The 57228-nt window shown below is 62.5% G+C and carries 50 protein-coding genes, 3 tRNA genes, 1 other RNA gene and 1 pseudogene (1 of these 55 cut by a window edge); 18 read left to right on the top strand and 37 right to left on the bottom strand.

Features of this window, described 5'->3' with window-relative positions:
- Positions 1-159: 159 nt before the first annotated feature.
- The 5 genes and pseudogenes from CAG31_RS28920 to CAG31_RS04975 all read right to left on the bottom strand — a co-directional run bounded on the left by CAG31_RS28920 (position 160) and on the right by CAG31_RS04975 (position 6058).
- The gene (locus tag CAG31_RS28920) at positions 160-864 is read right to left on the bottom strand and encodes a methyl-accepting chemotaxis protein (RefSeq protein WP_371856093.1); all 705 of its coding nucleotides are present in this window, start codon (positions 862-864) and stop codon (positions 160-162) included.
- 153 nt (positions 865-1017) lie between these two features.
- Positions 1018-1221: pseudogene (locus CAG31_RS28915) on the bottom strand (HAMP domain-containing protein); the annotation flags it as partial.
- A 1201-nt stretch (positions 1222-2422) separates the two neighbouring features.
- Entirely contained in the window at positions 2423-3259 is an 837-nt protein-coding gene (gene ampE, locus CAG31_RS04985; RefSeq protein WP_085578473.1) for a regulatory signaling modulator protein AmpE, read from the bottom strand.
- Entirely contained in the window at positions 3256-3816 is a 561-nt protein-coding gene (gene ampD / locus CAG31_RS04980) for a 1,6-anhydro-N-acetylmuramyl-L-alanine amidase AmpD (RefSeq protein WP_085578471.1), read from the bottom strand. Before ampD ends, ampE begins: the two co-directional genes overlap by 4 nt.
- Before the next feature lie 64 nt (positions 3817-3880).
- On the bottom strand, positions 3881-6058 hold the full coding sequence (locus CAG31_RS04975; protein ID WP_085578469.1) for a DUF1631 domain-containing protein: 2178 nt from the start codon (positions 6056-6058) through the stop codon (positions 3881-3883).
- 313 nt (positions 6059-6371) lie between these two features.
- Here CAG31_RS04975 and nadC point away from each other — a divergent pair, with 313 nt between their 5' ends.
- On the top strand, positions 6372-7220 hold the full coding sequence (nadC, locus tag CAG31_RS04970) for a carboxylating nicotinate-nucleotide diphosphorylase (protein WP_085578467.1): 849 nt from the start codon (positions 6372-6374) through the stop codon (positions 7218-7220).
- Positions 7221-7271: 51 nt separating this feature from the next.
- On the opposite strand, the gene CAG31_RS04965 is transcribed toward nadC, so the two are convergent.
- Positions 7272-7568, bottom strand: coding sequence for a DUF6388 family protein (locus CAG31_RS04965; protein WP_085578465.1), 297 nt, complete (start codon positions 7566-7568; stop codon positions 7272-7274).
- A gap of 275 nt (positions 7569-7843) precedes the next feature.
- Here CAG31_RS04965 and CAG31_RS04960 point away from each other — a divergent pair, with 275 nt between their 5' ends.
- Positions 7844-8458 (top strand): hypothetical protein, encoded by a 615-nt coding sequence (locus CAG31_RS04960; protein ID WP_085578463.1) that lies wholly within the window; start codon positions 7844-7846, stop codon positions 8456-8458.
- A 6-nt stretch (positions 8459-8464) separates the two neighbouring features.
- Here the strand turns inward: CAG31_RS04960 and CAG31_RS04955 are convergent.
- The 16 genes from CAG31_RS04955 to rlmE all read right to left on the bottom strand — a co-directional run bounded on the left by CAG31_RS04955 (position 8465) and on the right by rlmE (position 24001).
- Positions 8465-8540 (bottom strand) — tRNA-Thr (locus CAG31_RS04955).
- Positions 8541-8671: 131 nt separating this feature from the next.
- Positions 8672-10777 (bottom strand): polyribonucleotide nucleotidyltransferase, encoded by a 2106-nt coding sequence (gene pnp / locus CAG31_RS04950; RefSeq protein WP_085578461.1) that lies wholly within the window; start codon positions 10775-10777, stop codon positions 8672-8674.
- Between the two features lie 209 nt (positions 10778-10986).
- Positions 10987-11256, bottom strand: a complete 270-nt coding sequence (rpsO, locus tag CAG31_RS04945; protein ID WP_085578459.1) for a 30S ribosomal protein S15 — start codon at positions 11254-11256, stop codon at positions 10987-10989.
- A gap of 139 nt (positions 11257-11395) precedes the next feature.
- Complete coding sequence (truB, locus tag CAG31_RS04940) at positions 11396-12313, bottom strand: tRNA pseudouridine(55) synthase TruB (RefSeq protein ID WP_085578456.1); 918 nt, start codon at positions 12311-12313, stop codon at positions 11396-11398.
- A 4-nt stretch (positions 12314-12317) separates the two neighbouring features.
- Positions 12318-12719, bottom strand: a complete 402-nt coding sequence (rbfA, locus tag CAG31_RS04935; protein ID WP_085578454.1) for a 30S ribosome-binding factor RbfA — start codon at positions 12717-12719, stop codon at positions 12318-12320.
- Positions 12720-12878: 159 nt separating this feature from the next.
- Entirely contained in the window at positions 12879-15401 is a 2523-nt protein-coding gene (gene infB, locus CAG31_RS04930) for a translation initiation factor IF-2 (RefSeq protein ID WP_085578452.1), read from the bottom strand.
- 27 nt (positions 15402-15428) lie between these two features.
- Complete coding sequence (nusA, locus tag CAG31_RS04925; RefSeq protein ID WP_085578449.1) at positions 15429-16910, bottom strand: transcription termination factor NusA; 1482 nt, start codon at positions 16908-16910, stop codon at positions 15429-15431.
- Positions 16911-16969: 59 nt separating this feature from the next.
- Positions 16970-17428, bottom strand: coding sequence for a ribosome maturation factor RimP (gene rimP, locus CAG31_RS04920; protein WP_085578886.1), 459 nt, complete (start codon positions 17426-17428; stop codon positions 16970-16972).
- Positions 17429-17555: 127 nt separating this feature from the next.
- Positions 17556-17632, bottom strand: a tRNA-Met gene (locus CAG31_RS04915).
- Positions 17633-17730: 98 nt separating this feature from the next.
- A tRNA-Leu gene (locus CAG31_RS04910) sits at positions 17731-17816 on the bottom strand.
- Positions 17817-17838: 22 nt separating this feature from the next.
- On the bottom strand, positions 17839-18222 hold the full coding sequence (gene secG, locus CAG31_RS04905) for a preprotein translocase subunit SecG (RefSeq protein ID WP_085578447.1): 384 nt from the start codon (positions 18220-18222) through the stop codon (positions 17839-17841).
- A 4-nt stretch (positions 18223-18226) separates the two neighbouring features.
- A complete protein-coding gene (gene tpiA, locus CAG31_RS04900) occupies positions 18227-18982 on the bottom strand; it encodes a triose-phosphate isomerase (protein ID WP_085578445.1) in 756 nt (251 codons plus the stop codon).
- A 65-nt stretch (positions 18983-19047) separates the two neighbouring features.
- Entirely contained in the window at positions 19048-20385 is a 1338-nt protein-coding gene (gene glmM, locus CAG31_RS04895; RefSeq protein ID WP_085578443.1) for a phosphoglucosamine mutase, read from the bottom strand.
- 15 nt (positions 20386-20400) lie between these two features.
- On the bottom strand, positions 20401-21252 hold the full coding sequence (gene folP, locus CAG31_RS04890) for a dihydropteroate synthase (RefSeq protein WP_085578441.1): 852 nt from the start codon (positions 21250-21252) through the stop codon (positions 20401-20403).
- An 8-nt stretch (positions 21253-21260) separates the two neighbouring features.
- Positions 21261-23165, bottom strand: a complete 1905-nt coding sequence (gene ftsH, locus CAG31_RS04885; protein ID WP_085578439.1) for an ATP-dependent zinc metalloprotease FtsH — start codon at positions 23163-23165, stop codon at positions 21261-21263.
- A gap of 212 nt (positions 23166-23377) precedes the next feature.
- Positions 23378-24001 carry a 23S rRNA (uridine(2552)-2'-O)-methyltransferase RlmE gene (rlmE, locus tag CAG31_RS04880; RefSeq protein ID WP_085578437.1) on the bottom strand — a complete coding sequence of 208 codons (624 nt, stop codon included), beginning with the start codon at positions 23999-24001 and terminating at the stop codon, positions 23378-23380.
- A gap of 102 nt (positions 24002-24103) precedes the next feature.
- On the opposite strand from rlmE, the gene yhbY reads away from it, so the two are divergent.
- A complete protein-coding gene (gene yhbY, locus CAG31_RS04875; protein ID WP_085578435.1) occupies positions 24104-24412 on the top strand; it encodes a ribosome assembly RNA-binding protein YhbY in 309 nt (102 codons plus the stop codon).
- Between the two features lie 12 nt (positions 24413-24424).
- Here yhbY and CAG31_RS04870 read toward each other — a convergent pair whose 3' ends face one another.
- The 4 genes from CAG31_RS04870 to carA form a co-directional block, all read right to left on the bottom strand.
- Positions 24425-24874: an MFS transporter gene (locus tag CAG31_RS04870; protein WP_085578433.1), complete on the bottom strand. Its 450-nt coding sequence runs from the start codon at positions 24872-24874 to the stop codon at positions 24425-24427.
- The gene (gene greA / locus CAG31_RS04865; protein WP_085578431.1) at positions 24852-25328 is read right to left on the bottom strand and encodes a transcription elongation factor GreA; all 477 of its coding nucleotides are present in this window, start codon (positions 25326-25328) and stop codon (positions 24852-24854) included. Before greA ends, CAG31_RS04870 begins: the two co-directional genes overlap by 23 nt.
- Positions 25325-28546, bottom strand: a complete 3222-nt coding sequence (gene carB, locus CAG31_RS04860; RefSeq protein WP_085578428.1) for a carbamoyl-phosphate synthase large subunit — start codon at positions 28544-28546, stop codon at positions 25325-25327. The genes greA and carB overlap by 4 nt, the downstream gene beginning before the upstream one ends.
- 125 nt (positions 28547-28671) lie before the next feature.
- Positions 28672-29808 (bottom strand): glutamine-hydrolyzing carbamoyl-phosphate synthase small subunit, encoded by a 1137-nt coding sequence (gene carA, locus CAG31_RS04855; protein WP_085578426.1) that lies wholly within the window; start codon positions 29806-29808, stop codon positions 28672-28674.
- A 289-nt stretch (positions 29809-30097) separates the two neighbouring features.
- On the opposite strand from carA, the gene CAG31_RS04850 reads away from it, so the two are divergent.
- A complete protein-coding gene (locus tag CAG31_RS04850; protein ID WP_085578424.1) occupies positions 30098-31513 on the top strand; it encodes a DNA cytosine methyltransferase in 1416 nt (471 codons plus the stop codon).
- A gap of 37 nt (positions 31514-31550) precedes the next feature.
- Here the strand turns inward: CAG31_RS04850 and CAG31_RS04845 are convergent, their stop codons facing one another.
- The 5 genes from CAG31_RS04845 to grpE form a co-directional block, all read right to left on the bottom strand.
- Positions 31551-32297 (bottom strand): PmeII family type II restriction endonuclease, encoded by a 747-nt coding sequence (locus CAG31_RS04845; protein ID WP_256575499.1) that lies wholly within the window; start codon positions 32295-32297, stop codon positions 31551-31553.
- Positions 32298-32367: 70 nt separating this feature from the next.
- Complete coding sequence (gene dapB / locus CAG31_RS04840) at positions 32368-33174, bottom strand: 4-hydroxy-tetrahydrodipicolinate reductase (protein WP_085578422.1); 807 nt, start codon at positions 33172-33174, stop codon at positions 32368-32370.
- Positions 33175-33183: 9 nt separating this feature from the next.
- Positions 33184-34308, bottom strand: coding sequence for a molecular chaperone DnaJ (dnaJ, locus tag CAG31_RS04835; RefSeq protein ID WP_085578420.1), 1125 nt, complete (start codon positions 34306-34308; stop codon positions 33184-33186).
- Between the two features lie 298 nt (positions 34309-34606).
- A complete protein-coding gene (dnaK, locus tag CAG31_RS04830) occupies positions 34607-36523 on the bottom strand; it encodes a molecular chaperone DnaK (RefSeq protein WP_085578418.1) in 1917 nt (638 codons plus the stop codon).
- Between the two features lie 102 nt (positions 36524-36625).
- Positions 36626-37192, bottom strand: a complete 567-nt coding sequence (gene grpE, locus CAG31_RS04825) for a nucleotide exchange factor GrpE (RefSeq protein ID WP_085578416.1) — start codon at positions 37190-37192, stop codon at positions 36626-36628.
- Positions 37193-37432: 240 nt separating this feature from the next.
- Here grpE and recN point away from each other — a divergent pair, with 240 nt between their 5' ends.
- Positions 37433-39106, top strand: coding sequence for a DNA repair protein RecN (recN, locus tag CAG31_RS04820; protein WP_085578414.1), 1674 nt, complete (start codon positions 37433-37435; stop codon positions 39104-39106).
- A gap of 75 nt (positions 39107-39181) precedes the next feature.
- Here recN and fur read toward each other — a convergent pair whose 3' ends face one another.
- Entirely contained in the window at positions 39182-39586 is a 405-nt protein-coding gene (fur, locus tag CAG31_RS04815) for a ferric iron uptake transcriptional regulator (RefSeq protein ID WP_007915216.1), read from the bottom strand.
- Between the two features lie 97 nt (positions 39587-39683).
- On the opposite strand from fur, the gene CAG31_RS04810 reads away from it, so the two are divergent.
- Positions 39684-40214: an outer membrane protein assembly factor BamE gene (locus CAG31_RS04810; protein ID WP_085578413.1), complete on the top strand. Its 531-nt coding sequence runs from the start codon at positions 39684-39686 to the stop codon at positions 40212-40214.
- A gap of 61 nt (positions 40215-40275) precedes the next feature.
- Here CAG31_RS04810 and CAG31_RS04805 read toward each other — a convergent pair whose 3' ends face one another.
- From CAG31_RS04805 to CAG31_RS04795, 3 genes are read right to left on the bottom strand one after another with little or no spacing between them, the layout of a single operon-like run.
- Positions 40276-40590, bottom strand: coding sequence for an RnfH family protein (locus tag CAG31_RS04805; RefSeq protein ID WP_085578411.1), 315 nt, complete (start codon positions 40588-40590; stop codon positions 40276-40278).
- Positions 40583-41017: a type II toxin-antitoxin system RatA family toxin gene (locus tag CAG31_RS04800; RefSeq protein WP_085578409.1), complete on the bottom strand. Its 435-nt coding sequence runs from the start codon at positions 41015-41017 to the stop codon at positions 40583-40585. Before CAG31_RS04800 ends, CAG31_RS04805 begins: the two co-directional genes overlap by 8 nt.
- 7 nt (positions 41018-41024) lie before the next feature.
- Complete coding sequence (locus tag CAG31_RS04795) at positions 41025-42428, bottom strand: sodium-dependent transporter (protein WP_085578407.1); 1404 nt, start codon at positions 42426-42428, stop codon at positions 41025-41027.
- A 118-nt stretch (positions 42429-42546) separates the two neighbouring features.
- Here CAG31_RS04795 and smpB point away from each other — a divergent pair, with 118 nt between their 5' ends.
- Entirely contained in the window at positions 42547-43029 is a 483-nt protein-coding gene (gene smpB, locus CAG31_RS04790; protein ID WP_085578405.1) for an SsrA-binding protein SmpB, read from the top strand.
- A 70-nt stretch (positions 43030-43099) separates the two neighbouring features.
- On the opposite strand, the gene CAG31_RS04785 is transcribed toward smpB, so the two are convergent.
- Entirely contained in the window at positions 43100-43867 is a 768-nt protein-coding gene (locus CAG31_RS04785) for an FCD domain-containing protein (protein ID WP_085578403.1), read from the bottom strand.
- A gap of 261 nt (positions 43868-44128) precedes the next feature.
- On the opposite strand from CAG31_RS04785, the gene CAG31_RS04780 reads away from it, so the two are divergent.
- The 8 genes from CAG31_RS04780 (at position 44129) to CAG31_RS04745 (ending at position 54082) form a co-directional block, all read left to right on the top strand.
- Entirely contained in the window at positions 44129-45823 is a 1695-nt protein-coding gene (locus CAG31_RS04780) for a lactate permease LctP family transporter (protein ID WP_085578401.1), read from the top strand.
- Positions 45824-45972: 149 nt separating this feature from the next.
- A complete protein-coding gene (locus CAG31_RS04775) occupies positions 45973-46797 on the top strand; it encodes a (Fe-S)-binding protein (protein WP_085578399.1) in 825 nt (274 codons plus the stop codon).
- Positions 46794-48248: a LutB/LldF family L-lactate oxidation iron-sulfur protein gene (locus tag CAG31_RS04770; RefSeq protein ID WP_085578397.1), complete on the top strand. Its 1455-nt coding sequence runs from the start codon at positions 46794-46796 to the stop codon at positions 48246-48248. Before CAG31_RS04775 ends, CAG31_RS04770 begins: the two co-directional genes overlap by 4 nt.
- Positions 48248-48919 carry a lactate utilization protein C gene (locus tag CAG31_RS04765; RefSeq protein WP_085578395.1) on the top strand — a complete coding sequence of 224 codons (672 nt, stop codon included), beginning with the start codon at positions 48248-48250 and terminating at the stop codon, positions 48917-48919. Before CAG31_RS04770 ends, CAG31_RS04765 begins: the two co-directional genes overlap by 1 nt.
- Positions 48916-51738 (top strand): FAD-binding and (Fe-S)-binding domain-containing protein, encoded by a 2823-nt coding sequence (locus tag CAG31_RS04760; protein WP_085578393.1) that lies wholly within the window; start codon positions 48916-48918, stop codon positions 51736-51738. The genes CAG31_RS04765 and CAG31_RS04760 overlap by 4 nt, the downstream gene beginning before the upstream one ends.
- Positions 51739-51867: 129 nt before the next feature.
- Positions 51868-52152, top strand: coding sequence for a hypothetical protein (locus CAG31_RS04755; RefSeq protein ID WP_085578391.1), 285 nt, complete (start codon positions 51868-51870; stop codon positions 52150-52152).
- Positions 52153-52248: 96 nt separating this feature from the next.
- Positions 52249-52638: a transfer-messenger RNA gene (gene ssrA / locus CAG31_RS04750) on the top strand.
- A 187-nt stretch (positions 52639-52825) separates the two neighbouring features.
- Positions 52826-54082 (top strand): integrase domain-containing protein, encoded by a 1257-nt coding sequence (locus tag CAG31_RS04745; protein WP_085578389.1) that lies wholly within the window; start codon positions 52826-52828, stop codon positions 54080-54082.
- 67 nt (positions 54083-54149) lie between these two features.
- Here CAG31_RS04745 and CAG31_RS28390 read toward each other — a convergent pair whose 3' ends face one another.
- Positions 54150-54800: a hypothetical protein gene (locus tag CAG31_RS28390; RefSeq protein ID WP_176243858.1), complete on the bottom strand. Its 651-nt coding sequence runs from the start codon at positions 54798-54800 to the stop codon at positions 54150-54152.
- 236 nt (positions 54801-55036) lie between these two features.
- Here CAG31_RS28390 and CAG31_RS04735 point away from each other — a divergent pair, with 236 nt between their 5' ends.
- From CAG31_RS04735 to hsdR, 3 genes are all read left to right on the top strand, one after another.
- Complete coding sequence (locus CAG31_RS04735; protein ID WP_085578882.1) at positions 55037-56017, top strand: integrase domain-containing protein; 981 nt, start codon at positions 55037-55039, stop codon at positions 56015-56017.
- A complete protein-coding gene (locus tag CAG31_RS28655) occupies positions 56014-56322 on the top strand; it encodes a hypothetical protein (protein ID WP_085578387.1) in 309 nt (102 codons plus the stop codon). Before CAG31_RS04735 ends, CAG31_RS28655 begins: the two co-directional genes overlap by 4 nt.
- Before the next feature lie 81 nt (positions 56323-56403).
- Positions 56404-57228, top strand: partial view of an EcoAI/FtnUII family type I restriction enzme subunit R gene (gene hsdR / locus CAG31_RS04725; protein ID WP_085578385.1) — the start only. The gene runs 1542 nt beyond the window's last position; the window shows 825 of its 2367 coding nt (coding positions 1-825); it begins with the start codon at positions 56404-56406; its stop codon lies beyond the right edge, outside the window.

Below are 57228 nucleotides of genomic sequence, written 5' to 3'. Positions count from 1 at the left end.
TCAAGTCGGGTGATCTTGATTGATTGAAGACGAAAAAACAGAGCGCGGAGAAAAACAGGATTTGGCTTACAAATGTAAGCAAAAAAGTACTACAAAAAATTCCACAACCTCAGACGTGGGAGCACGACCGCTCCCACGAAGGCCGGATCGAACCCAACGTCAGACCCGGAACGCGTTGATCAACTGCTTGAGCTCCACCACCTGCGCCGACAGGGCGCGACTGGCGTTCTCGGTCTGGTGCGCGCCTTGCGCCGTACGCTCGCCGGCACGGTTGATCTCGACGATGTTCTGGTCGATGTCGTGGGCCACGGCAGTCTGCTGCTCCACGGCGGCGGCGATCTGCTGGTTCTGGTCGACGATCATTCCGACCGCGCCGAGGATGTTTTCCAGCGCCTGCTGTACCTTTTCCGACTGCCCCACGGTGCCGTTGGCCATCTGATGGCTGACGCCCATGGCCTTCACCGCCGCGCCCACGCCGCCGTGGAGCTTGGCGATCATCTGCTCGATTTCCTCGGTCGATTGCTGGGTGCGCTTGGCCAACGTGCGCACCTCGTCCGCCACCACCGCAAAACCCCGCCCCTGCTCGCCCGCCCGCGCCGCTTCGATGGCGGCGTTGAGCGCCAGCAGGTTGGTCTGCTCGGCGATGCTCTTGATCACTTCCAGCACGCTGCTGATCGACTGGCTGTCGCTGGCCAACTGGTTGATCACCAACACTGACTGATCGATCTCGCTGGCCAGCGCCGCGATGCTGCCCTGCTGGGACTCCACCAGGCCGCGCCCGCTGACGGTCTCGTCGTTCACGCTGTGGGCGCTGCTGACCGCCGCCGCAGCGCTGCGCGCCACTTCCTGGGAGGTGGCCGACATCTGGTTCATGGCCGTCGCCACCTGCTCGATCTGGGTACGCTGGCCGGCCACCGCCTGGTTGCTCTGGGCCGACACGCTCTGCACCTGACCGGCCTGGCGCTCGACCTCGCTGACGGTCTGCCCGACCCGTTCGATCAGGTCGTGGATCTTCTTCACGGTGCCGTTGAACACCTCGCCCAGCTCGCCCAGTTCATCCCGGCTGTTGGCGCGGAAATTCACCGTCATGTCGCCGGCCGCCACTTTGTCCATCATGGCGCCCAGACGTTTCAGGGTGGTGCGGGTCGACGCGTAGAAACCGCCGTAGAGGTAGAAAATCAGCACGAACACCACCGCCAGCGCCACCGCTTGCAGCACCATGTGCGTGCGGTTCTGGGCCAGGCGTTGCTGCAATTGGCTGTCGAGGAACTTCAGGGTCGCTTCGTTGAGCTGGTAAGTGCGCTCCATCAGCCCGCTGACCTGATCGTAGAACGCCTGCCAGGGCGCATCGAGGGTGTCGGCCATCACCACTTGCTCCTCGAACAGCTCGCTGGCCTGCTTGAGCGAGGCCTTGCTGGCGTCCGCCGGGGCGCTGAGGAACTCCCGCGCCGCCTTGCTCGAACCGAGGGCATCCTGCAGTTTCAGGCCGTACTCGGCCTGGAGTTTTTCGATCTGCGCCAACAGTTCGTCGAAGCGGGTGCTGGATGAACTGTTGAGAAAACCTTGGCCCAACGAGTACGAGCCCATGGCCCGGCCTTCGCCGAGGGTCTGGGTGACGGCCGGGGTGATGGCGGTGACCAGCTCGCTGAGCTGGCGCATGTCGCTTTGGCCGTCGCGGCTCAAGCCGGCCTGGCTGGCGACGATCTGGCTGAAGATCTGCGCGCTGCCCAGCAGCTTGCCGATCAGCGCGCTTTTGCTTTGCAGGGAGTTCTCCGCTTGCTGGGCCTTGAACGCGGCGATCATCTCATCGCGCTTGGCGTCGAACACCGCGGTCTGCTCCGGATCGTCGGTCATCGCCTTCAGCCCTTGCAGGCGCGTCAGCACGTTCTGCTCAAGGGTGGTGATGTTCGCTTCGACATTGCCCGCCTTGCCCGACTGGCCGAGGGTCACGTTGATCTGCACCAGGTTGTTGAGGGTCTCCAGATCCCGCCGCAGGCTCAGGCTGCTGCCCAGCAGGTCGAGGCTTTGCAGTTCCACCCGGGTGCCCTGGAACTCGCGGTACGAATCGCGCACCAGATAGAAGTTGGTCACCAGCATCGGCACCAGGAACAGGACGCTGATCAGGCTGAACTTCATGCCGAAGCTCAGGCGGTTCATCAGCGAGACGGCGGGATAGAGCAAGCTCTTCACTGGAAGTCTCCCTCGGTTTGTTCTTGTTTTTATTGGCAGGCGCGGGGCGACAGCAGATAGCCACTATCGAGCGCCATCTCTGTATAGCTCAAATCGGAGGGAGGTTTTGTAACTTAAGGTTAACGGCCGAGGCGAGGGCGCTAGCTCCCGCCGGGAAGCGGAGCGCCCCATTCGCAGCGGGCGTGTTGCGCAGTCCGACGGGAGCAAGCGCCCTCGCCTCAGGCTATGCGGGTCAGCGGACCAGGACGGTCCACAAGGCAAACCCGGCGTACCACAGCACGGCGGCGCGCAGCAGCAGTTCCCACAGGCAATCCAGGGTATTGATGCCTTCCGGGCCGGTCACCGGCGGCGGGATCTCCCCGGCGGCCAGACCTGCCTTGTCGATCAGGCGGGCGGCGCTGATGTGCCAGTTCAGCAGTTCATGCAGCATCACCCGGCTGACCGCGACGAAGTTGCCCACCAAGGCCAGGCTCGCCGCCAGCAGGCGCACCGGCACCCAGTCGAACGCGTGCCGCAGCTGCGCCGCCCGTTCGGCCACCGCCGGGTTCGCGGCGTTCTCCTCGGCCAGCGCCAGCAAGCGGTAACTCAAGGCCGCCACCGGGCCCAGCAGGAAATACCAGAAGATCACCGCAAAGAAGCTCTGGTAGGCCTGCCACAGCAGATGCCCCTGCACCCGCGCCAGCAACTGCTCGCCACGGTCGGCGCAGATGCCCAGGTCGCGCTTGGCCACGTGGGCCGCCGCTTGCAGGTCTTCCCGGCGCCAGGCGTCGCGGAACGGCCCCAGGCCGCCGAGCAGGTCGTTGCGCCCCAGACTGTAGATCACCACCAGCAGATGCACCGGCAGGGCCAGCAGGCCGTAGGCCACCGGTTCCAGCACCACCAGCAGCAACGCCAGCAGCGCCACCGGCAGCAGCACCAGCACCGTCAGCACCAGCCAAGGGCGCTTGGCCAGGCCGCCGCTTTCGAGCTTGTGCAGTTCGCGGATCCATCCGCCGTCGCGCTGGACCCGATGGCGCAGGGCCGAGAATTTCTCGATCCAGACCGCCAACAGCAACACCAGAAAACTCATTGTCCTTCCTCTTGTGCCAGGGCCGCCCGGTAGCGTGCCCAGTCGAATGCCGGCCCCGGGTCGGTCTTACGGCCGGGGGCGATGTCGCTGTGCCCGCAGATGCGTTGTCCGGTGATGGCCGGAAACCTCGCCTGCAACTGCCGGGTCAGCGCGGTCAGCGCCTGGTACTGCGCGTCGGTGAACGGTAGATCATCGGTGCCCTCGAGCTCGATGCCCACGGAAAAATCGTTACAGGTCTCGCGTCCCTCGAAACGGGAGACGCCGGCGTGCCAGGCGCGCTCAAGACAGGAGACAAACTGAGTGACCTTGCCGTCACGCTCGATCAGAAAGTGCGCAGACACCCGCAGGTCGGCGATACCCGCAAAGTAGGGATGTTCGGTGACATCCAGACGGTTCTGGAAAAATTCCTGCACCTTGCCGGTGGCGAACTGCGCCGGCGGCAGGCTGATGTTGTGGATGACCAGCAGGGAGACTTCGCCCGTCGGGCGTTCATTGAAGTTGGGCGACGGACAGACCTGCACCCCGTGACACCACCCGCTTGCGGGATCCAACTGCATACCGATTCCTTCAACGCCATCTGTGTTGGCGCCCAGTATGCCGTGATCGGCGTGCCGGACGCGATCACTTGGCGCGATTGCGCCGCCGCAGATTGCCCAGCACCGACTCCAGCGCGCGGTCGAACAGCAAGGTGTCGTCCAGCCGCCACGCCGCGCCGCGACGCAGCTCCAGGGCGAGCCCGGTGCGGTCGCGCTCCAGCACTTTCATGCCGGTGCGGTCGACGAACACGTATTTGCCGGTGGTCTCGTTGATGGCCGCCAGCTTGCAGCGCAAGGTGTGCTCTTCGTCTTCGCGAAACACCACCCAACTGCCCAGCCGCAACTGCTCGACCTGCCGCAGGCCGGCATCGTCCTGCGGCAGGCGCAAAGGCATGCCCTCGTCCGCCGCGCGCAGGGCCACCGGCAACGCCACCTCGACTAAGACCAGCGCCTCGGTGGGGCCGGACTCATCGGCACGCTCGAACAGGCGCACGTGCAGCGCTTCCAGCTCGCTGAAAAACTCGCTGGTGGCGAACGGGTCGAACGCCGAACTGCTCAGGCCGTCGCGCAACGACTTGAGCAGCCCCGGCACCATCGCCAGCAGGCGCATGCCGGACTCCGGCCCATCGTGACGCTGCACGCTCCAGACCAATTGCTCCATGGTCTGCACGTCCGCCCGCCATTCGGCGCTCTGGTCGCCGTGCTTCAGGCAGGTCAACAGCAGCACCTTGCTCCAGGCATCCTGGACGAACGCCACCACTTTGGGCGGCAGCACCTTGCCCGGCAACGCCTGGTTGAGCGCCTGCTCCACCCGGCGGCGAGCCAGTTCGGTCCTCGCCCGCCCCTCCTCGGCATCGCGCAGGCGCTGCTCGAGCAATTCGCTGCGGCGGCGCTCGTCGCCGGTGAAGGCCAGGAAATCCGCCAGCAGCTCGGAGAAGATCGCCGGATCGTCATTGAAATCGGTCAGCAAGCGCTGCACCACCTGCTCGATGCGCAGGTACAGGCTGTCCCGCGCATGGCCGTCGCACTCGCCCCAGCCCATGGCGGCGTCCGCGATTTCGTTGAGCAGGCGCCGCGCCGGGTGACTGCTGCGGCTGAAGAAACTCTTGTCGAGCACCGCGACCTTGAGCATCGGGATCTGCAGCCGAGCGATCAGCGCCTTGAGCGAATCCGGCAGGTTGCGGTCGTCGAGGATGCACTCGAACAGCATGGCGATCAGGTTGATCACGTCCTCGTCGGCGCCGCCGACGATGCGCGACTTGCCACTGCGCACGCTCACCTGGGTCAGCAATTGCTCGAGCTGGTTGCGCAGGTCGAAATCGTCCAACGCCGCCAGCGTCGGCACGTACTGCTGCAAGTGCGAAAGCAGGCGCAGCAGGTCGCGGGTGGAGATCGGCTGAACCGCCGAACTGGGCTCCAGGATCGGCGCCACGCTGCCGCGCAGGTGCGACAGCAGTGCCTGCAACGCCGAGAAGACTTCCTGCACGCCGTCCTCCAGCGGAGGCGGTTCGCTGTGCGTCGGCTCACTGCTGGCACGGGTGACGGCCTGGTCGATGGCACGGCGCGCGGGCGCCGGTTTCAGCTCGGGCAGCACGCCGGTGGCGGCCAGCAACTGATTGGCTTCGGCATACAGCTGATCGGTGTCGGCCAGCACGTAACGCTCGAACAGCTTGAGCAGAATCAGCTTGACCTTGATCCCCACCCCCAGGTTGCGCCCGGCCAGCAGGAAATATTCGCACAGCATCGAAGGACCCAGCGGGTTGTGCCGATCCTCCAGGGTCTTGCCGAGCAGGGCATTGAGCCGCGCCGTCAATTGATCGAGGGCGAAACCGTCGCGGCTCAGCACACGGCCGACCATGGTCTCGATGGCGACGCTGCGCTCCCGGTCGTCGGTGCGTTCAGAGGTTTCGTCCGGCAGCAGCGAGGACGGCAAGGCGTTTTGCGCGGGATCGTACTGGGTGAGGCCGACGAACGCCTCGAAGAGATGTTCGAGAAAGCCGCGCTCGATGTTCTTGCGCTTCAGGCGCAGGTCGCGCATGGCCTCGAAAAAGAGATTCTGTTCGACGTCGCTGCGGGCTCGGTCGGCCATTTCGAACAGGGTGTCGTCGGCATTGTCGAACAGCGCCTGCAGGCCGTGGCGCAGTTGCTGGGTGGCCTTGTCGCGCACCTGAAGCAGAATCACAGGCAGGCGGGCGAGCGGCGAAGGGTTCGCCGGATCGGTAGCGGCCTTGCGCAAAGGCACTACATTCCCGTCGTTGTGCATCCAAGCCTCCTGAAACGGTGATTCTTCAAGTGCGCGGGCCTGCCGATCCCTGTCGGGGAACGGCCGGAAAGCGGGCTCAAAGACAAACGTCAAAGCCATGACGTCAAATGCAAGGCGGATTATCTTGCAAAAAATGTCCCCGGCGCCAGAGCCCTCAGGGATTCCCCTAGGCCCCGGCGCTGTTCCAGTGACCGCTCCCGGCGCGCATTTGCTCAAGGAAATCGACCGGCTGCGCTCAAGTCCCTGCGCACCCGCCTTGGGTTGGGCCCTGCCATGCCCCTATAATCGGGCCACTTTGTCTGTGGAGCCCGTTATGCCGAACCTACGTCTCGCCGATTTGACCGCCGAAATCGAAGCCAACGTCCGCCGTGCGTTGCGCGAAGACATCGGCAGCGGCGACATCACCGCACAACTGATCCCGGCCGAACGCCTGGCCAAGGCGACCATCATCACCCGCGACGCCGCCGTCATCTGCGGCACCGCCTGGGTCGACGCCGTGTTCCGTCAGCTCGACCCGCGGGTGGCGGTGCACTGGCAGGTGCGCGACGGCGACCGGGTGAGCCCGAACCAGCCGCTGTTCCACCTGGAAGGCCCGGCCCGTTCGCTGCTGACCGGCGAACGCAGCGCGCTGAACTTCCTGCAGATGCTCTCCGGTGTCGCGACCCGCGCCCGACAACTGGCGGATTTCGTCGCCGAGACCGGCGTGAAGCTGCTCGACACCCGCAAGACCCTGCCGGGCCTGCGCCTGGCGCAGAAGTACGCGGTGACCTGCGGCGGCTGCCACAACCACCGCATCGGCCTGTACGACGCGTTCCTGATCAAGGAAAACCACATCGCCGCCAGCGGCGGCATCCCCCAGGCCATCGCCGCCGCGCACCGGATCGCGCCGGGCAAGCCGGTGGAGGTCGAAGTGGAAAGCCTGGATGAACTGAAGGAGGCGCTGGACGCCGGGGCCGACATCATCATGCTCGACGAGCTGAGCCTGGACGACATGCGCGAAGCCGTGCGCCTGAACGGCGGCAAGGCGAAGCTGGAAGCCAGCGGCGGCATCAACGAAAGCACGCTGCTGCCGATCGCCCGCACCGGCGTGGACTACATTTCCATCGGCGCCATGACCAAGGACGTGAAGGCGGTGGACCTGTCGATGCGCCTGAGCCTCTGAAGCCGCCGCGCAACGAAAAACGCCAGCTCCGTCGGGGCTGGCGTTTTTGTTTCAATTGTCGATTTCGTTGAGTTCAAGATAGGCCTGCAGCTTCATGCCCAAGGCTTCGGCCACTTCCTGATGCACTTCCAGGCGCATGGCCTTGAGCTCCTGCGGCGTCTCGGCCACCAGCTCCAGCACCAGTTCCCAAGGCTCCAGCCCGCGGGACTCGGCTTCGTCCTCGAACGCCCACTGCGCCTGCTGCTTTTGCTCGGTGGCGTCCAGGGCGCTGATCTCTTCCTGAAGGGAAGGCGTCGCCGCCAGGTATTTCTCCAGCGCTACATCGATTCGTTGTTCTTTTGGGATCATGGCGTTCTCGCTGATCAGGGGAATGGGTGATGGATCTGGATCTTCTGGGATCTCTCTGCCGCGGATTGTCCGGCCTCGGAACCATTCGGGATCATCTGAACACTGCAGGGCGATGCTTGTGCTGGCGCCGAATATAGGACGTTTGGATGACGAATGACACGGGTCTTTACATCTCTCGCACAAAAAGCTGACCGGGGGAACATAAATCCGGATTCCGAGTCATAGCGATGTGCCATATCGGCACGCCACTCCGCTGTCCACAAGGAAACCCAGTGATGCGCAGCCTTTCGAAAATGTCGTCTGTTGTGTCCACTACCGCAATGACCGCCCTGCTCGGGGCGTTGGCCCTGCCGGGCAATGCAATGGCCATCGAGCTGAGCGACCGGCTCCCCGGCTACGGCGACTCGGTTCCCGCCATCCACAACGACAACGGCAAGACCGTGATCGTCAGAACCGACATCAGCCTCGATGAACTGAAGAAGATGCGCGACACCCTCGGCGACCAGACGCGCCAGCTCGAAGAGCTCAAACGCAGCAGCGGCTCCAGCGCCAGCGCCGGCAGCCGGGAGACTGACCAGCTCAAGGAACAGGTCAAGAAACAGGACGGTGAACTGGACACCCTGCGCCGGCAGATGGAAGAACTCAAACGCAGCAGCGGTTCCAGCTCAAGCGCCGGCAGCCGCGACACCGACGAACTGAGGAACAAGGTCAAGGAGCAGGACCGGGAACTGGACAACCTGCGCCGGCAGGTCGAGGAACTCAAACGCAGCAGCGGTTCCAGCTCCAGCTCAAGCGAGCTGTCGAGCCTCAAGCGGGACGTCAGCGATCAGGACCGTGCGATGGATCAGCTCAAGCGCACCGTGGAGGAGCTGAGCCGCAAGGTGAAATGAGGGGAATGGTGCCCGAGACAGGAATCGAACCTGCGACCTTCGCGTTACGAGTGCGCTGCTCTACCGGCTGAGCTACACGGGCGGTGGGCTAAACCTAGCATCGGTCTCGGCGCCCGGCAACCCATCTCGCGCCGCAATCATTTTTGACAGGAAAAAAAATGCCCCGCCGTTTTCACGGCGGGGCATTTTCATTGCGCGAAAGCCTGGGGTCGATTAAACGCCCGAAGCCTTGGCAGCCGCCACGTCTTTGATGGACAGCTTGATGCGGCCGCGGTTGTCCACGTCCAGCACCAGCACTTCCACTTCCTGGCCTTCTTTCAGGATGTCGGTGACTTTCTCTACGCGAGCGTCGCTCAGCATCGAGATGTGCACCAGACCGTCCTTGCCCGGCAGGATGTTGACGAACGCGCCGAAGTCGACGATGCGCTCAACCTTGCCCACGTAGATCTTGCCGATCTCGGCTTCGGCGGTGATGCCCAGAACGCGCTGACGGGCAGCTTCTGCGGCTTCCTTGGTTTCGCCGAAGATCTTGATCGAGCCGTCGTCTTCGATGTCGATCGACGCCTTGGTCTCTTCGCAGATGGCACGGATGGTCGCGCCACCTTTGCCGATCACGTCGCGGATCTTGTCGGTGTCGATCTTCATCGCGATCATGGTCGGTGCGTTGGCCGACAGTTCGGTACGCGACTGGCCGATCACTTGGTTCATCTGGCCGAGGATGTTCAGGCGAGCTTCCAGGGCCTGGCCCAGGGCGATCTCCATGATCTCTTCGGTGATGCCCTTGATCTTGATGTCCATCTGCAGCGCGGTGACGCCCTTGGCGGTACCGGCCACTTTGAAGTCCATGTCGCCCAGGTGGTCTTCGTCACCCAGGATGTCGGTCAGGACGGCGAACTTCTCGCCTTCCTTCACCAGGCCCATGGCGATACCGGCCACCGGTGCCTTCATCGGCACACCGGCGTCCATCAGGGCCAGGGAAGCGCCGCACACGGAAGCCATCGAGCTGGAGCCGTTGGATTCGGTGATTTCCGACACCACACGAACGGTGTACGGGAATTCGTCGGCGGCAGGCAGCATGGCCTGGACCGAACGGCGGGCCAGACGGCCGTGACCGATTTCGCGACGACCGGCACCGCCCATGCGACCGCACTCGCCCACCGAGAACGGAGGGAAGTTGTAGTGCAGCATGAACGAGTCTTTCTTCTCGCCTTCCAGGGTGTCCAGCAGTTGCGCGTCACGGGCGGTGCCCAGGGTCGCGACCACCAGGGCCTGGGTTTCGCCACGGGTGAACAGCGCCGAACCGTGGGTCTTCGGCAGCACGCCGACTTCGATGTTCAGCGGACGCACGGTGCGGGTGTCGCGGCCGTCGATGCGTGGCTTGCCGTTGACGATGTTCTCGCGAACGGTGCGGTATTCGATTTCGCCGAAAGCCGCTTTGACGTCGCCGGCCGAAGGCTGGCCTTCTTCACCGGACAGCTTGGCGACCGCCTGGTCGCGCAGCTCGCCCAGACGGGCGTAGCGGTCGGCCTTGACCGTGATGGTGTAGCCTTGGGAGATCGCTTCGCCGAACTCGGCACGGATCGCGCCCAGCAGTTCGGTGGCCTCGGCGGCAGGCGCCCAGTCCCAGGTCGGCTTGGCGGCTTCGGCGGCCAGTTCCTTGACGGCCTTGATGACCGACTGGAATTCGTCGTGGGCGAACAGCACGGCGCCCAGCATCTGGTCTTCGGTCAGTTCCTTGGCTTCCGACTCGACCATCAGCACGGCTTCTTCGGTACCGGCCACGACCATGTCCAGGCTCGATGCGGCCAGTTGCTCGTAGGTCGGGTTCAGCAGGTAGCCGGTGCTTTCGTGGAAAGCGACGCGGGCGGCGCCGATCGGGCCGTCGAACGGAATGCCGGAGATGGCCAGGGCAGCCGAGGTGCCGATCATCGCAGCGATGTCCGGATCGGTCTTCTTGCTGGTGGAGACGACGGTGCAGACGACCTGCACTTCGTTCATGAAGCCTTCAGGGAACAGCGGACGGATCGGACGGTCGATCAGTCGGGAAGTCAGGGTTTCCTTCTCGGAAGGACGGCCTTCGCGCTTGAAGAAACCGCCAGGGATCTTGCCTGCGGCGTAGGTCTTTTCCTGGTAGTGAACGGACAGGGGGAAGAAACCCTTGCCCGGATCGGCTTGCTTGGCGCCGACCACGGTCACCAATACGCTGACGTCGTCGTCAACGGTGACCAGCACTGCGCCGGTGGCCTGACGGGCGATGCGGCCTGTCTCGAGGGTGACGGTCGACTGACCGAACTGGAACTTCTTGATTACCGGGTTCACGGTGTCCTACCTTCTTTGTGGCTCTTGGGGGAACTGGTTTCTTGCGAAATTCTTGGGCAATGTCGGGAATCGGCCCGATGCGGATTGTCCGGGGTGCTGCCGGGATGAAACAGGTGCCTCAGATAAAACTTGAGGCTGGAAGCCTGCCGCCTGCCGGCGGAAAACCGCAGACAGCCGACAGGCAACCAACCTCATAGCGCAATCGCTGATTAGCGACGCAGGCCCAGGCGGCCGATCAGAGCGCTGTAGCGGCTCAGATCTTTGCCTTTCAGGTAGTCCAGCAGCTTGCGACGCTGGTTAACCATGCGGATCAGACCACGACGGGAGTGGTGGTCTTTGCCGTTGGCCTTGAAGTGACCTTGCAGCTTGTTGATGTTGGCGGTCAGCAGTGCAACTTGCACTTCTGGCGAGCCGGTATCACCAACGGCTTGCTGGTAGTCGGTAACGATTTGAGCTTTTTCTGCTGCGCTGAGAGCCATGAGGCAATCCTTTTATCAGGAAACCGTCCAGGGACGGTTTCAACAGGCCAGGGACAAATCCCTGTATCAATAAAAGAGCAGTGACCGTGCCTGTTGACAGCCACCCTCGCCGGCCCGCTGTTACGCGGACCGGTTCCGGTCATTCCGACCGAATCAAGCGACGCGGCGCGATGCGCCCGTCTTCGCTCACTTCACCGATGCCGATGAAGCGACCGTTGTGATCCTGTACCCGCACCATGCCGAACTTCGGCGCATCCGGAGCGCGCACCGGCTGGCCGTTGAGCCAGTAGAACGCGCTGTGCTCCGAGAACTTCAGCAGCGGCCAATCCTGCAGGCCGCTGTCCGCCGGCATCAGGAAGCGGTCGAGCGCTTCGTTGCCGCCTTCGGCATGGGCCGCTTCGAGCTCTTCGAGGGTCACGGTCTGCGCCAGGGTGAAAGGCCCGGCCTGGGTACGCCGCAATTCAGCGACGTACGCACCGCAACCGAGCTGCTCACCGATATCCTCCACCAGGGTACGGATATAGGTGCCCTTGCTGCAATCCACCGCCAGTCGCGCAGTATCGCCTTCGAAGGCCAGCAATTCCAAGCGCGCAATAGTAACAGAACGCGGTTCGCGCTCCACTACTTCACCTGCACGGGCCAACTTGTAGAGCGGCTGGCCATCACGCTTGAGCGCCGAGTACATCGGCGGTATCTGATTGATTTGCCCACGGAATTTCGGCAGGACGGCTTCTATGTCGGCGCGACCAACGGTCACCGGACGCTCCTGCAGAACCTCGCCCTCGGCATCGGCCGTGGTAGTGGTCTTGCCCAGTTGCGCCAGCGTCTCATAGCCCTTGTCGGAATCGAGCAGGTACTGCGAGAACTTGGTCGCCTCGCCGAAGCACAGCGGCAGCACGCCGGTGGCCAGCGGGTCGAGGCTGCCGGTGTGCCCGGCCTTCTCGGCGTTGAGCAGCCAGCGAACCTTTTGCAGCGCCGCGTTGGAGGTGAACCCCAGCGGCTTGTCGAGCAGGATGATGCCGCTGACGTTACGACGGATACGTTTGACCTGGGCCACCGGATTACTCCTTGGTGTCTTCGGGTTCGGCCGCCGTCTCGTGCAGGCTGTCTTCAGCCACCGCACGGTCGATCAGGGCCGACAGGTGCGCGCCGCGGGCGACGCTTTCGTCGTAGTGGAAATGCAGTTGCGGCACGCTGCGCAGCTTCATTTCGCGGGCCAGCTGCATGCGCAGGAAACCGGCGGCGGCGTTCAGCACCTTGATGCTCTGCGCGATGTCGGCAGCGTTGTCCTGCCCCATCACAGTGATGAAGATCTTGGCGTGACCGACGTCACGGCTGACATCCACCGCAGTGATGGTGACCAGGCCGACGCGCGGGTCTTTGACTTCACGACGGATCAGCTGGGCCAGCTCACGCTGCATCTGATCGCCGATACGTTGGGTACGGCTGTATTCTTTTGCCATGGTTTGTTACCTGTAACTGCCCCACGGCGAAACCCGTGAGGTCTGAAAGCGGCAAACGCCCGGCCTGGCGGAGGCCAGACCGGGCGTTGCGTTTAGAGTCCGCCGGACGGGCTGCGCAGATCGCTGCGGCGGCCCGTTGCGGCTCCCGAAGTGCGCGAGTCAGAGGCTGCGAGCAACCTGAACCTTCTCGAAGACTTCGATCTTGTCGCCGACCTTGACGTCGTTGTAGCTCTTCACGCCGATGCCGCATTCCATGCCGGCACGGACTTCGGAAGCGTCATCCTTGAAGCGGCGCAGGGATTCCAGCTCGCCTTCGAAAATCACGATGTCTTCACGCAGCACGCGGATCGGACGGTTACGGTGCACGACACCCTCGACCACCATGCAACCGGCGATCGCGCCGAACTTCGGCGAACGGAACACGTCACGCACTTCGGCGATACCCAGGATGTTCTCGCGGACATCGCTGCCGAGCATGCCGGTCAGGGCCTTCTTGACGTCTTCGATGATGTCGTAGATCACGTTGTAGTAACGCATGTCCAGACCTTCCTGCTCGACGATCTTCCGTGCGCCCGCATCGGCACGCACGTTGAAGCCGAACAGCACGGCGTTGGAGGCCAGTGCCAGGTTGGCGTCGGATTCGGTGATGCCACCGACGCCGCCACCGACCACACGCACTTGCACTTCGTCGTTGCCCAGGCCGTTGAGGGCGCCTTGCAGGGCCTCCAGCGAGCCGCGGACGTCGGACTTGAGGACGATGTTGAGCGTCTTCTTCTCTTCCTGGCCCATGCTTTCGAAGATGTTTTCCAGCTTGCCGGCGTGAGCGCGGGCCAGCTTGACTTCGCGGAACTTGCCTTGACGGAACAGGGCCACTTCACGGGCCTTCTTCTCGTCGGCCACCACGCTCATCTCGTCACCGGCGTCAGGCGTGCCGTCCAGGCCGAGGATCTCGACCGGAATGGCCGGGCCCGCTTCCTTGATCGGCTTGCCGTTCTCGTCGAGCATGGCGCGCACGCGGCCATAGTTCGAACCGACCAGCACCATGTCGCCTTGACGCAGGGTACCGTCCTGAACCAGCACGGTGGCCACCGGGCCGCGGCCCTTGTCCAGACGCGACTCGACCACGACACCACGGCCAGGGGCCGACGGAGTGGCGGTGAGCTCAAGCACTTCGGCCTGCAGCAGCACGGCTTCGAGCAGTTCGTCGACGCCGGTACCCATCTTCGCCGAAACCGGAACGAACGGCGTGTCGCCACCCCAGTCTTCCGGCGTCACGCCGTGGGTCGCCAGCTCGCTGCGGATGCGATCGAGGTCGGCACCCGGCTTGTCGATCTTGTTCACCGCCACCACCAGCGGCACGCCAGCAGCCTGGGCGTGCTGAACGGCTTCGATGGTTTGCGGCATCACGCCGTCGTCGGCCGCGACCACCAGGATCACGATGTCGGTCGCCTTGGCGCCGCGGGCACGCATCGCGGTGAACGCCGCGTGACCCGGGGTGTCGAGGAAGGTGACCATGCCGCGTTCGGTTTCGACGTGGTACGCACCGATGTGCTGGGTGATGCCGCCGGCTTCGCCCGCAGCGACCTTGGCGCGACGGATGTAGTCGAGCAGCGAGGTCTTGCCGTGGTCAACGTGACCCATGACGGTCACGACCGGAGCACGAGGCACCGCCTCGCCTTCGAACTTCAGGGACTCGGCCAGGGAATCTTCCAGGGCGGTGTCGCTGATCAGGGTCACTTTGTGGCCCAGTTCTTCGGCGACCAGCTGGGCAGTTTCCTGGTCCAGAACCTGGTTGATGGTGGCCGGGGTGCCCAGCTTGAACATGAACTTGATGATTTCAGCAGCCTTGACCGACATCTGCTGGGCCAGATCGCCCACAGTGATGGTCTCGCCGATCTTCACGTCACGCACCACCGGCCCGGTAGGGCTCTGGAAACCGTGGGCGTTGCGTTTCTTCAGCTTGGACTTGCTGCTGCGACCGCCGCGGCGGAAGCCATCGCTTTCTTCGTCGGTGGTGCGGGGCGCCACGCGAGGGGCCGGCGCCTTTTCCTTGACCGATGCGCGGTGCGGAGCGTTCTTGCGCTCGCCGTCACCGCCGCCGCGACGGCTGTTCTCGTCGGCGCGTGGCTTGTCCGGACGACGCTGGTCGTCACGCTTGCGCACTTCGACGACCGGAGCGGCCGGCGCTGCGGATACCGCTTCGCGCACAGGCTCGGCAACCGGAGCCGGGGCTGCAACAGGCTCGGCCGCAGCGGCCGGGGCAGCAGGAGGCTGACGGCGCGCTTCTTCTTCGGCGCGCAGGCGGGCTTCCTCTTCTGCCTTTTGACGGGCGGCGTTTTCCACGGCGCGGCGCTCGTCCAGCTCACGCTGACGCTCGGCCTCGATCTCTTCCGGGCTGCGCTGCACGAAAACTTTCTTCTTGCGCACTTCTACGCTGATGCTCTTGCTGCCGGCCACCCGCAGGGTGCTGGTGGTTTTACGCTGCAGCGTGATCTTGCGTGGCTCTTCCACTTTCGCCTTGTGGCTGCTCTTCAAGTGAGTCAGCAGGGACTGCTTTTCACTGTCAGTCACATGTTCTTCGGCGGCGGTGTGCGGCAGACCTGCCTCACGCATCTGCTGCAACAGGCGCTCTACCGGTGTTTTGACCTCATCGGCCAGTTGTTTCACCGTGACTTGCGTCATGCACTTCTCTCCTCAGGCCGCGCCTAATTACTCGAACCAGTGGGCTCGGGCGGCCATGATCAACTTGCCGGCACGCTCTTCGTCGATACCGTCGATGTCGAGCAGGTCATCAATCGACTGCTCGGCCAGGTCTTCGCGGTTAACTACGCCGCGCACCGCCAGTTCCGCCGCCAGATCCTTGTCCATGCCCTCAAGCGAGAGCAGGTCTTCGGCCGGATGGGCGTCTGCCAGCTTTTCCTCAGTAGCGATGGCCTTGGTCAACAACCGGTCCTTGGCGCGAGCGCGAAGCTCGTTGACGATTTCCTCGTCGAAGCCGTCGATGTTGAGCATCTCTTCCAGCGGTACGTAGGCAATCTCTTCCAGGCTGGTGAAGCCTTCGTCGACCAGCACCTGGGCCAGCTCTTCGTCGACTTCCAGCTCGTCGATGAAGTTGCGCAGGATGTCGCCGGTCTCCGCCTGTTGCTTGGCCTGGATGTCCGATTCGGTCATCACGTTCAGGGTCCAACCGGTCAGCTGACTGGCCAGACGCACGTTCTGGCCGCCGCGGCCGATGGCCTGAGCGAGGTTGTCGGCACCCACCGCGATGTCCATGGCGTGGGCGTCTTCGTCAACGATGATCGCCGCCACTTCGGCAGGCGACATGGCATTGATCACGAACTGCGCCGGGTTGTCGTCCCACAGGACGATGTCCACACGCTCGCCACCCAATTCGCCCGACACGGCCTGGACGCGCGAACCGCGCATGCCGATGCACGCGCCCTGCGGGTCGATGCGCTTGTCCTTGGAGCGGACGGCGATCTTGGCGCGCGAACCCGGATCCCGGGAGGCGGCCATCACTTCGATCAGGCCTTCGGCGATTTCCGGCACTTCGATGCGGAACAGCTCGATCAGCATTTCCGGCGCGGTGCGCGACAGGATCAGCTGAGGGCCGCGGTTCTCGGTGCGGATTTCCTTGAGCAGCGCACGCAGGCGAACGCCGACACGGAAGGTCTCGCGGGAGATGATGTCTTCACGGGCCAGCAACGCTTCGGCGTTGTTGCCCAGGTCGACGATCACATTGTCGCGGGTCACTTTCTTCACGGTGCCGGAGATGATCTCTCCCAAGCGCTCGCGGTACGCGTCCACGACTTGGGCGCGCTCGGCTTCACGAACCTTCTGTACGATGACCTGCTTGGCGGTCTGCGCCGCGATGCGGCCGAACTCGATGGACTCGATCTTCTCTTCGACGACGTCGCCGACCTTGGCGCCCGGGTGCGTTTCGGCAACCTTGCTCGGCCAGGTCTCGATGGCCGGATCGTCCAGATCGGCTTCCTCGACCACCGTCCAGCGACGGAAAGTCTCGTAGGAACCGGTGTGGCGGTTGATTTCCACACGCAGGTCCACTTCGTCTTCAAAACGTTTTTTGGTTGCAGTGGCCAGAGCCAGCTCCAGCGCTTCAAAAATCACGCCTGCCGGTACACCCTTTTCATTGGATACCGACTCAACAACCAGCAGTACTTCTTTGCTCATCGTACGCCTCGCCTTTCGCAAGCCATTGGATCCGCGGGATCCGCAGTATCTGGCAGGTCTCAGTCAAAACTGGGAATAATGTTGGCCTTGTCGATCATATCGATCGGCAACAGGAACTCATGGTCATCCACCTGCACCACGACATCCTGTTCTTCCACTCCGCGCAGAAGGCCCTGAAAGTTGCGCCGGCCTTCAAAAGGCGAACGCAATTTGATCTTCACTTGTTCGCCGGCATGCGAAGCAAACTGTTCCAGAGTGAACAGCGGGCGATCCATGCCAGGAGAGGACACCTCAAGGGTGTATTCGGAACTGATCGGGTCTTCCACATCGAGGACCGCGCTGGCCTGATGACTCACTGCCGTGCAGTCGTCGATCAGGATGCCGCCCTCTTTATCGATGTAGATCCGCAAAACCGAATGTTTGCCTTGAGAGATGAATTCGATCCCCCAGCATTGATAGCCAAGAGCCTCGACCACCGGGGCCAACAAGGCCTGCAACTGTTCTAGCTTGCTCGACACCTGAACCCCCTCGTGCATGCTGTGCAAATAAAAAATGGGCAAGAAGCCCACCATGAGATTGCCGCGCGACAGCGGCATTGAAAGTGTCCAGCTAACAAAAAGCCCCTGAAGAAGGGGCTCCTTAAACTGGTTGCGGGGGCCGGATTTGAACCGACGACCTTCGGGTTATGAGCCCGACGAGCTACCAGACTGCTCCACCCCGCGACAAAGCTGGGGCGAAAGTATACGACCGAACCCTAACGAGGGTCAATGTAACCTTCCACCTGCAAGAAAGCCCGCAACAGCGGGCTCTCCTGACTAATTGGTACCGAGAAGGGGACTCGAACCCCTACACCCTATGGGCACAACCACCTCAAGGTTGCGTGTCTACCAATTCCACCACCTCGGCAAAACTACGTTTGAAACCCTTCTTACTTCTGCTCTTGAGCTGGAGGTACGTCAGTCGCCGAGCTGGCCGACTTTTGCTCTTGAAGCACCGGGACATCGTCAGAAGCCGGTTGTTGCTTTGGAACTTCCAACACCGCCGGATCTGGCAGACCTGCTTGAGTCAGCTGATGAGCCTTCTCTTTAGCAAAGTATCCTAACCCTAAGCTGGTTATGAAGAAACCGGCGGCGAGTATAGCAGTAAACTTACTAAGAAAGGTAGAGGAACCTTGGCTTCCGAACACAGTATTTGAAGCACCTGCTCCGAAAGACGCACCAGCGTCCGCTCCCTTACCCTGCTGCAGCAAAACCAGAGCAACTACGCCCAATGCACCCAGCAGATGAAAAACGACTACGACTGTTTCCAGCATTTTTTCAGTTTCCCGCGGCGCGGCAAATCGCACCGAACTCATCTGCATTCAGGGAAGCTCCACCAATGAGCCCCCCATCGATATCCGGCATGCCGAACAGTTCAGCCGCATTGGCCGCCTTCACGCTGCCGCCGTACAGAAGCCGCACACCTCGTGCCACTTCAGGATTCTCTGCCGCCAATTGCTCGCGGATGGCCTTGTGCACATCCTGAGCCTGCTGCGGCGTCGCAGTCAGCCCGGTGCCAATGGCCCAGACCGGCTCGTAAGCGATGACCGCCTTTGCAAAGGCACCCACCCCCAACTCTTCGATGATGCTGCCCAGCTGACGCCCGACAACCTCAAGGGTCTGTCCAGCTTCGCGCTGCTCAAGGGTTTCCCCTATGCAGAGCACCGGAACCAGACCGCAGGCCTGTGCCGCCGCGAACTTGCGGTTCAGCATCCCGTCACGCTCACCCATGATCTGGCGACGCTCGGAGTGCCCGACAAGCACCAGGGAACAACCTGCGTCCACCAACTGACTCGGAGCGATCTCACCCGTCAAGGCACCTTGCATGGATTCCACCGCAGAATTCTGCGCACCGACCGAAATCGATTTTCCTTTCAGGCCATCAATCACTTGATTGATGAACAGGCAAGGCGGGAATACCGCGACATCAATGCCGCTTGGCAATGCCAGATGACGGAGGCCGTTGATCAGCTCAGCGACGCTGGCGCGGGTACCGTGCATTTTCCAGTTACCAGCTACCATAGGGCGACGCATGCTTTACCTCGTCGGTCAAAGTGGGCGCAGATGTTACCCAACACAATCATGGCTGGCAAGCCGAATCATGCAGAAACTTCAGTCACCAGTTTTGCCAGCTCTTCGGCGTAGCCGCGAACCTGGGCCTCGTCCTCGCCTTCGACCATGACACGCACCAAAGGCTCTGTCCCGGACTTGCGCAGCAGAACGCGGCCACGACCGGCCATCGCCTGGGTGACACGGGCACTGGCTTCTTTGACAGCAGGATGCTCAAGCGGACTTTCGCCGCCGCCGAAACGCACGTTGATCAGCACCTGCGGACACTTGCGCAGCGCCTGGCGGGTCTGGGCCAGCCCTTCGTTGCGGGTCTTCAGCGCCATCAGCACCTGCAGCGCCGCGATGATCGCATCCCCGGTTGTGGTGTGGTTGAAGCACACGACATGCCCTGAGTTCTCACCGCCCACCAACCAGTTGCGTTCCAGCAGTTCGGCGATGACATAACGGTCGCCGACATTGGCGCGCACGAACGGGATGCCCAGATCGGCCAGCGCCAGTTCCAGCCCGAGATTGCTCATCAAGGTGCCGACCACACCGCCCTGAAGCTTGCCGCGCTCGTGCAGGTCCCGCGCGATGATGAACAGCAGCTCGTCGCCGTCGACCACGGCGCCGGTGTGATCCACCATCTGCACCCGGTCGCCGTCACCGTCGAAGGCGATGCCCAGGTCGGCGTGCTCCGCCAGCACCGCGGCCTGCAACGGCCCCATGTGGGTCGAGCCGCAGTTGTCGTTGATGTTCAGGCCATTCGGCTGGGCCGACAGCACCACGACCTCGGCGCCCAGCTCACGGAACACGCTCGGCGCCACCTTGTAGGTCGCACCGTGGGCGCAGTCGATCACGATCTTGAGGCCCGAGAAGCTGGTGCCGGACGGCACGCTGCTCTTGCAGAATTCGATGTAGCGGCCCGAGGCATCGTTGATCCGCGAGACCTTGCCGATCTTGCTCGACTCGACCACGGTCATCGGCGTGTCGAGAAGCTCTTCGATCATCAGCTCCAGCTCGTCCGGGAGCTTGGTGCCCTTACCGGAGAAGAACTTGATGCCGTTGTCGTCGTGCGGGTTGTGCGAAGCGCTGATCACGATCCCGGCCTCGGCCTGGAACGTGCGCGACAGGTAGGCGATGGCCGGCGTCGGCATAGGGCCGAGCAGCATCACATCGGCCCCGGCGGAGGTCAGGCCGGCCTCAAGCGCCGATTCGAACATGTACCCCGAAATCCGGGTGTCCTTGCCGACCAGCACCTTGCAGGCGCCCATCTTGCGGAATGCCATGCCGGCCGCCCAGCCGAGCTTGAGCATGAAGTCTGGAGTGATCGGATACTCACCGACCCGGCCGCGAATACCGTCGGTGCCAAAATATTTCTTGCTCATAAGTGCTCCATATTCCTATTCGGCCGAATCCACGGCTTCGATCATCCGCACGACATCCACCGTTTGCGCCACGTCATGCACGCGCAGTATGCGCGCACCCTTGACCGACGCCAGCGCCGCCAGTGCCAAACCACCGCTCAAACGTTCATCCACGGGGCGATTCAAGGTCTGCCCGATCATGCTCTTGCGGGACACGCCCACAAGCAGCGGCCGCCCAAGCGCATGCAGGGATTCCATGTGCTTGAACAAGCTTAGATTGTGCTGCAGGGTTTTGGCGAAACCGAAACCGGGGTCGAGAATGATCCTCTCGGCGGGAATGCCCGCCGCGGCGCACGCCGACATGCGCTCGACCAGAAACTCGCCCACTTCACGGGTGACGTCCTGGTACCGCGGATTGTCCTGCATGTCGCCAGGCTCGCCCAGCATGTGCATGAGGCACACCGGCAAACCCGTGGCCGCCGCCGCATCCAATGCACCGTCCCGGCGCAACGAGCGCACGTCGTTGATCAACCCCGCCCCCAGCCGAGCCGTCTCGCGCATCACCGACGGGGTCGACGTGTCGACCGAAATGATCACATCCAGCTCCCGGGCGATCCGCTCCACGGCCGGGGCCACGCGCTCGAGCTCCTCCAGCGGAGAAACCGCCCGCGCACCGGGCCGGGTGGATTCGCCACCGACATCGATCAACGTCGCGCCGGCCTGCACCATCGCTTCGGCATGGCGCAACGCAGCATCGAGCTGACCGTACCGGCCGCCATCGGAGAAAGAATCGGGAGTGACATTGAGAATGCCCATGACATGCGTCCGGGCCAAATCAAGAACCCGGTTGCCGCAAGGCAACCGGGTCAGGGACTGAGCAGAAGTCATTTCAAACCTTAAACGTCAGCTGCCGGGCCGCCGATCGGAGTTTCCGGACGCTCATCCCGCACCACGGGCGGAGGCGTACCGGTGCCGCCCGACCAGTCGCGAGGCTCGCGCGGTTCGCGTCCGGCCATGATGTCGTCGATCTGCTCGGCATCGATCGTTTCGTATTTCATCAGCGCATCGGCCATGGCGTCGAGCTTGTCACGGTTGTCCGTGAGGATCTGCTTGGCGGTGCCGTAGCACTGGTCGATGATGCTGCGCACCTCGGAGTCGATCAGTTTGGCCGTCTCGCCGGAGAAGCTCGCGTTCTGACCGCCACCACCGCGCCCGAGGAACACTTCGCCCTCTTCTTCGGCATACATCAGCGGACCGAGTTTTTCCGACAGGCCCCACTTGGTCACCATGTTCCGGGCGATCTGACTTGCACGCATGATGTCGTTGGAAGCACCGGTGGTGACGCCGTCGAAGCCCAAGGTCATCTCCTCGGCGATACGACCACCGTACAGCGAGCAGATCTGGCTGATCAGCGCACGCTTGGACAGGCTGTAACGATCCTCTTCCGGCAGGAACATGGTCACGCCCAGGGCACGGCCACGCGGGATGATCGACACCTTGTAGACCGGGTCATGCTCTGGCACGACGCGACCGACGATGGCGTGACCGGCCTCGTGGTAAGCGGTGTTCTGTTTCTCTTTCTCGGACATGACCATGGTCTTGCGCTCGGCGCCCATCATGATCTTGTCTTTTGCCAGTTCGAATTCCTTCATCTCGACGATGCGCTTGCCGGCGCGGGCCGCGAACAGGGAGGCCTCGTTGACCAGGTTGGCCAGGTCGGCGCCGGAGAAGCCCGGAGTACCGCGGGCGATGACGGCCGGAGCGACATCGTCGCCCACCGGCACCTTGCGCATGTGCACCTTGAGGATCTGCTCGCGGCCGCGGATGTCCGGCAGGCCGACCACCACCTGACGGTCGAAACGCCCCGGACGCAGCAGCGCCGGGTCGAGCACGTCAGGACGGTTGGTCGCGGCGATGACGATGATGCCGTCATTCATCTCGAAGCCATCCATCTCGACCAACAGTTGGTTGAGGGTCTGTTCGCGCTCGTCATGACCGCCGCCCATGCCGGCGCCACGATGGCGACCCACGGCGTCGATCTCGTCGATGAAGATGATGCACGGCGCGTGCTTCTTGGCCTGTTCGAACATGTCGCGAACACGGCTGGCACCGACACCGACGAACATCTCGACGAAGTCGGAACCGGAAATGGTGAAGAACGGCACCTTGGCTTCGCCGGCGATCGCCTTGGCCAGCAGGGTCTTACCGGTACCCGGAGGGCCGACCATCAGAACGCCGCGAGGGATGCGACCGCCCAGACGCTGGAACTTGCCCGGGTCGCGGAGGAACTCGACGAGCTCGCCGACTTCTTCCTTGGCTTCGTCGCAGCCGGCGACGTCAGCCAGGGTGGTCTTCACCTGATCCTCGGAAAGCAGGCGCGCCTTGCTCTTGCCGAAGCTCATCGGGCCGCCCTTACCGCCGGCACCGCCTTGCATCTGGCGCATGAAGAACATGAACACCGCGATGATCACCAGGATCGGGAAGCTGGCCACCAGCAACTGGGTCCAGATGCTCTGCTGCTCAGGCTGCTTGCCTTCGATCACCACATGGTTGTCGACCAGGTCGCCGATCAGCCCGTTGTCCTGGATGGCCGGACGAATGGTCTTGAAGCTGTCGCCGTCATTGCGCTTGCCGGTGATCACATAGCCGTCGACGGCCACGCGCTCGACCTTGCCGTCCTTGACCTGTTGGATGAAGTCGGAATAGTTGAGGGTCTGCGGCTCGTTCGGACTGGAGAAGTTGTTCATCACAGTCACGAGGACCGCCGCGATGATCAACCACAAAATCAGGTTCTTTGCCATATCGTTCAATTCGTTACCCTCTGAAGCAGGCCAGGCGCAGCCGTGCCTCGCATGATAATCACCGGCTTAACTTACTACATTACCCGCACGACTGCAGGCGCCGTCTGTAACCCTTTGTGAAACCTAGACTACACGATGTTGTTCCAGGCCAGGTTCCGTGTCCCATTGCAAAAAACTATGGGACGCCTCTGAAAGCCCCGGCCTGACGCCTTTCACTCGCCGCGATAGCCCCAAGCCAGCAGGTATTGCTCGCGGGAACTGTCGCGGGAAGAGTCCGGTTTGATCATCTGGACCTTGTCGAATTTCTGACGAGTGTCCTTCAGATAGGCATCGAACCCCTCGCCCTGGAAAATCTTGATTAGGAAATTGCCGCCAGGCTTGAGGATCCGGGCCGCCAGATCAAGGGCCAGCTCACAGAGGAACATGGCCTTGGGCATGTCCACGGCAGGCGTACCACTCATATTGGGGGCCATATCGGAAATCACAAGATCCACCTGCGAATTGCCTACGGCTTCAAGAATGCGGGCGAGCACTTCGTCCTGGGTGAAGTCGCCGTGGACGAAGGTCACGTCCGGGATGCTGTCCATCTCCAGGATGTCCGAGGCGATCAGCCGGCCCTGGCCGCCGATCAGCCGGCTAGTGACCTGCGACCAGCCGCCGGGCGCGGCGCCCAGGTCGACCACGCTCATGCCCGGACGGATCAGCTTGTACTTCTCCTGGACCTCCAGAAGCTTGTAGCTCGCGCGCGAGCGGTAACCATCCTTCTGCGCTTGTTTCACATAAGGATCGTTGACATGTCGTTTCAGCCAACCAAGGCTTGTCTTGGAACGCGCCATTGGGCACCTCGATGATAAGGGTCGTGATTTATCGGGCGGATCCACGAGCCCTCGGGTAAAATGGCCGCCATTTTTACAGAATCCAGACGAAAGGGTCAGATTATGCCGCTCAGCAACGAGCAGAAGAAACAATTCAAATCCATTGGTCACGACCTGAAGCCGGTTCTGATGGTGGCCGGCAACGGCCTGACCGAAGGTGTTCTCGCCGAGCTGGAGCGTGCGTTGACCGATCATGAACTGATCAAGGTGCAGGTCAAGCTCGAAGACCGCGACGACCGTCGCGCCGTCATGGACGAGCTGGCCAAGGCCGGCCGCGCCGAGCAGGTGCAGATCATCGGCAAGATGGTGCTGCTGTACCGCAAGAACCCGCAGCCGAACAAGCAGCTGTCGAACATCCACCGCTACAAATGACGGTGGCCCCGGTCAGCGGTGCGGCTTGCGCACCCTGACCGGCACGGACTGGGCCACCAGCACGATGCCGCTGATCCCCAGCACCACGAAACAGTACATCTGCCAGCGCTGATCGACCGACACGCCGTAGCGCAGCGTGTAATAGCCGAAGCAGGCGGCCAGGCCGACCAGCAGCACCCGGCCACTGAACACCCGCCACCATGCCGCGACACCGGCAACCCTCGCCAGCAGCGTCAGCTGAACCAGCATTCCCACCGCCGCCACACCGATCAACCAACGGTCGATCTGCGTCGCGACGTCGTCGATCAGCAACGGCGCCAGCCCGCTGACCTTCAGCGCCGGAATCAATCCGACATGAAACACCCAAAGGCCGCCGACCCAGAAGACCTGGGACAGCTGCCAAAGGATGGCCTCAAGGGTGGGCGCCCGGAACATCGCGTCAGATGTGCTTGACTTCGACAATCTCGTACTCGACCGTGCCGCTCGGAGTCTTGACCACGACCGTATCGCCTTCTTCCTTGCCGATGATCGCACGGGCTATCGGCGCTGCCGCCGAAAGCCTGCCTTTCTTGATGTCGGCTTCGTCCTCGCCGACGATCTGGTAGGTCACCTGATCGCCGGTCTCGGTGTTTTCCAGATCCACGGTGGTGCCGAAAATCACCTTGCCAGTATGGGCGATGGTGGTGACATCGATCACCACCGAGTTCTGCAGACGGCCTTCGATGTCGCGGATCCGCGCCTCGACCATGCCCTGCTCCTCGCGGGCGGCATGGTACTCGGCGTTTTCCTTGAGGTCACCGAGCTCGCGGGCCTCGCCGATGGCCTGGCTCAAGCGCGGACGCTCGACCTTGCTCAGGAACGTGTGCTCTTCCTCCAGGGCCTTCGCGCCCCGGACGGTCATTGGGTATTTGTTCATGCCTTCAATCCTGCGTGTAGATCCTGCAAGCGGCGCACGGTCTTCTCGGGACCGAACTTCAGCGCTTCGCAAATGGCTTCGCCCGCAGCAATGGTAGTGGTGCAGTAGATCTTGTGCTGCAGGGCATTGCGGCGGATGGAGTAGGAATCAGCGATCGACTGCCGACCCTCGGTGGTGTTGATGATCAGGGTGACTTCGTCGTTCTTGATCATGTCGACCACGTGCGGACGACCTTCGGTCACCTTGTTCACGCGGCGTACCTTCAGACCTGCGGCCTCGATCACCTTGGCTGTGCCGGCGGTGGCCACCACTTCGAAGCCCAGGCCGATCAGGTCACGGGCCACGCCCGCCACCAGCGGCTTGTCGTCGTCGCGGACGCTGATGAATGCGGTGCCGCCGGTCGGCAGCACTTCGCTGGCGCCCATCTGGGCCTTGGCGAACGCTTCGCCGAAGGTGTCGCCGACGCCCATCACTTCACCGGTGGACTTCATTTCTGGGCCGAGGATCGGGTCGACGCCAGGGAACTTGGCGAACGGGAACACCGCCTCTTTCACGCTGTAGAAGTTCGGGATGATTTCCTTGGTGAAACCCAGTTCTTTCAGCGTTTTGCCGGCCATTACGCGGGCCGCGATCATCGCCAGGGAAACGCCGATGCACTTGGACACGAACGGCACGGTACGGGACGCGCGCGGGTTGACTTCGATGACGTAGATGTCTTCGCCCTGCAGCGCCAGCTGCACGTTCATCAGACCGACCACGCCCAGTTCCAGGGCCATTTTCTTGACCTGTTCGCGCATCTCGTCCTGGATGTGCGCCGGCAGCGAGTACGGCGGCAGCGAGCATGCGGAGTCACCGGAGTGAACGCCGGCCTGCTCGATGTGCTGCATGATCGCGCCGATCACCACGTCCTTGCCGTCGCTGACCGCATCCACGTCCATCTCGATGGCGCAGTTGAGGAAGTGATCCAGCAGCACCGGGCTGTCATTGGACACCTGCACCGCTTCGCGCAGGTAACGCTTGAGCTCTTCTTCCTTGTAGACGATTTCCATCGCCCGGCCGCCCAGCACGTAGGACGGACGCACCACCAGCGGGTAGCCGATCTTGGCGGCGGCGCGGACGGCTTCGTCTTCGCTGCGCACGGTGGCGTTCGGCGGCTGACGCAGGTTCAGGCGCTCGACCATCTGCTGGAAGCGCTCGCGGTCTTCGGCGCGGTCGATGGCGTCAGGGCTGGTGCCGATGATCGGCACGCCGGCCGCTTCGAGGGCACGGGCCAGTTTCAGCGGAGTCTGGCCGCCGTACTGGACGATCACGCCTTTCGGCTTCTCGACGCGGACGATTTCCAGCACGTCTTCCAGGGTCACCGGCTCGAAGTACAGGCGGTCGGAGGTGTCGTAGTCGGTGGAGACGGTTTCCGGGTTGCAGTTGACCATGATGGTCTCGTAGCCGTCATCGCGCAGCGCCAGTGCCGCGTGCACGCAGCAGTAGTCGAACTCGATGCCCTGGCCGATGCGGTTCGGGCCGCCACCGAGGATGATGATCTTGTCGCGGCCGGACGGCGCCGCTTCGCACTCTTCCTCGTAGGTGGAGTACAGGTAGGCGGTGTCGGTGGCGAACTCGGCGGCGCAGGTGTCGACGCGCTTGTAGACCGGGAACACTTCCAGCTTCTGGCGGTGGGTGCGCAGGTTCTTCTCGGTGACGCCCAACAGCTTGGCCAGACGCTGGTCGGAGAAGCCCTTGCGCTTGAGGCGGAACATCAGATCGCGGTCGATGGCCGACAGACCGAGGGTCTTGACCTTCTCTTCTTCCTTGACCAGGTCCTCGATCTGCACCAGGAACCATGGGTCGATCATGTTCATGCCGAAGATGTCTTCGACGGTCAGGCCGGCACGGAACGCGTCCGCCACGTACCAGATGCGCTCGGCGCCCGGCACGGTCAGTTCGCGCTTGAGGACACTCATGCTTTCCGGGTTGCTCAGGTCGAGCTTCTCGTCCAGGCCGCAGACGCCCACTTCCAGGCCGCGCAGGGCTTTCTGCAGGGATTCCTGGAAGGTACGGCCGATGGCCATGACTTCACCCACCGATTTCATCTGGGTGGTCAGGCGTGCGTCGGCCTTGGCGAACTTCTCGAAGGCGAAGCGTGGCAGCTTGGTGACGACGTAGTCGATGGACGGCTCGAAGGACGCCGGGGTCTTGCCGCCGGTGATGTCGTTCGACAGCTCGTCGAGGGTGTAGCCGACGGCCAGTTTCGCGGCGACCTTGGCGATCGGGAAACCGGTGGCCTTCGAGGCCAGGGCCGACGAACGGGACACCCGCGGGTTCATCTCGATCACGACCATGCGGCCGGTGTTCGGGCAGATGCCGAACTGCACGTTGGAGCCGCCGGTCTCGACGCCGATCTCACGCAGCACCGCCAGGGAGGCATTGCGCAGGATCTGGTATTCCTTGTCGGTCAGGGTCTGGGCCGGGGCCACGGTGATCGAGTCGCCGGTGTGCACGCCCATCGGGTCGAAGTTCTCGATCGAGCAGACGATGATGCAGTTGTCCTTTTTGTCGCGGACAACTTCCATCTCATATTCTTTCCAGCCGATCAGGGATTCGTCGATCAGCAGTTCCTTGGTCGGCGACAGGTCCAGGCCGCGGGCGCAGATCTCTTCGAACTCTTCACGGTTGTAGGCGATGCCGCCGCCGGTGCCGCCCATGGTGAAGGACGGACGGATGATGCACGGGAAGCCCAGGCGCTCAAGCACCGCATTTGCTTCTTCCATGCTGTGGGCGATGCCGGAGCGCGGGCATTCCAGGCCGATGGCCTTCATGGCCTTGTCGAAGCGCGAGCGGTCTTCGGCCTTGTCGATGGTGTCGGCGTTGGCGCCGATCATTTCCACGCCGAACTTTTCCAGTACGCCTTCGCGCTCCAGGTCCAGGGCGCAGTTCAGCGCGGTCTGGCCACCCATGGTCGGCAGCAGCGCGTCCGGACGCTCTTTCTCGATGATCTTGGCGACGGTCTGCCACTTGATCGGCTCGATGTAGGTGGCGTCGGCCATGGCCGGGTCGGTCATGATGGTGGCCGGGTTGGAGTTCACCAGGATGACGCGGTAACCCTCTTCGCGCAGGGCCTTGCAGGCCTGGGCGCCGGAGTAGTCGAATTCGCAGGCCTGGCCGATCACGATCGGGCCGGCGCCGAGAATCAGGATGCTTTTAATGTCTGTACGTTTTGGCATGGGTTTGTCACTCAAATCCGCAGGTCAGTCGGCAAGCCGTCCTGATCGATTTCTGAAGTATCGAGGGGGCCGCCGGTCGCGGGGCCGCCCTCGAAGGGCTTCTCGCTACAGTCTCAAGGCAACGCTCAGCGTCGCTTGGCCATCTCGTTGATGAAGCGGTCGAACAGTGGCGCCACGTCGTTCGGGCCCGGGCTCGCTTCAGGGTGGCCCTGGAAGCTGAACGCGCTCTTGTCCGTGCGCTCGATGCCTTGCAGGGTGCCGTCGAACAGCGATTTGTGGATCGCACGGACGTTGGCCGGCAGGGTCGCTTCGTCTACCGCGAAACCGTGGTTCTGGCTGGTGATCATCACGACACCGGTGTCCAGGTCCTGCACCGGGTGGTTCGCGCCGTGGTGGCCGTGCCCCATCTTCAGGGTCTTGGCGCCGGAGGCCAGGGCCAGCAGTTGGTGGCCGAGGCAGATGCCGAACACCGGGATCTCGGTTTCCAGCACATCCTTGATCGCCTGGATCGCGTAGTCGCACGGCTCCGGATCGCCAGGGCCGTTGGACAGGAACACGCCGTCCGGCTTGAGGGCCAGCACGTCGGCGGCCGGGGTCTGGGCCGGCACCACGGTGACGCGGCAGCCGCGCTCGACCAGCATGCGCAGGATGTTGACCTTGACGCCGTAGTCGTAGGCGACGACGTGGTAAGGCAGCTCGGAGGCTTCGAGGGTGGCGTGGCTGTCGGTCTTCAGGTCCCAGACAGTGGAGCGCCATTCGTATTGGGTCTTGGTGCTGACGACCTTGGCCAGATCCATGCCCTTCAGGCCCGGGAAGCCTTGCGCGGCGGCGATGGCGGCTTCTTCGGAAATGTTGTCGCCGGCCATGATGCAGCCGTTCTGCGCGCCTTTCTCACGCAGGATGCGGGTCAGGCGACGGGTGTCGATACCGGCGATGGCCACGACGTTGTTGGCCTTCAGGTAGTCGGAAAGGGACATCGTGTTGCGCCAGTTGCTCGCCACCAGCGGCAGGTCGCGAATGACCAGGCCGGCCGACCATACGCGGTTGGACTCGGCGTCTTCCGGCGTGGTGCCGGTGTTGCCGATGTGCGGGTAGGTCAGGGTAACGATCTGCTGGGCGTAGGAAGGATCGGTAAGGATTTCCTGATAGCCGGTCATTGCGGTGTTGAACACCACCTCACCAACGGTCTGACCGTCGGCTCCAATGGCTTCGCCGCGAAAAATGCTGCCATCAGCAAGGGCGAGTATGGCTGGCTTAGTCAAGAAGACCTCCCGTAAATAACGCATGAAGGGGCAATCGCAGGTTGTAAAAAAGCGGAGTGACGTATGGACACGTCACCCCGCTTCTTCACTGAATTATTCTGCGCGCTTTTAGTGGACACACTAAAGCTGTAGCTTACAGGAATGCCTTCAAAATCGAAAGGGCAGGATGCGCACAAACTCGACAGGACCCAGGCAAGGCAAATTAAGATTAAGCCGGCCTTGCGGTTGACACCCTTTCGCCCCTCTCTAGAATGGGTACCCATGTAAAGTTTCGGGAATGAAACCCGCAATGAGTACCCATCTCAGCATCGCCGACGCCGCCGTACTGCTGAACATCAGTACGCAACGGGTCAGAACCCTATGCCGCTCCGGCGAACTCCAGTCCGAGAAGATCGGCAACACCTGGATCGTCGAGCAAGCCAGCCTGAAAAACTACGGCCTTCGAACCGCACACATGATCGCACAAGACCACCCTGCCTACGCCGTCCAGACGTCGTCCGACTCACGCAAACCGATCGCCCTGAGCTTCTTCTCCGGCGCCATGGGCCTGGACCTGGGCCTGGAAAAGGCCGGCTTCGACATCCGCCTGGCGTGCGAGTCGAACAAGCACTGCCGCCAGACCATCGCCCTGAACCGCCCCAACACGGCCCTGCTCGGCGACATCAACGACTGCACCGCCGAGCGGATCCTGGAGGCCGCCCAGGTGCGCGCCGAAGACGTCGACCTGATCGTCGGCGGCCCGCCCTGCCAGGCCTTCAGCACCGCCGGCAAGCGCAAGGCGTTCAATGACGACCGCGGCAACGCCTTCCTCAAGTACATCGACCTCGCCCTGGAGATCCGCCCGCGCTTCATCGTCATCGAGAACGTGCGCGGCCTGCTGTCGTGCCCGATGGATCACCGTCCGCACAACCAGCGCGGCAGCGAGTTCCCGGACCTGTCCCTCGACGAAATGAAGGGCGGCGCGCTGAACTTCGTCATCAGCGTGCTCAAGCGGGCGGGCTACACCTGCACGTTCAACCTCTACAACTCGGCCAACTTCGGCACGCCGCAGATCCGCGAGCGGGTGATCATCATCTGCTCCCGCGACGGCAAGGAAGCGCCTTTCCTGACGCCTACGCATTCCGAGGACGGCTCCCACGGCCTGCCGGTCTGGAACAAACTGCGCGGCGCCCTGCAGGGCATCGGCCAGCACACGCACCTGAACTTCCCGGAAAAACGCCTCAAGTACTACCGCATGCTCAAGGCCGGACAGAACTGGCGCAGCCTGACGCCAGAGCTGCAACAGGAAGCCCTCGGCAAATCGTACTTTTCCGGCGGCGGCAAAACCGGTTTCCTGCGACGCCTGCATTGGGACAAGCCGTCCCCGACCCTGGTGACCCATCCGGCCATGCCGGCCACCGACCTGGCCCACCCCGAGGAAGACCGTCCGCTGTCGATCCAGGAGTACAAACGCATCCAGGAGTTTCCGGACGACTGGCAGTTGGCGGGCCCGCTGATCGAGCAATACAAGCAGGTCGGCAACGCCGTGCCGGTGAGCCTCGGCCATGCGGTCGGCAAGTTGATCCGCGAACTGCTGGCCGGCACTGACACCACCCCTCCGCAGAACTTCCCGTTTTCGCGCTACCAGGCCACATCCCACACAGAGTGGCTGAATCTGTTCGAACAGCAGAAGCAGAAACACCAGCTCAACCTGGAACTGGCCTGAGAGGATATTGAAAGGGGGCTTCAGGCCCCCTCAGACATCATTCATCGGCCGACGAGTTGAGACGCACCAGCCGCGACCACTGAATCGCACCCGCTTCGTCGCAGAATTCATTCGTGAATTCGCGGGTAAACTTGTTGACCATCTGCGCATACGAAACCTGGAACTCGGCATTGCGCTCCTGCGCCCGGTATCCCAGCGGCTCGATCAGCTCGACGAACAAGTCGGGATCGCCCGAGATGAATTCCCAGAAGCGTTGCCCGCACAGCTTGCTGTAGTCCCCCTTGTCCGGGTTGTTGTCGCGCCCGTAGCAACACCCATTGACCGCAACGATGCTCAATCCCGAGTCACTGGTGCGCAATGTGCGCTGCGCCGTCTTGAAGTTGCTGCGCATCTGAGTGATTTGCGAACTGTTGCCCCAATTCGGGCCGGACTTGATCGCGACCAGGTGCCGACGGCCGTCCTTGTCGAACTCCAGGTCGACGCCGGCAACTGCGGACTTCCAGCCGCCAAAGGTCTTGCCGTTGATGAAGATCGCCAGACCTTCCAGCCAGTCACCGAACAACGTTTCTTCGTTGGAAGAAACATGCGCATCCAGAATGCCCCGCACGATCTGCTCGGCCGTCTGCACATCCTTGGCCTTGAACATGTAGGGATTCTTGCGCTTGAGCACACTCTTGAGCTTCAGACGCGACAGGCTGTCCAGGCGCTTCTGGTGAAAGGTGCCGATGTTTTCTTCGACGTACTTGGCCACATCGGCCAGATCCAATGGCTGCATCAAACGCATATCCCTATCGAGTGAATGTCAGGCAAAAACAAAGGCGCATTAAGCGCCCTCGTTTTGCCACGACCGCTGTTTACTTCAGATCCAGCACGTCCTGCATGTCGTACAGACCGGGCTCGCGGGCATCCAGCCAGAGTGCGGCGCGCACCGCGCCCTTGGCGAACGTCATGCGGCTCGAGGCCTTGTGGGTGATCTCCAGACGCTCGCCCTCACAGGCGAACAGCACGGTGTGATCGCCCACCACATCGCCACCGCGCACGGTGGCGAAACCGATGGTCTCGCGCTCGCGGGCGCCGGTATGGCCTTCACGGCCGTACACCGCCACCTTCTGCAGATCGCGGTCCAGCGCATCGGCGATCACTTCGCCCATGCGCAGCGCGGTGCCCGACGGCGCGTCGATCTTGTGCCGGTGGTGCGCCTCGATGATCTCGATGTCCGCCTCGTCGCCCAGCACCCGCGCCGCCATGTCGAGCAGCTTCAGGGACAGGTTGACGCCGACGCTGAAGTTGGCGGCGAACACGATCGGGATCTCCCGACCGGCCTCGGCCAGGATCTGCTTCTGGGCAGCATCCAGACCGGTGGTGCCGATCACCATGGCCTTGCCCGCCTTGCGGCAGAACGCCAGGTTCTTCAGCATCACTTCCGGCAGCGTGAAGTCGATCAGCACGTCGAATTCCTGCGCCACCGACTCCAGGTTGCCGGACAGCGGCACGCCGATGCGGCCCAGCGAAGCCAGCTCACCGGCATCCACCCCGATCAGCGTGCTGCCGGGACGAACGATGGCGGCCGTCAGGCCGGTCAGCGGTGCGCGTTGCTGCACCGCCTCGACCAGGATCTTGCCCATGCGCCCGGCAGCGCCCATCACAGCTATACGTCGCATGCCGACTCCTTACAGATCGCCGAAGAAGCGTTTCACGCCGTCGAACCAACCGGCGGTTTTCGGGGAATGGCTGTTGTCGCCCGCCAGCGAACTGCGGAACTCCTCCAGCAGCTCACGCTGACGACGGTCAAGGTTGACCGGCGTCTCGACCGCCACCCGGCACATCAGGTCGCCCGCACCGCCGCCGCGCACCGGCGCCACGCCCTTGCCGCGCACGCGGAACTGCTTGCCGGTCTGGGTGCCTTCCGGGATCTTCAGCTTGACCCGGCCATCAAGGGTCGGGATCTCCAGCTCGCCGCCCAGCGCCGCATCGACGAAGCTGATCGGCACTTCGCAGAACAGGTGCTTGCCGTCGCGCTGGAAGATCGCGTGCTCGCGCACGTTGATCACCACGTAGAGATCGCCGGTCGGCCCGCCCTGGGTGCCCGCCTCACCCTCGCCGGACAGACGGATGCGGTCGCCGGTGTCGACGCCGGCCGGCACTTTCACCGACAGGGTCTTGTACTCTTCGACACGGCCTTCGCCGTGGCAGGAGTCGCACGGGTCGGTGATGATCTTGCCCTGGCCATGGCAGCGCGGGCAGGTCTGCTGCACCGAGAAGAAGCCCTGCTGCATGCGCACCTGGCCGATGCCGCCGCAGGTCGGGCACGTGGACGGCGAGGAACCCTTCTTGGCGCCCGAGCCGTCGCACGGCTTGCAGTTCACCAGCGTCGGAACGCGGATGTTCACGGTCGTGCCGCGCACCGCCTCTTCCAGGTTCAGCTCCAGGGTGTAGCGCAGGTCGCTGCCGCGCTGTGCGCCGCCGCGGGAACCGCCGCGGCCGCCGCCGAAGAAGTCGCTGAACACGTCGCCGAAGATGTCGGAGAAGTTCTGGCCGCCGAAGCCAGCACCGCCGCCGCCCATGCTCGGGTCGACGCCGGCGTGGCCGTACTGGTCGTAGGCGGCGCGCTTGCTGGAGTCGGACAGCACTTCGTAGGCCTCGTTGGCCTCCTTGAACAGTTCTTCCGACGCCTTGTCATCAGGATTACGGTCCGGGTGATGCTTCATCGCCAGGCGGCGGTAAGCCTTCTTCAGCTCGGCTTCGCTTGAGCCGCGCTCCACACCCAACACTTCGTAATAGTCACGCTTTGCCATAAGTCTTCGCACTCTTAAGGACGTTCGGCAAACCCCTCCTGAGCTTCGCCGAACTCGTTGAGCCCCCAAACAGGCCCGGACCCAACTCACGTCAATTTCAACGATCCTGGTCTTTGATCCGATGCGGCACTTGCGGCGCGAAAAGCAGGAGCATTTCCGGCCATGCCGCCAGCATCCGAACGTTGTCGCATGCTGTAAAAATTCGCGTATTCCAGATACGCCAACGCGGGAGCAAGCTCCCGCGCGGCGACATCCTACCAGTCACCGCCCAACGGCAGTCAACCGGCCGACCAACAACTTACTTGTGGTCTTTGACTTCTTCGAACTCGGCATCGACGACATCGTCAGCCTTTTCGGCTTTCTCGTCGTGCGGTGCCGCGCCTTCGGCAGGCTGGGCCTGTTCGGCGTACATCTTCTGGGCAACCGGAGCGGAGACCTTGGACAGCTCTTCGACCTTCGCGTCGATGGCAGCCTTGTCGTCGCCCTTGACGGCGGCTTCCAGGGCAACCACAGCCGCTTCGATCGCAGTCTTCTCTTCGGCGGTGACCTTGTCGCCCGCGTCGGCAATCATCTTGCGGGTCGAGTGAACCAGTGCGTCACCCTGGTTACGGGCAGCGGCCAGCTCTTCGAACTTGCGGTCTTCCTCGGCGTTGGCCTCGGCGTCACGCACCATGCGCTCGATCTCTTCGTCGGACAGGCCGGAGTTGGCCTTGATCACGATCGACTGGGTCTTGCCGGTGGCCTTGTCTTTCGCGCCGACGTGCAGGATGCCGTTGGCGTCGATGTCGAAGGTCACTTCGATCTGAGGCACGCCGCGCGGAGCCGGCGGAATGTCGGCCAGGTCGAACTTGCCCAAGGACTTGTTCTGTGCGGCTTGCTTGCGCTCGCCCTGCAGGACGTGAATGGTCACGGCGCCCTGGTTGTCGTCGGCGGTCGAGAACACTTGCGATTTCTTGGTCGGAATCGTGGTGTTCTTCTCGATCAGCGCGGTCATCACGCCGCCCATGGTCTCGATGCCCAGGGTCAGCGGGCTGACGTCGAGCAGCAGGACGTCTTTCACGTCACCGGCCAGAACGGCGCCCTGGATCGCAGCACCCATGGCAACAGCTTCGTCAGGGTTGACGTCTTTACGTGCTTCTTTACCGAAGAAATCGGTCACTGCCTTCTGCACCAGCGGCATACGGGTCTGGCCACCGACCAGGATCACGTCGTTGATCTGGCTGGCGTCGATGCCGGCATCTTTCAGGGCGATGCGGCATGGCTCGATGGTACGGTTCACCAGATCTTCGACCAGCGATTCCAGCTTGGCACGGGAGATCTTCACGTTCATGTGCTTCGGACCGGACGCGTCTGCAGTGATGTACGGCAGGTTGACGTCGGTCGACTGAGAAGAAGACAGCTCGATCTTGGCCTTCTCGGCGGCTTCTTTCAGACGCTGCAGCGCCAGCGGATCGTTCTTCAGATCCATGCCCGACTCTTTCTTGAACTCGTCGACGAGGTAGTCGATCAGGCGCATGTCGAAGTCTTCACCACCCAGGAACGTATCGCCGTTGGTGGCCAATACTTCGAACTGGTGCTCACCGTCGACTTCGGCGATCTCGATGACCGACACGTCGAAAGTACCGCCACCCAGGTCATAAACGATGACTGTGTGATCGCCCTTGGCCTTGTCCATACCGTAGGCCAGCGCAGCGGCAGTCGGTTCGTTGATGATGCGCTTGACGTCCAGACCGGCGATGCGACCGGCGTCCTTGGTGGCCTGACGCTGGCTGTCGTTGAAGTAGGCCGGAACGGTGATGACCGCTTCGGTAACCGCTTCGCCCAGATAGTCTTCGGCGGTCTTCTTCATCTTTTTCAGGACTTCGGCGCTGATTTGCGGCGGAGCCATTTGCTTGTCGGCGGCCTCGACCCATGCATCACCGTTGCTGGCCTTGACGATTTTGTAAGGCACCAGCTTGATGTCTTTCTGCACGACTTCTTCGTCGAAACGACGACCGATCAGACGCTTCACCGCGAACAGTGTGTTGTGCGGGTTGGTCACCGCCTGACGCTTGGCGGACTGGCCGACCAGGATTTCGCCGTCGTTGGCGTAAGCGATGATCGAAGGCGTGGTGCGCGCGCCTTCGGCGTTCTCAATCACTTTGGCCTTGCCGTTTTCCAGCACGGAGACGCAGGAGTTGGTAGTCCCCAGGTCGATACCGATAATTTTGCCCATGTTCACTCTCCCGAAACTTTGGATTTGGTTGCCGCAGCGGTCTTGGCCAACTGCGGTAGCACTTAAACGCTTGACTTCTAAATGGGGGCCTTACGGCAGATTTCAAGCCTTCTCGTCGATCGAAGGCGAAATCGGCGCCGGCGCCTTGCTGACCACGACCATCGCCGGACGCAGCAGGCGGCCGTTGAGCTGGTAGCCCTTCTGGAACACTTTCAGGACGCTGTTCGGCTCGACATCGTCGCTCTCCTGCATGGCCATCGCCTGATGGTGAACGGCGTTGAACGGTTCGCCATGCGGGTCGATCGCTTCGAGCTGGTAGCGCTTGAGGGTGTCGTGGAACATCTTCAGGGTCAGTTCGATGCCTTCGCGCATCGGACGGATGCTTTCGTCGTCCGGGCTCGACAGCTCGAGGCCGCGCTCCAGGCTGTCGACGATCGGCAGCAGGTCGCCGGCGAACTTCTCCAGCGCGAACTTGTGCGCCTTCTCGACGTCCTGCTCGGCACGGCGGCGGACGTTCTGCAGATCGGCGGCTACGCGCAGAGATTGATCCTGCGCGGCGGCCAGTTGCTCTTCGAGCACTTGCACACGGGTCGCCAGGTCATCGCCCGACGCTTCGGGCGCCTGATTGGCTTCTGGATTTTGCGTATCCACTGTCTGTTCGTCAGCCATAGAATTCTCCTTTCAATATCGTCCGCGGGCTCTACCCGCGCTTCTGCCCCGGTATATGGGGCCGCAAAATCAGGCTTCAAGGGCCTGGCGCGATTAACCCTACAAAAAAGTGCCGCATTGTCATTCCCGCACGCGATAACCGCCGATCGCATCCAAGCCAATCGAGCTAAGGGAAGGCATTGTCAGCCCAAAACAAAACACTGTATAAATAACCAGACCTCAAGCCTGGGAGCGGCCCACATGCTGGTGCACCTGTCCGTACACAACTACGCCATCGTCGAACACCTCGATCTCGAGCTGGATCGCGGGATGAGCGTGATCACCGGCGAAACCGGCGCCGGCAAGTCGATCATGCTCGACGCCCTGGGCCTGACCCTCGGCGACCGCGCCGACAGCGGCGTGGTGCGCCCCGGCGCCGACAAGGCCGACATCCTGGCGACCTTCGACCTGGGCGACATCCCCGAGGCCGGCGCCTGGCTGGCCGAACGGGACCTGGAAACCGACGGCCCGTGCATCCTGCGCCGGGTCATCACCAGCGAGGGCCGCTCCCGCGGCTACATCAACGGCACCCCCTGCCCCTTGGGCGACCTCAAGGCCCTCGGCGAACTGCTGATCGACATCCACAGCCAGCACGAACACCAATCGCTGCTCAAGACCGACACCCACAGACGCCTGCTCGACGAATACGCCGGCGCCACCGACCTCGCCCGCCAGGTGCAGTTGGCCGCCCAGCGTTGGCGCCAGACCCGCCAGGAACTGGAGCGTCTCTCCAATTCCGGCGACGAGCAGCGCGCACGCCACCAATTGCTCAGCTATCAGCTCGAAGAGCTGGAAAACCTCGGACTCGGCGAAAACGAGCTGGAGGAACTGGAGCAGGAACACAAGAACCTGACCAACGCTGAGGCCCTGCTCGGCATTTGCCGACAAGTGGTTGACCATTGCAGCGAAAGCGATTCCGGCAACGTGCTGAGCGCCCTGACCGCTTGCCTCAATCGCCTGACCAGCGTCAACAGCACCATCGGCGCCCTGAACGAGGCCAGCAGCCTGCTGACCAGCGCGCAGATCCAGGTCGAAGAGGCCGTGGGCGAACTCAACCGGTTCCTCGACAACTTCGACGCCGATCCGGCACGCCTGCAGTATCTGGAAGAACGTTTGGACACCATCTATACCCTGGCGCGCAAACACCGGATCCAACCCACCGAGGTCGCCGAACTGCAGCAGAGGCTGCTGGACGAAATCGAAACCCTGAACGCCAATGACGAATCCATCGAGCGGCTGGGCGAGGAGCTCAACGCTTTCGCCCGTCATTATCAGGAGAAGGCCCGGGAGCTGAGTGACTTGCGGCATCAGGCCGCCGGCAGCCTGGCCGGCGCGGTGGAGCAGGAGATTCAACGCCTGGGCATGCCGGGCGGCCGCTTCACCATCGAGCTTCGCCCCAACGACAGCGACGAGCTGCAGCCCAACGGCCTGGAACACGTGGAACTGCTGGTCAGCGCGAACCCCGGCCAACCGCTCAAGGCGTTGGCCAAAGTGGCGTCCGGCGGCGAACTGTCCCGGATCAGCCTGGCGATCCAGGTCATCACCGCCCAGACCTCCCGCGTGCCGACGCTGGTGTTCGACGAAGTGGACGTGGGGATCGGCGGGCCGACGGCAGAGATTGTCGGCCAGTTGCTGCGGCGCCTCGGCGAACGGGGCCAAGTGCTGACCGTGACCCACCTACCGCAGGTGGCGGCCCAAGGTCACCAGCACCTGTTCGTGCACAAGGTGCGTGGCGAACAGGCCACCCACACGGCCGTGTCCCGGCTGGGCAAGAACGACCGCATAGAAGAGGTGGCGCGGATGCTCGGCGGCATCGACCTGACCAAGGAATCCTTGGCGCACGCCAAAAAGATGGTCGTCGCCGCAAAGGCCTGACCCCTGCACAAAGCACGAAGGCGACCCTCGGGTCGCCTTCGTTCGTTTCGCGAACCTGACGCTCGCGCGACAGGCTTACTTTTTCTTGCGGATGTACAGCACCAGATTGTGGTCGACCAACTCGACACCGTGCTCTTCGGCGATCGCCTTCTGGAGCTTTTCGATTTCCGGGCTGACGAACTCGACCACCTCACCGGTTTCCACGTTGACCATATGGTCGTGGTGTCCGCTGTCGGCCAGTTCGAATACCGCGTGGCCGCCGTCGAAATTGTGACGGACCACGAGGCCGGCCGCTTCGAACTGGGTCAGGACACGGTAGACCGTGGCCAGACCGACGTCCTCGCCAGCCTCCATCAACGCCTTGTAGACGTCTTCGGCACTCATGTGGCGCTGCTCGGTGGAGTCCAGCATTTGCAGGATCTTGACCCGAGGCAGGGTCACTTTGAGGCCGGCTTTGCGTAGTTCGCTATTTTCAACCATGGTCAGCTTTCTCGCGATGCTGCTTCGCAGCTTCTCTTAATGCGGGTATGATCGGCGTTTACGTTGTCCCAGCCAAGATAGTGGAAGTCGCCCACCGATGCAAAACACCAAGCTCTTGCTAACCAGTTTCACCTTCGTGGGACTGCTCGCACTCGCCGGTTGTTCATTCCCCGGGGTTTACAAAATCGACATCCAGCAGGGCAATGTCGTCACGCAGGACATGATAGACCAGTTGCGTCCGGGAATGACCCGGCGGCAAGTGCGGTTTATCATGGGCAACCCCCTGATCGCCGACACATTCCACCCCGACCGCTGGGATTACCTGTACAGCCTGCAGCCGGGCGGCGGTGAACGCCAACAGGAACGCATCAGCGTCAACTTCAACGCGAACGACCAGCTCGTCAGCCTCTCCGGTGACTTCATGCCCGGCGTAAGCCGTGACGAAGCCATCCTCGGCAAGGACACCGGCACCACCGTGACCGCCCCTGCCACAGAAAACGGCGAGAAGCCGAAACCGGAAAAACCGGTCAAGCCGGGTTCCCTGCTGGATCAGATCCAGAAGGACGTGGATGGCGTGGAAACCGTTCCGGTGCCGACGCCGGAGCCGCTGGAAACCTCGCCGCAATAATTTGCGACGCAATAAAAAACCCGGAGATTCCGGGTTTTTTATTGCCTGGCCACCGGCCGACTCACTGGTTTCGCGCTTTCGCCTCGGCGGCCCTGGCCGCACGCAGACGCCGCACTTCCTTCGGATCGGCCAGCAACGGGCGATAGACCTCGATGCGATCCCCTGCCTGAACCACACGCACTTGCGGGTCGGCGATCACCTTGCCGAAAATGCCCAACGGGCAGCCGGCCAGATCCAGCTCCGGACACTCGCTGCCCAAGCCCGAGGCCATGAGCGCAGCGCGCACCGTCGTGCCCTCGCCCACGCTCACCGAACGCAGGATCTGACGGTCGACGGCGGCGTACACCACTTCGATCTCGATCACCGGATCAACCATGCTTCTGCTTGGCGCGCTGGCAGAACGCATCCACCAGGGTGTTGGCCGCCTGATTGAACAGCGGGCCGAGGGTGGCGCGCACCAGCGGTCCTGCGTAGTCGAAGGACAAGTCCAGACTGATCTTGCACGCCTTCTCGCCCAACGGCTTGAACACCCAGATGCCGTGCAGTTGCGTGAACGGCCCCTCTTCCAGGTTCATCTCGATCGACTGCCCCGGCACCAGCGTGTTGCGGGTGACGAAATGCTGGCTGAGGCCGCCCTTGGCCACGCCGACGCTGGCGCGCATGTAGACGTCCGAGCTTTCCAGCACCTCGGCGGACGAACACCAAGGCAGGAACTCCGGGTAGCGCGCCACGTCGTTGACCAGGTCGTAGAGAAACTGCGCCGGATAAGGCAACAGCGCCGAACGTTGAATATGTGTCGTCATGTCAGCGTCACTTCCAGAGCTGGGCGGCAAACACCACAAGAATGCCGATAGGCGCCACATAGCGCATCAAGAACAGGGACAAGGCGAACAGCGCCGGGCTGCGGATCGACAGCTCGTCACGCACCGCCTCACGCCCCATCACCCAACCGGCAAACATCACGAAACACAACCCGCCGAGCGGCAGCATGATCCGCGAAGTGAAGAAATCGATCACGCCGAAGAAATCCAGACCGCCCGCCGCGCCCCACTGGTAGAGGTGGAACAGGCCACCTTCGTTCACGAAGAATTTGGCCTCCTTCCAGATGTTGAAGGAGAACACCGTGCCCAGGCCGACGAACCAGCAAATGAAGGCCAGCCAGAACGTCACCCACGCACGGCTGATTTTAGTCCGCTCCACCAGATAGGCGACCATCGGCTCCAGCAAGGAAATGGCCGAGCTCCAGGCGGCGATGGCCACCAGGACGAAGAACACCACGCCCATCAGCTGACCGAACGCGACGTTGCCGAAGGCGAACGGCAGGCTGACGAACATCAGCCCCGGCCCTTCGCTGGGGTTCAGGCCACCGGCGAACACGATCGGAAACAGCGCCAGCCCCGCCAGCAGCGACACGAACGTGTCGAGCAGCGCGACACCCACGACGGTGCCGGACAGCGAGGTGTGTTTCGGCATGTAAGCGCCGTAGATCATGATCGAACCGACGCCCACGCTGAGCGAGAAGAACGCATGCCCCATCGCCGGCAGCAGGCCGTCGAGCACCTTGTCCGGATGGAAGTCGAACATGAAATGCACGCCTTCCATGAAATGCCCGGTGGTCATGCTGTAGCCGAGCAGCACCAGCACCATCACGAACAGCAGCGGCATCATGATCCGCAGGCTGCGCTCAAGACCGGCGACCACGCCCTTGGCGATCACGACGGCCGACAGCAGCATGAACACGGTGTGCCACAGCGTCAGGCGCCACGGGTCGGCGATCACGTTGCCGAAGTAGGCGCCCACCTGATCGGCGCTGGCGCCCTGGAAGTCGCCGCGCCCCATGTCGACGATGTAGTCCAGCGACCAGCCGCCCACCACACTATAGAAAGACAGGATCAGCAGCGCCGTGATCATCCCGGCGAACGCGCCCCACGACCACTTGGCCGTGTGCCCCGCCTCCAGCGCCAGCACCTTCAGGGCGTTGGCCGGGCTCTGCCGGGCGCGCCGGCCGATCAGGGTTTCGGCGAGCATCACCGGGATCCCGATCAGGGCGATGCACGCCAGGAACATCAGCACAAAGGCGCCGCCGCCGTAGACCCCGACCATGTAGGGGAACTTCCAGATGCTGCCCAAGCCCACGGCCGAGCCCGTCGCCGCCAATATGAAAACCCAGCGGCTAGCCCAACTGCCGTGGACAGAAACCTTGTCTGTCGACATCGTTTATCACGCCCAAGCGTTCGAAAAAGAGGCCGCATTGTCCGGGATTCACTCAACCTGCTCAAGCGCGCGCATCACCGTAGCCGCCAGCCGTTTATCTCCATATAATGCCGCCCCTATGGCCAAACAGAAAAAACACCCAACAGGAACCATCGCGCAGAACAAAAAGGCGCGACACGATTACTTCATCGAGCACAAGTTCGAGGCCGGTCTGGTTCTGGCCGGTTGGGAAGTAAAGAGTCTGCGGGCAAGCAAGCTGCAGCTGGTCGACAGCTACGTGCTGCTCAAGGATGGCGAAGCCTGGCTGCTCGGCAGCCACATCACGCCCTTGATGACCGCCAGCACCCACGTCATCGCCGACCCGGTGCGCACCCGCAAGCTGCTGCTCAACCGCCGCGAGCTGGACAAGCTGTCCGCCGCCGTTCAGCAGAAGGGCTACGCCTGCGTATGCCTGTCCTTCTACTGGAGCAAGCACATGGTCAAATGCGAGATCGCATTGGGCAAGGGCAAGAAGGAATACGACAAGCGCGACACCGAGCGCGAACGCGACGCCGGCCGCGAGCTGCAGCGCGCCGTGCGCAACAAGGGCAAGGAAGACTGACGCCAGTCCAGTCAAGTGCCGTGCGAGGGAGCAAGCTCCCTCGCCACAGATCAAGCCAGGCAAACCACCGTCACATCCCCTTGCGCCGCTCCGCCCGGGCCACGCGCTGAACTTCCTGACGCACTTCCTCCAGCACTTCCTGCACATACAGAATGTGCCGGCTGGACACCTCACGCGCCTGTTCCGCCCGCCCCTCGACAATCGCCAGATACAGCTCCCGGTGCTGGGTGATCAGCATGTCGCGGGTTTCCGCGCGCTGCTTGTACATGCCGCCGATGTTGGTCACCACGTTGCGCTTGAGCAGGTCGAACAGCCCGCGGATGGTGTGCAGCAACACGGCGTTGTGGCTGGCTTCGGCAATCGCCAGATGAAATTTCGCGTCCGCCGCACCCTCTTCCGCCCGACTCACTTCGTCGTGCCGTGAATAGCAATCCTGCAGTTCCTCGAACGCCGCCGTCAGCCGCTCGCGATCCACGTCGGTCGCGCGCAATGCCGCGTAATAGGCGCACGATGCCTCCAGGGTGTGCCGAAACTCCAGCAGATCGCGCTGGGCCTCAGGATTGCTCTCCAGCAGTTGCAGCAGCGGATCGCTGAAGGTCGAACCGAGGCTTTCCACCACATAGTTGCCGCCGCCCTGGCGGCTGACCAACAGGCCCTTGGCCGTCAGCTTCTGAATCGCTTCGCGCAGCGACGGCCGGGACACCCCGAACTGTTCGGCCAGCGTACGTTCGGCCGGCAAGCGTTCGCCGGACTTCAGCGTGCCCTCGAGAATCATCCCCTCAAGCCGCTCGACAATATCGTCAGACAAACGGCGCTGACGTATCTGATCAAACCCCATCACTCAATTCTCCACGACCCCGACCGCTCGCCGGGCTCTCTATTCTGGCCTATCGCCGCGTTGCCGGCACCTCTCAGATCCCATCGATTCGACCGGTTCAACCGGCCCGGTCGTCCGGTTGCTCGACAAAAGTTTTAGGGCGGCAAATTGACACACCGATACCGAGGCTTTTACCCTAGCCGACAGCGATTGTAAATTGGTCTTACCAATTACCCAAATTGCTGACAGTGCCTGACCAACAACAATTAGGGGCCACCCCATATGCAAACCTGGCAACAGCTCTACAGCCCGCTCGGCAGCCTCGGCGTGTCCGCCCTCGCGGCCGTCATCCCCATCGTCTTCTTCTTCCTCGCCCTGGCGGTGTTCCGCCTCAAGGGCCATGTCGCCGGCAGCATCACCCTGGCGCTGGCCATCGCCGTGGCGATCTTCGCGTTCCACATGCCGGTGGACATGGCCTTCGCCGCCGCCGGCTACGGTTTCGCCTACGGTCTGTGGCCGATTGCCTGGATCATCGTGGCGGCCGTGTTCCTCTACAAACTGACGGTCAAGAGCGGCCAGTTCGAGGTCATCCGCAGCTCGGTACTGTCGATCACCGACGACCAACGCCTGCAGGTCCTGCTGATCGGTTTCTGCTTCGGCGCATTCCTGGAAGGTGCCGCCGGGTTCGGCGCACCGGTGGCCATCACCGCCGCGCTGCTGGTGGGGCTCGGCTTCAACCCGCTGTACGCCGCCGGCCTGTGCCTGATCGCCAACACCGCGCCGGTCGCCTTTGGTGCGCTGGGGATCCCGATCATCGTCGCCGGCCAAGTGACCGGCATCGACGCGTTCAAGATCGGCGCCATGACCGGCCGCCAACTGCCGCTGCTGTCGCTGTTCGTGCCGTTCTGGCTGGTGTTCATGATGGACGGCCTACGCGGCGTGCGTGAGACCTGGCCGGCTGCGCTGGTGGCGGGCCTGAGCTTTGCCGTGACCCAGTACTTCACCTCGAACTTCATCGGCCCGGAGCTGCCGGACATCACCTCGGCCCTGGCCAGCCTGATTTCGCTGACCCTATTCCTGAAGGTCTGGCAGCCAAAACGCGCCGCCGGCCAACACATCGCCGGCGCCGTTTCCGCCTCGGTGGTGACGGCCAGCGCAGGCGGTTTCGGCCAGAAGCGCACGACCGTCGAATCGCCCTACAGCCTGGGTGAAATCTTCAAGGCCTGGTCGCCGTTCCTGATCCTCACCGTGCTGGTGACCATTTGGACCCTCAAGCCGTTCAAGGCCATGTTCGCCGCCGGCGGCTCGATGTACGCCTGGGTGTTCAACTTCGCGATCCCGCACCTCGATCAACTGGTGATCAAGACCGCGCCCATCGTCGCCACGCCGACTGCAATCCCGGCGGTGTTCAAGCTCGACCCGATCTCCGCCACCGGCACGGCGATCTTCTTCTCCGCGCTGATCTCGATGGCGGTGCTGAAGATCGACTTCAAAACTGGTCTGACCACTTTGAAAGAGACCTTCTACGAGCTGCGCTGGCCGATCCTGTCGATCGGCATGGTGCTGGCGTTCGCCTTCGTCACCAACTACTCAGGCATGTCCTCGACCCTGGCCCTGGTGCTGGCCGCGACCGGTGCGGCGTTCCCGTTCTTCTCGCCGTTCCTCGGTTGGCTGGGTGTGTTCCTGACCGGCTCGGACACCTCGTCCAACGCCCTGTTCAGCTCGCTGCAAGCGACCACCGCGCACCAGATCGGCGTCAACGACACCCTGCTGGTGGCCGCCAACACCAGCGGCGGCGTGACCGGCAAGATGATCTCGCCGCAATCGATCGCCGTGGCCTGCGCCGCGACCGGCCTGGTGGGCAAGGAATCGGATCTGTTCCGGTTCACCCTCAAGCACAGCCTATTCTTTGCAACGATCGTCGGCCTGATCACCCTGGCCCAGGCCTACTGGTTCACCGGCCTACTGGTGCACTGAGACGACGAGCCATAAGGAAAAAACCGACGCCGGTCCGTGATTCCGGCGTCAGCAATTCACACCCCGGTCTGTAAGGCTGCTGAAAGCAACGCGCTCTATATTCGGCAGCCGCACAGACGGATAACCGGGCCCACCCGGAGACACGCCTGATGAGCGAGCTTTTCTACAACGCCGTGCCCAACGCCACCCGCGTCGCACCGCCCCTGCCCGAACCCCGGCAATACCCCGGCGAGAAACCGTCGCGGGTCTACCTGTTCGGGACCTGCGTGGTGGATCTGTTCTACCCCGAAGCCGGGATGGACGCGATCCGCCTGCTGGAGCGCGAAGGCATCCGGATCGACTACCCGCAAGGGCAGACCTGCTGCGGACAACCGGCCTACACCTCCGGTTACACCGAACAGGCCCGGACTGTGGCGCGCTCGCAACTGGCGCTGTTCGCCGGGGACTGGCCGGTGGTGGTGCCGTCGGGCTCGTGCGCGGGGATGATCCGCGAGCATTACGCCGACTTGTTCAAGGACGAGCCGGACACGCTGCAACAGGTGCAGGCCCTCGCGGCCCGCACCTATGAACTGGCCGAGTTCCTGCTGTTCGTCTGCAAGGTGCAGCTTGAGGACAGCGGCGAGCCGGTGAAGGTCGCCTTGCACACCTCGTGCTCGGCGCGCCGGGAGATGAACACCCACCTGCACGGCCGCGAGCTGTTGGCGCAGTTGAGCAACGTGGAACGGGTCAACCATGACCATGAAAGCGAATGCTGTGGCTTCGGTGGGACATTCAGCGTCCGTATGCCAGACATTTCCGGCGCGATGGTGGCCGACAAGACCCGCGCGCTGAAGGAATCCGGCGCGCACCAGGTGCTGAGCGCCGACTGCGGCTGTTTGATGAACATCAACGGTTCGCTGGAGAAACAAAAGGAAGCGCTGCGCGGCCAACACTTGGCCAGCTTCCTGTGGCAGCGGACCGGAGGTGCGAAGTGAGCGCCTCGACGATCATTCCTACGGTTGCCGTAGAAGAAGATTTCCGCGCCCGGGCCCACAACGCCCTGGGCGACAAGCAGTTGCGGAACAACTTCCGCACGGCGATGGACTCACTGATGGCCAAGCGAGCGGCGGCCTTCAGCGATGCCCATGAACGAGAACACCTGCGCGCTCTGGGCAATGCGATCAAGGCCCGCGCGCTGTCCAAGCTGCCCGACCTGCTCGAGCGACTGGAACAGAACCTGACCCGCAACGGTGTGACTGTGCACTGGGCGGAAACGGTGGACGAGGCCAATGGCATCGTTCTTTCGATCATCCGCGCTCACGAGGCGCGGCAAGTGATCAAAGGCAAATCGATGGTCAGCGAAGAGATGGAGATGAACCATTTCCTTGAGGCTCGGGACATTGAATGTCTGGAGTCCGACATGGGGGAATACATCGTCCAGCTCGACCACGAGCAGCCCTCTCACATCATTATGCCGGCCATCCACAAGAACGCCGGTCAGGTCGCGTCCTTGTTCCACGACAAACTCGGCGTGGAGTACACCAAGGACGTCGACCAACTCATTCAGATCGGTCGCAGGGTGCTGCGGCAGAAATTCTTCGAGGCGGACATCGGCGTCTCCGGCGTCAACTTCGCCGTGGCCGAAACCGGCACCCTGCTGCTGGTGGAGAACGAAGGCAACGGCCGCATGACCACCACCGTGCCGCCAGTGCACATCGCCGTCACCGGCATCGAGAAGGTCGTGGAAAACCTGCGCGACGTGGTGCCGCTGCTGTCCCTGCTGACCCGCTCGGCCCTGGGCATCCCGATCACCACCTACGTCAACATGATCTCCGGCCCGCGCAAGGCACACGAACTCGACGGCCCTCAGGAAGTGCACCTGGTGCTGCTCGACAACGGCCGCAGCCAGGCCTTCGCCGACAGCGAACTGCGCCAGACCCTCAACTGCATCCGCTGCGGCGCGTGCATGAACCATTGCCCGGTCTACACCCGCGTCGGCGGCCACACCTACGGCGAGGTCTACCCAGGCCCCATCGGCAAGATCATCACCCCGCACATGGTCGGCCTGGCGAAAGTTCCGGATCATCCGAGCGCGTCGTCCCTGTGCGGGGCTTGCGGCGAGGTGTGTCCGGTGAAGATTCCGATCCCGTCGCTGTTGCGCCGCCTGCGCGAAGAGAACGTCAAGGCGCCGGACGCGCCGAACCCGGTGATGCGCGGCCAGGGCAGCAAGTATTCGCGCAAGGAGCGCTTCATCTGGAACGCCTGGGCCAAGCTCAACAGCTCGCCGGCGCTCTACCGCTTGTTCGCCTTCGCGGCCACGCGCCTGCGCGCACTGACGCCGAACAACGTCGGCCCATGGACACAGAACCACAGCGCGCCGAAACCCGCCGCCCGCTCGCTGCACGACATGGCCCGGGAACATCTGGGCAAACAGGGAGACCGCTGATGAGCGCCAAGCAAAACATCCTCGGCAAGTTGCGCAAGAGCCTGACCGGCACCACACCGATTGCCGACAACTTCGATGTCGATCTGGTGACGCAGCCTTACACCTACGCGGCCGAACAACGCATCCCGCAACTGCGAAAACTGATGGAAGCGGTGCACACCGAGATCCATCTGACCACCGGCGACGGCTGGCCTGCCCTGCTCGCCCAACTGCTGAGCGACCGTCAGTTGCCCAGCCTGCTGATCGCACCGACCACCGACCACGGTCGACAGATCGCACAACACTGGTCGAACAATCCCGCCCTGCCGGTGCTCAAGGCCTACGACCGGCCGATGGAAGAATGGAAAGCCGAGCTGTTCAACGACACGCCGGCGAGCCTCACCGGCACCCTCGGCGCCATCGCCGCCACCGGCAGCCTGATCCTCTGGCCGACCCGGGAAGAGCCGCGCCTGATGAGCCTGGTGCCGACCGTGCACTTCGCCCTGCTCAAGGCCAGCCAGATCCGCGACAACTTCTATCAGGTGCAGCAGGAATTCGAATGGGCACAGGGCATGCCGACCAACGCGTTGCTGGTGTCCGGCCCGTCGAAGACCGCCGACATCGAGCAAGTGCTGGCCTACGGCGCCCACGGCCCGAAAGACCTGGTGGTGTTGATCCTGGAGGACCAATGACGTTACCGGCGGCTTTCCTGCGCGATGCGCAGCAACTGATTCCGGCCGAACGCCGCTTCGACGATCCCCTGTCGACCCTGGCGTTCGGCACCGACGCGAGCTTCTACCGGCTGATCCCGAAACTGGTGGTCCGCGTCGAATCCGAAGACGAAGTGGTGGCGCTGCTGAAACTGGCCCGCCGCAACCGGGTGCCGGTGACCTTCCGCGCCGCCGGCACCAGCCTGTCCGGCCAGGCGATCAGCGATTCGGTGCTGATCGTGCTGGGCGACAACTGGAACGGCCGTGAAATCCGCGGCCACGGCGCGCAGATCCGTCTGCAGCCGGGCGTAATCGGCGCACAGGCCAACGCTTGGCTGGCGCCGTTCGGGCGCAAGATCGGGCCGGATCCGGCGTCGATCAACGCCTGCAAGATCGGCGGCATCGTCGCCAACAACGCCAGCGGCATGTGCTGCGGCACTGCGCAGAACACCTATCACACCCTGGCCGGCATCCGTTTGGTGCTGGCCGACGGCACGCGCCTGGACACCGAAGATGCCGCCAGCGTCGCGGCGTTTCGCGCAAGCCACGGCGAACTGCTGGAGTGTCTGGCGACACTGGGCCGCGAGACCCGCGCCAATGCCGAACTGGCTGCGCGAATCCGCCACAAGTACCGTCTGAAAAACACCACCGGCCTGTCGCTCAACGCCCTGGTGGATTTCGACGAGCCTGTGGATATCTTGAGCCACCTGCTGGTCGGCTCCGAAGGTACCCTCGGCTTCATCAGCGCGGTGACCTACGACACCGTGGTCGACCACCCGAACAAGGCCTCGGCGCTGATCGTGTTCCCGGATGTGGAAACCTGCTGCAACGCCGTCACGGTGCTCAAGCGCCAGCCGGTATCGGCGGTGGAACTGCTTGACCGGCGCAGCCTGCGCTCGGTGCAAGACAAACCCGGCATGCCGGATTTCGTACGGCACCTGTCGAACAATGCTTGCGCCTTGCTGATCGAATCCCGCGCCGCCTCTTCCACATTGCTGCAGGAACAACTGGCGCAGATCATGGCGTCGCTCAGCGGATTCCCGGTGGAAAAGCAGGTCGACTTCACCGAAGACCCGACCGAAAACGCCCGGCTCTGGGCGATCCGCAAGGACACCTTTCCCGCCGTCGGCGCGGTGCGCAAGACCGGCACCACGGTGATCATCGAAGACGTGACCTTCCCGGTGGAACAACTGGCCATCGGTGTGAACCGTCTGATCGAACTGTTCGACAAACACCGCTACGACGAAGCGATCCTTTTCGGACACGCTTTGGAAGGCAATCTGCACTTCGTCTTCACCCAAGGCTTCAACAGCGCAGAAGAAGTCGCACGCTACCAGGCGTTCATGGACGACGTGGCGCAATTGGTGGCAGTGGAGTTCGGCGGTTCGCTGAAGGCCGAGCACGGCACCGGCCGCAACATGGCGCCGTTCGTCGAACTGGAATGGGGCAGCGACGCCTACCAGTTGATGTGGCAACTCAAGCGCCTGCTCGACCCCGACGGCATCCTCAATCCGGACGTTGTGCTCAGCGAAGACCCGCAGATCCACCTCAAGCACCTCAAACCGCTGCCGGCGGCGGACGAGATCGTCGACAAGTGCATCGAATGCGGCTTCTGCGAACCGGTTTGCCCGTCGAAGGGCCTGACCCTGAGCCCGCGCCAGCGCATCGTGATCTGGCGTGACATTCAGGCGAGGAAGCGCGCCGGGGTCGACACCACCGAGCTGGAAAAGGCCTACGACTACCAAGGCATCGACACCTGCGCCGCCACCGGCCTGTGCGCGCAACGCTGCCCGGTCGGAATCAATACCGGCGAGCTGGTGAAAAAGCTCCGGGGCCGACACGCGACGCATACGAAAACCGCTAACTGGATCGAAGGAAATTTCGCCACGACGCTGCAAGGCGCACGCTTCACCCTGCACGTGGCCAACGGCGCCCGCATGCTGTTGGGAGCCCCGCGCTTGGCGAAGCTGTCGGCGACGCTGACGCGCCTGTCCAAAGGGCAGGTGCCGCAGTGGACGAACGCGATGCCGCAACCGGAGCGCGCCGTGCGCTTCAGCCCCGCCGTCAGCGACGAGCGCCCGCGCGTGGTGTACCTGGCGGCGTGCGTGTCGCGGGTGATGGGACCGGCGGCGGGTGACCGGGAACAGATGTCGCTGTACGACAAAACCCGTCAGCTGCTGGAAAAGGCCGGGTATCAAGTAGTCTTCCCGGAGAATCAGGACAGCCTCTGCTGCGGCCAGCCGTTCGCCTCCAAGGGCTATGCCGAGCCGGCCGAGCACAAGCGCCAGGAACTGATCGGCGCCCTGCTCCAGGCCAGCCGCGGCGGGCTCGACCCGATCTACTGCGACACCAGCCCCTGCACCCTGCGGCTGGTGCAGGATGTCGGCGATGTTCGCCTGGATCTGTACGACCCCGTGCGCTTCATCCGTACGCATCTTCTCGACCGGCTGGAGTTCACGCCCCAGGACGCACCGATTGCGGTGCACGTGACCTGCAGCACCCAACACCTGGGCGAAAGCCAGGCGCTGATCGACCTGGCGCGCAAGTGCAGCAAGAACGTGGTCATCCCGGAAGGCATCCACTGCTGCGGTTTCGCCGGCGACAAGGGCTTCACCACGCCGGAACTCAACCGCCATTCGCTGCGTACCCTCAAGGACGCGGTGCAGCAGTGCAGCGAGGGGATCTCCACCAGCCGCACCTGTGAGATCGGCCTGACGCAGCACGGCGGCATCGACTACCACGGGCTGGTCTACCTGGTGGATCGCGTGACCCGGGCCAAACGGAGCGAAACGCCCGCCTGAAAAAAAACAGAACCCTGACGAACACCCGCAGTCCACCGAACAAGCCCCGCCGAACGGGGCTGTTCCTTCATCCGGTTGCCCGTCCTGACGGCCAGCGAAGTCTGGATCCTCAGTTCAAGGAGATTGCCCATGAAACGTTCTGTGCTGTTCGGTCTGTTCGTCACCGCCTCGATGCTGACCTCCGCCGCGTTCGCCGCCGGCGACCTATGCGAGACCAACCTGCAAACCATCGCCAACGCCAAGGCCCAGATTCCTGCGGACAAGAGCGCCCAGGTGGACGCCAGCGTCCAGCAGGCCAAAGCCTACCAGGCGCAAAACACCGACGATGGCACCAAAAAATGCATCACCGAAACCACCAAGACCCTACAGGACATCCGCAACACGAACAAGGACGGCAAGGACGGCAAGAGCTGATCCGTGAACGGGCCAACCTTCGGGTTGGCCTCGCCAGCGGTTTGGCGTACACTGCACGTGCCTGTTGCTCAAAGAGAAATACCGAGCAACGGGTTCGGGGCCGATTAGGATTCGACGCCGGTGGCGAAACTTTAGGTGCATGCCGAGTTGGTAACAGAACTCGTAAATCCACTGTTGCAACTTCTTATAGTTGCCAATGACGACCAATACGGTGCTGCTCTCGCTGCTTAATTGCAGCTGACATGCACTCCTGGTGCCTTCGGGCCCAGCAATCATCAGGGGATGTCTGTAAACCCGAAATGATTGTCATATAGAACAGAATCGCCGTGCAGTACGTTGTGGACGAAGCGGCTAAAACTTACACAACTCGCCCAAAGCACCCTGCCCGTCGGGTCGCTGAGGGTTAACTCAATAGACACGGCTACGCATGTAGTACCGACAGCGGAGCACTGGCGGACGGGGGTTCAAATCCCCCCGGCTCCACCAAATGATCAAAAAAAGACGTCCACGGACGTCTTTTTTTGTGCCTGCGATCCAGTAAATACGCGGCCTCCAGCGCTTTTGCGGTCTTTTGAGAGTTTTTGAGTTCCAACCGCTCGGGTATTCCAGGCGGTATTCCACCTCACCCGGTGCTAATCTTTGGAATACCGAATCAGTGCTTGAGGACGATCTCATGCCTGCTCAAAACCTCCGCCTCTCCGATCGACAGCTCAAGGGAGTCAAACCCGCGTCCAAGGATTATGTCCTCACGGATGGTGACGGTTTGCAGCTCCGAGTACGCAGCAACGGCTCGTTGCTGTGGAATTTCAACTACCGCGAACCGGTGACCAAGAAGCGCATCAACATCGGCTTCGGGACCTACCCCGAACTGTCACTGGCGAACGCACGAAAGAAGGCAGTCGAAGCACGCGAGCTGCTCGCCCAAGGCATCGATCCGAAGGTGCAGCGCAATACGTTGAACGAAGCCAAGCGCGCAGAAACGGAACACACCTTCGAGAACGTGGCCACCGCCTGGTTCGAGCTCAAGAAAGACTCGGTCACCCCGGCCTACGCCGAGGACATCTGGCGGTCGCTCACACTGCACGTGCTCCCCGATTTGAAGACGACACCACTGGGGAAAATCACCGCGCCGATGGTGATCGCATTGCTTCGTCCAATCGAAGCGAAAGGCAGCCTGGAGACGGTCAAACGTCTTAGCCAGCGGCTAAACGAGATCATGACCTACGGCGTAAACTCCGGCCTGATCTTCGCCAACCCGCTCAGCGGCATCAGGGCAGTCTTCAAGAAGCCCAAGAAAGAGAACATGGCTGCGCTTCCGCCCGAAGAGCTCCCCGAGCTCATGCTGGAGATCGCTAACGCCAGCATCAAACGCACCACCCGCTGCCTGATCGAATGGCAGTTACACACGATGACTCGCCCCGCCGAGGCGGCAACTACTCGCTGGGCAGACATCGACTTTGAAAGGCGTGTCTGGACTATCCCGGCGGAGCGGATGAAGAAGCGCCGCCCACATAGCATCCCGTTGAGTGATCATGCTCTCGCCCTGTTGGAGTCACTCAAATCTCACAGCGGCCACCGCGAATACGTCTTCCCGGCAGACAGAAATCCGCGCACCCACGCCAATAGCCAAACGGCCAACATGGCGTTGAAACGCATGGGCTTCCAGGACCGCTTGGTCAGCCACGGCATGCGCTCGATGGCCAGCACCATCTTGAATGAACATGGGTGGGACCCGGAGCTCATCGAAGTGGCACTGGCGCACGTCGACAAGGACGAGGTGCGCAGCGCCTACAACCGAGCCGACTACATCGAGCGCCGGCGTCCGATGATGGCTTGGTGGAGTGAGTACATCCAGAAGGCCGCCACCGGCAGCCTGCTTGCCTCAGCGTACGGCCAAGTCAGAGACAAGAACGTGGTACCGATTCGCTAGCTCTGTACGGCGCAAGAACGGCAGCAGCAACTACTGAACGTTCAAGATTCGGGGCAAGCAGCCTCGCTCATCCGCTTCTCAGCACGGGTCCTTCCAAACAGGGCTGCAAAGCCGCCCTGTTTGGAAGGACCTCACTTTGAACAGCTAAAAGCGACCACGTTGTCCAGGATTTACCACGGAATTCCACCGGTGGATAACCGCTCTTAAATCCCAAAGTGGCGCTGAGTTTCGAACCTTGACCGGGTTTATCCACAGGCGTAGAACTGGCCATGCAAGCGCTGTCGATGACAGCACCCCAGGTGGCCCGAACCTTGAAGGCCACGCCGCTTTCGCGGTGGTTCTCCCCCCCAAATGGCGATTCGCGTCCGGCAGCTCGCCCGGTCACCTCCCCGGTGATGGATGCCTCCTTCAGATCATGGCCCTCGTGCGCCAGACAACACCTCCTACTTCGCTGCCCTGCAGCAACCAATCCGCTTGGCCGAATCTTGCGCCAACCTGCGCCCGTCTCTTTCTCCTGGAAAGAGACGGGCGCTTCTAACACTGCTGCAGCCCTCATCGCACTTGGCTTTGCGGCAACTCCACTCGTGACAATCGGCGTGACAAACGCCGAAGTCACCAGCAACAGCGATGTAGATGATGGTGCCGCAGACCAGGGAATGGACTGCACCTGACTGACAGTCAGGCATGCGCCGGTCATCACACTGCTGCGTTCACCCAACTCGTGATCCTCAGGCACTGGTCTCGTCAGCCAGTGCTACCTCCACCCGCCCACCGGCAACGGTGCTCAGGAGGCCAGATCATGAGATGCCCTTGCTCCTGGACGTAAGGAGCCGCCAGTCCCGCGTAGAGGACATTCCCCACAGGTCGCAGGGGCCTTGATCCCTGATAACACTCAACATTCTTGGCGGGATGACGTGGGGCGAGAAACGGAGATCGAAAGATGAGGTGACCGACATGGCATTGGTGGGTAGACGCGATGGCCGCAATTTCGGCTACGGCAGGCAATTGAGCTATGCAGGGCCGCAGGCGCTGAAAGATATGTTCGCCGGCGGCCACTACGGCACGGTCAAGGCGCACAGTGATCGGTGGCAGGCATTCGTCAAATGGTGCCGCTCCGAACTGGGGCCCGGTATCAATGATGCGCGGCAGATTGATCGCAAAGTGTTGGCCGACTATGCGGCGTATCTGCGTGACGTGGTTAGGCGCGATGACCTCGCCGTCAGCACCGCACAAAATCGGCTATCCAGCGTTAACAGGACCATGGCGGCACTTCGCGGTGATCAGTATGTGAAATTGCCAAGTCCAAGTAAGGCGCTGGGTATGCAGCGCACCGGGGTTCGCCACTCGGTTCCCCAAGGCCAAGACCGAGAACAGATTAAGCAGATCGTCGATGCGCTTTGCCGCCACCATCAGCTACGAGCCGCTGCGATTGTTCTGTTGGCGCGAGCCACCGGTATGCGCTTGCGTGAGGCCATCTTGGCTGACCTGCCACGGCTAAGCCGTGAGGCTAACGACCTAGGCAGGATTGACATTCAGGACGGCACCAAAGGCGGCCGCGCCGGAGCCTCAGCACCACGTTGGATTATGGTGAATGATCATATTCGTGGTGCGCTTGGGTTTGCACGGCAGGTTTCGCCTGCGGGCAGTCACAATCTGATTGCTCCGACCGAAAGCTACCTAAATCTTCTACAAGAAATCATCCGCCCTGCGCGGGACATTCTGGATGCACACAATCTCAAAGGCTTCCATGAACTACGAGCGGCCTACGCATGTGAGCGCTATGAGCAGATCACCCAGCATCGCGCGCCAATAAACGGCGGCCAATGTTGCCAGGTAGATAGGAACCTTGATCGTGAGGCTCGGAGGCAAATCAGCTTTGAGCTGGGGCATGGGCGGATCGACGTGGTCGCTGCCTACATTGGAGGACGGACATGAGCAAGCCATTTGACATGGAGTTGTTCTTGTCTGGAGCGCTAACCGGCTCGCACTCAACCCGGCAACGCCATTTGCGACAGGCGAAATTCATCCACGCTGAGATTGCAGAGCGCTGGCACAGAGGGACGCCTTGGGCTTGGCAGCGAAAGCATTTGGTTTGGTTTCTCGAGCAACGCCTGAAAGAGCGAAGTGGTGCTTCACAGTATTACTATCTACTGACCGTACGGCTGCTCGCCCGACGATTAGAAAAGCCATGGGTTTTCAACCGCTGTCAGGGCGTACGCAGGCCTAACGGCCGATCCTGAGAATACCAGCCCTCAATACTGGCAGCATGCCTCCAACCCTTCTGATAAAGTCCACAGCACGTCATAGGGACACAGTGAGCCATGGACAAGAAATCACTTTCCGAGCGGGACATCTGCAGTAAGTACATCTCTCCTGCCATTCAGCAAGCTGGATGGGACATGCTCAAGCAGGTGCGCGAGGAAGTTTATTTCACCAAAGGCCGCATTATCGTGCGGGGCAAGCTTCACAGTCGCGGCGAAGCGAGCCGTGCAGATTTCATTCTCTACCATCAAGCCAACCTGCCTATCGCTGTAATCGAGGCGAAGGATAACAACCACTCCGTTGGCTCCGGCATGCAGCAAGCTCTTCGCTATGCAGAGGCGTTGGATGTACCGTTCGTATTCTCCAGCAATGGCGATGCCTTCCTGTTCCATGATCGCAGCGGTACGGGCAGCAAGGTAGAAACGAACCTCTCCATGGATCAATTCCCTAGTCCTGCCGAGCTTTGGCAGCGCTACTGCCAATGGAAAGGGTTGGATACTGCGGTTCAACACAAGATCGTAGCGCCATACTACGACGACGGCTCCGGGCGCATGCCGCGCTATTACCAAACGAACGCCATTAACCGCACCGTTGAGGCGGTAGCGCGCGGGCAGAACCGTATCCTGATGGTGATGGCCACAGGCACTGGCAAAACCTACACCGCCTTTCAAATCATCTGGCGACTGTGGAAATCAAAACAGAAAAAGAGAATTCTGTTCCTTGCCGACCGCAACATTCTTGTCGACCAGACGAAGAACAACGACTTCAAACCCTTTGGCCAAGCGATGACCAAAATCGCCAAACGCCAGATCGACACCTCCTATGAGATCTACCTATCGCTCTATCAGGCCGTCACTGGCACTGACGAAGAGATGAACATCTAC

Origin of the sequence: Pseudomonas sp. R25(2017) (genome assembly GCF_002112565.1) — a bacterium.
GTDB classification, from domain to species: domain Bacteria; phylum Pseudomonadota; class Gammaproteobacteria; order Pseudomonadales; family Pseudomonadaceae; genus Aquipseudomonas; species Aquipseudomonas ekonensis.
Note: the sequence above shows the minus strand (reverse complement) of the source record. Positions and strands in the feature narration are given on the sequence as shown.

What these genes read in the sequence shown, in the direction of transcription:
- CAG31_RS28920 (WP_371856093.1), bottom strand. Translation starts at nt 864, where the DNA reads ATGTCGGCCACCTCCCAGGAAGTGGCGCGCAGCGCTGCGGCGGCGGTC.
- ampE (WP_085578473.1), bottom strand. Translation starts at nt 3,259, where the DNA reads ATGAGTTTTCTGGTGTTGCTGTTGGCGGTCTGGATCGAGAAATTCTCG.
- ampD (WP_085578471.1), bottom strand. Translation starts at nt 3,816, where the DNA reads ATGCAGTTGGATCCCGCAAGCGGGTGGTGTCACGGGGTGCAGGTCTGT.
- CAG31_RS04975 (WP_085578469.1), bottom strand. Translation starts at nt 6,058, where the DNA reads ATGCACAACGACGGGAATGTAGTGCCTTTGCGCAAGGCCGCTACCGAT.
- nadC (WP_085578467.1), top strand. Translation starts at nt 6,372, where the DNA reads ATGCCGAACCTACGTCTCGCCGATTTGACCGCCGAAATCGAAGCCAAC.
- CAG31_RS04965 (WP_085578465.1), bottom strand. Translation starts at nt 7,568, where the DNA reads ATGATCCCAAAAGAACAACGAATCGATGTAGCGCTGGAGAAATACCTG.
- CAG31_RS04960 (WP_085578463.1), top strand. Translation starts at nt 7,844, where the DNA reads ATGCGCAGCCTTTCGAAAATGTCGTCTGTTGTGTCCACTACCGCAATG.
- rpsO (WP_085578459.1), bottom strand. Translation starts at nt 11,256, where the DNA reads ATGGCTCTCAGCGCAGCAGAAAAAGCTCAAATCGTTACCGACTACCAG.
- rbfA (WP_085578454.1), bottom strand. Translation starts at nt 12,719, where the DNA reads ATGGCAAAAGAATACAGCCGTACCCAACGTATCGGCGATCAGATGCAG.
- infB (WP_085578452.1), bottom strand. Translation starts at nt 15,401, where the DNA reads ATGACGCAAGTCACGGTGAAACAACTGGCCGATGAGGTCAAAACACCG.
- nusA (WP_085578449.1), bottom strand. Translation starts at nt 16,910, where the DNA reads ATGAGCAAAGAAGTACTGCTGGTTGTTGAGTCGGTATCCAATGAAAAG.
- secG (WP_085578447.1), bottom strand. Translation starts at nt 18,222, where the DNA reads ATGCTGGAAACAGTCGTAGTCGTTTTTCATCTGCTGGGTGCATTGGGC.
- tpiA (WP_085578445.1), bottom strand. Translation starts at nt 18,982, where the DNA reads ATGCGTCGCCCTATGGTAGCTGGTAACTGGAAAATGCACGGTACCCGC.
- glmM (WP_085578443.1), bottom strand. Translation starts at nt 20,385, where the DNA reads ATGAGCAAGAAATATTTTGGCACCGACGGTATTCGCGGCCGGGTCGGT.
- folP (WP_085578441.1), bottom strand. Translation starts at nt 21,252, where the DNA reads ATGACTTCTGCTCAGTCCCTGACCCGGTTGCCTTGCGGCAACCGGGTT.
- ftsH (WP_085578439.1), bottom strand. Translation starts at nt 23,165, where the DNA reads ATGGCAAAGAACCTGATTTTGTGGTTGATCATCGCGGCGGTCCTCGTG.
- rlmE (WP_085578437.1), bottom strand. Translation starts at nt 24,001, where the DNA reads ATGGCGCGTTCCAAGACAAGCCTTGGTTGGCTGAAACGACATGTCAAC.
- yhbY (WP_085578435.1), top strand. Translation starts at nt 24,104, where the DNA reads ATGCCGCTCAGCAACGAGCAGAAGAAACAATTCAAATCCATTGGTCAC.
- greA (WP_085578431.1), bottom strand. Translation starts at nt 25,328, where the DNA reads ATGAACAAATACCCAATGACCGTCCGGGGCGCGAAGGCCCTGGAGGAA.
- carB (WP_085578428.1), bottom strand. Translation starts at nt 28,546, where the DNA reads ATGCCAAAACGTACAGACATTAAAAGCATCCTGATTCTCGGCGCCGGC.
- CAG31_RS04850 (WP_085578424.1), top strand. Translation starts at nt 30,098, where the DNA reads ATGAGTACCCATCTCAGCATCGCCGACGCCGCCGTACTGCTGAACATC.
- CAG31_RS04845 (WP_256575499.1), bottom strand. Translation starts at nt 32,297, where the DNA reads ATGCGTTTGATGCAGCCATTGGATCTGGCCGATGTGGCCAAGTACGTC.
- dapB (WP_085578422.1), bottom strand. Translation starts at nt 33,174, where the DNA reads ATGCGACGTATAGCTGTGATGGGCGCTGCCGGGCGCATGGGCAAGATC.
- dnaJ (WP_085578420.1), bottom strand. Translation starts at nt 34,308, where the DNA reads ATGGCAAAGCGTGACTATTACGAAGTGTTGGGTGTGGAGCGCGGCTCA.
- dnaK (WP_085578418.1), bottom strand. Translation starts at nt 36,523, where the DNA reads ATGGGCAAAATTATCGGTATCGACCTGGGGACTACCAACTCCTGCGTC.
- grpE (WP_085578416.1), bottom strand. Translation starts at nt 37,192, where the DNA reads ATGGCTGACGAACAGACAGTGGATACGCAAAATCCAGAAGCCAATCAG.
- recN (WP_085578414.1), top strand. Translation starts at nt 37,433, where the DNA reads ATGCTGGTGCACCTGTCCGTACACAACTACGCCATCGTCGAACACCTC.
- fur (WP_007915216.1), bottom strand. Translation starts at nt 39,586, where the DNA reads ATGGTTGAAAATAGCGAACTACGCAAAGCCGGCCTCAAAGTGACCCTG.
- CAG31_RS04810 (WP_085578413.1), top strand. Translation starts at nt 39,684, where the DNA reads ATGCAAAACACCAAGCTCTTGCTAACCAGTTTCACCTTCGTGGGACTG.
- CAG31_RS04805 (WP_085578411.1), bottom strand. Translation starts at nt 40,590, where the DNA reads ATGGTTGATCCGGTGATCGAGATCGAAGTGGTGTACGCCGCCGTCGAC.
- CAG31_RS04800 (WP_085578409.1), bottom strand. Translation starts at nt 41,017, where the DNA reads ATGACGACACATATTCAACGTTCGGCGCTGTTGCCTTATCCGGCGCAG.
- CAG31_RS04795 (WP_085578407.1), bottom strand. Translation starts at nt 42,428, where the DNA reads ATGTCGACAGACAAGGTTTCTGTCCACGGCAGTTGGGCTAGCCGCTGG.
- smpB (WP_085578405.1), top strand. Translation starts at nt 42,547, where the DNA reads ATGGCCAAACAGAAAAAACACCCAACAGGAACCATCGCGCAGAACAAA.
- CAG31_RS04785 (WP_085578403.1), bottom strand. Translation starts at nt 43,867, where the DNA reads ATGGGGTTTGATCAGATACGTCAGCGCCGTTTGTCTGACGATATTGTC.
- CAG31_RS04780 (WP_085578401.1), top strand. Translation starts at nt 44,129, where the DNA reads ATGCAAACCTGGCAACAGCTCTACAGCCCGCTCGGCAGCCTCGGCGTG.
- CAG31_RS04775 (WP_085578399.1), top strand. Translation starts at nt 45,973, where the DNA reads ATGAGCGAGCTTTTCTACAACGCCGTGCCCAACGCCACCCGCGTCGCA.
- CAG31_RS04765 (WP_085578395.1), top strand. Translation starts at nt 48,248, where the DNA reads ATGAGCGCCAAGCAAAACATCCTCGGCAAGTTGCGCAAGAGCCTGACC.
- CAG31_RS04760 (WP_085578393.1), top strand. Translation starts at nt 48,916, where the DNA reads ATGACGTTACCGGCGGCTTTCCTGCGCGATGCGCAGCAACTGATTCCG.
- CAG31_RS04755 (WP_085578391.1), top strand. Translation starts at nt 51,868, where the DNA reads ATGAAACGTTCTGTGCTGTTCGGTCTGTTCGTCACCGCCTCGATGCTG.
- CAG31_RS04745 (WP_085578389.1), top strand. Translation starts at nt 52,826, where the DNA reads ATGCCTGCTCAAAACCTCCGCCTCTCCGATCGACAGCTCAAGGGAGTC.
- CAG31_RS04735 (WP_085578882.1), top strand. Translation starts at nt 55,037, where the DNA reads ATGGCATTGGTGGGTAGACGCGATGGCCGCAATTTCGGCTACGGCAGG.
- CAG31_RS28655 (WP_085578387.1), top strand. Translation starts at nt 56,014, where the DNA reads ATGAGCAAGCCATTTGACATGGAGTTGTTCTTGTCTGGAGCGCTAACC.